We start from the raw sequence: 57,671 nt of genomic DNA on the forward strand, positions 1-57,671 counted from the left end.
ATGTTAATCGATTTTGTTTTGAATCAACGCATGGTTTCATCCACTGTATAGATGCGTTTAAAACGACACATTGCAATCATTTTGTCATCGATCCTTCATGCGACTTAAACACACTTAATTCACATTAAAAATATGAAAATTAATAAAATATGTGTATATGAAAATTGCAATTGTGGGTACAGGTTATGTCGGCTTGTCGAATGCCATGATTTTTGCACAACATCATGAAGTCATTGCTGTTGATGTGATTCCAAAAAAAATTAAACTGCTCAATCAAAAAATCTCTCCAATCCATGACCCTGAAATTTCTCATTTTTTACAAAATAAAAAATTAAATTTTAAAGCCACCTTACATCCTGACGAGGCGTATGCCTGCGCTGATTTTGTGATTATCGCAACGCCGACCGATTATGACTTAAGTACCAATTATTTTGATACAAGTAGCGTTGAACAAGTGATTCAGGCGGTATTACACATCAACCCCAATGCTGTCATGATTGTTAAATCAACTGTTCCTGTGGGCTTTACCGAAAAAGTTAAAGCAAAATATCAAACTGAAAATATTATTTTTTCTCCTGAGTTTTTACGTGAAGGCAAAGCCTTACATGACAATCTTTATCCTTCACGAATTATTATTGGAGAAAAGTCAGAAAGGGCCCAAGTCTTTGCCGATATGTTAATTCAAGGTGCGCTTAAAAAAGATAGCCCTGTTCTATTTACCGACGCCACAGAAGCGGAAGCGATTAAATTATTTGCCAATACCTATTTAGCCATGCGTGTTGCATATTTTAATGAGCTAGATACCTATGCCCAAATCTATCATCTCAATACCAAACAAATCATTGATGGTGTTTGTCTAGACCCCAGAATCGGTAAATTTTATAATAATCCCTCGTTTGGTTATGGGGGATATTGCCTCCCTAAAGATACTAAACAGTTACTTGCCAACTATGATCAGGTGCCAAGCAACCTGATTAAAGCCATTGTGGATGCTAACAGTACCCGCAAAGATTTTATTGCCGAATCCATTATTCAACAAAATCCTAAAATCGTCGGCATTTATCGTTTGGTCATGAAAAGTGGCTCAGATAATTTTCGTGCTTCGGCGATTCAAGGCGTCATGAAACGTATCAAAGCACGCGGCATAAAAGTGATTATTTATGAGCCGACATTGAGTCAAAAAAGATTTTTTAATTCAAAAGTGATTGAAGATTTAGAAAAATTCAAACAGCGTTCAGACTTAATCCTAAGCAATAGACAATCTGAGGAACTTTCAGATGTTTGGGATAAAGTGTATACCCGTGATATTTTTGGGATAGATGACTAAGCCCCAATAAAGTGCAAACCATAAAAAAGGACTGCAATGAGTCCTTTTTTATGTTGATTGACTTATTTTACATAAGTCAACCAATGTGCATATTTAGGGTCTTTGCCCTGAACAGCATCAAAGAATGCTTTTTGGATTTTTTCAGTAATCGGACCACGTGTACCTGAGCCGATTTCACGGTCATCATATTCACGGATTGGTGTCACTTCCGCAGCGGTACCTGTAAAGAATGCTTCATCTGCAATATAGAATTCATCACGCGTAATACGACGTTCAACCACGTCATAACCTAAATCTTTTGCAATGGTCATGACTGTTTGACGAGTAATCCCTTCTAATGCACCACCTGCTAAATCAGGTGTATGCAATACACCATCTTTGATCAAGAATACGTTCTCACCAGCGCCTTGACAGACGAAACCATTCGGATCAAGCAACATCGCTTCATCATAACCTGATTGAACTACTTCTTGATGTGCCAAAATTGATACGGTGTAGTTACCAGATGCTTTCGCTTTACACATCGTCACGTTTGGATGATGGTGTGTAAATGATGAAGTCTTCACACGAATACCACGTGCCATTGCTTCATCGCCAAGGTAAGCACCCCAGCTCCATGCAGCGACAGTTGCATGAATTGTATTATCAGTAGCAGCGATACCTAATTTTTCAGAACCAATAAAGATAATTGGACGTAAATAGCAAGATGCCAATTTATTGTCACGTACCACATCAATTTGAGCTTGCTCAAGCGTTGCTTGGTCAAATGGAACTTTCATTTGATAAATTTTTGCAGAGTTCAACAACCGTTTTGTATGTTCTTGAAGGCGGAAAATCGCGGTACCATTAGGCGTTTCATAAGCACGGACACCTTCAAAAACGCCCATACTATAATGTAATGTATGAGTTAAGACGTGGACTTTAGCCTCACGCCAATCAACCATTTGTCCATCTTGCCAAATAAAACCATCACGATCAGCCAAGTTCATGGCGCACACTCCAAATTTTTACACAATTATTCACTTTCCACAGCGAGGGTCGCTGTTGGATCAATTAATCTTTGCCACAACTTGCAAACGACCTCTCGGGTATCTTGCCAATCTTTAGCATTGACTTGCATGTTATGATTTGCAAGTGCTAGACGATGGCTTTCGGCGCGTTCACTGAGATAAGCTTGAATCAAGGCAACTGCATCATCACTGGATAAGCGATTTGTTTTTGCAGCATCCTCTAGGATTCGTACATTGTCGGAATAATGGGCGAGATCTTGATTCGTCCCACTCCAGGCTAACACCATATACTGTGCCATAAATTCAATGTCAACGATACCACCTGCATCTTGTTTTAAATGAAAAATGCCATCTTTTTTTTGCTCTTTTGATGAACCAAGATGATCTTTCATTTTCTGACGCATGTTTAATACTTCTAGGCGTACAGTTTCCTCTTCTCTCGGCAATGTGAGAATACGGCAACGTAATTCTTCAAATTTTGTTCTTAAAATTTGTTCACCCGCAATCGAACGTGCCCGTACAATCGCTTGATGTTCCCATAACCATGCATTTTTAAGCTGATATTGTTCAAAAGCTTTCAGGCTCGTGACCAACAAGCCTGCTTCTCCCGAAGGACGTAGACGAGTATCAATTTCATAGACTCGACCATCTAAGGTCTGTGTGGTCATGAGTGATAAGAACTTTTGTGCAACACGCATTGCAAACTCAAAACCACTAATCACTTTATGACCATCTGTATCTGCTTGTTCATCCATATAATGAATAAAAACCAAATCTAAGTCTGAACCATAACCTAACTCTATTCCACCGACCTTGCCATAACCAATGACCGCATACGCCATGTGATCCAATGAACAACGTTTTCCTTCAACATCAACAGGATAACCATGTCGTTTTACAACAGTTTGATAAGCGAGGTTGAGTGTTGCATTCACAGAAACCTCAGCAATATCTGTTAAGGCATCAGACACTTTCATTAACGGACTTTCAGCAAGTACATCACTAGCAGCAACAGTCAACACATTGGATTTTTTGAATAAACGCAAAACTCGCATTTGATCTTCAACTTGATCTATTTCAATGCGAAGTAATTGTTGTCGTAGCGAATCCTCTAAATCTTTGCGTTTTGGCAACTCAAAATCCATCGATAAAAATTCATCGAGTAATACTGGATAATGGGTCAACTCCTCACAAATCCACGGACTGACTGTGGCCATTTTTACCAGTCGCTGCAACGCACCTTTACTCTCTATCAGCATGACTAAGTACACTGTACGGCGCATGACAGATTCAACCAAAGGCATCAAACGCATCAACGCAATTTGTGGTTTATCTGACTGTAAAATGGCTTCAATCAAATGTGGCCAAAACTCTTTTAAACGCTGCACAGCTTTAGCAGGTAATTTTTTGATTGCATGTCCAAACCAAAACTCATGAATCAAATTCTTGGCATTGTCATCCAATATAGCGTCTAACTGCTGCTCTAATTGACTAAAACTTTCTGTTGGTGATTCTAGACCTTTTTCTTTGATCAAATGCTCAAACTGATAAATCACCTTACTGCGCTTTTGATTCAGGTATTCAGTAAAACTATCCCAATCATCAAATTCTAAAGTATCAATAATACGCTGACGTAACTCAGGCTCTGTTGGTAAAGACTGCGTTTGTTGATCATTCAAAGCCTGAATCGCATGTTCAACACGGCGTAAGAATAAATATGCATCTTCAAGATCCAAAACGGATTGCTGATCTAATAAACCCACTTCACCTAAGTGTTGTAGGCTAATTAAACATTGACGGTCTTGTAACTCTAATTTAGATCCACCATAAATAAGCTGGAATACTTGTACAATAAATTCAACTTCACGAATTCCGCCTGCACCTAACTTAATATCATCAGCAATATTGCGACGTGCTACTTCACGCTCAATCATGGCTTTCATTTCACGCATTGCTTCAAAAGCGGTGTAGTCCACATACTTACGGAATACAAAAGGTCTTGTCATATCTAAGAGTTCTGCACCCTCTTTTCCGCCAGAAACAATACGTGCCTTAATCCATGCGTAACGTTCCCATTCACGTCCATGCTGACTTAAATATTTTTCTAAAGCAGCATGACTAATCGCCAAAGCAGAGCCATCACCCCAAGGGCGTAAGCGCATATCAACACGGAATACAAAACCATCTGCTGTGATATGTTCAAGCAGATAAATGATTTTCTGTCCCCAATGGATGCAAAACTGTTGAACATCAATACATTTACGTCCATTGGTTTCACCCTGTTCATCAAAGGCGAAAATTAAGTCTATATCACTCGATAAATTCAGTTCTTGTGCGCCCAATTTCCCCATGGCAATCACAATTAAATCTTGCACTTTCCCATTATATCCAACAGGTTCACCATGCTTTGCAAGCAATGGAATACGTGCGAAATCTTTGGCAACGTTAATACTTGCATCGGCAAAATCAGAAAGTTCACGTGTGAGTGTAACCACATCAGTGAGTTGATTGGCATCTTGCCAAATCCAGCGAAACATCAGACGTGCACGTAAAATACGTAGCGTTTTCATCCAGCGTATTTCATCGTGAATATTGACAAGTTCGTGATGAATCAGCTGTTGTATTTGTTCTGTGCTGAGTGATTGCTGAAATTGATCGATTGCATAATCTTGTTCTAAAGCAACTTGATGTAAACCTAATACTTGTTCTGCATACTGACTGGCATGTAATGTTTTTTGCAATTGCTCAGCATTCATTGGGGAAAGCTCGTACGTCTATTTTCTCAGTTTATTTATAGCAGCTTGGCTTGGCTTTAGGGGAAGATTTTGTATTTTTCTTAAAACATTAAGATCATAAAATAAACAGTTATTTTTATCTTCAAAAATATAAGCAGCTTTTTTAATTTTAACTCAAGTTTGCACAACTTCATTTGAGGATAAAGTTAAATGAGGTTCTTTGGCTGTAGGCAACAATACTTTAAATATTGTCCCCTCACCTTTACTTGAGCTTACTGAAATTTCACCATGATTTAGATCAACAAAACGCTTACACAGCACTAAACCTAAGCCTGTACCTTTTTCACCCGTTGTACCTTTAAGACTCACTTTAATTTTTGGTTCAAATACTTGATCAATTTGAGATTGCGTCATCCCAAGCCCAGAGTCTTTGATCATAATTTCAATATTATTCCCCACACTCTTGGCGGTCACACTGACTTTCCCCGTACCATCTGTATGGGTAAATTTTAAAGCATTGGACACTAAATTTTGAATAATCGAAGTCACCATATTCATATCTGCAAAAACAGTTAAATCCGCAGGTACATCTTCAATCAGTTCAATGTTCTTTTTAACAGCTAAAGTATTTAAAACATCATAAACAATTCTGGAAGTTTGTTTTAACTTAAAATTAATCGGATGATATTCAAATCGTCCACCTTCAGCCATTGCCCAATTGAGTAAGTTTTCTAGCAAAGAATACGTAGATTGCAACGTTTCATATAAATAATTGGCAATATTTTGCGCATTCGCATCATCCAAAGTCTCTCGCTCATTGGCAAGAACGTCTGAAAAACCGATCAGCCCATGGAAAGGTGCACGTAAATCATGCGCGATAATTTGAAAAAACTTTGTTTTACTAAAATTTAAAGCTCGTTCTTGTTCGTACAACTCATAATAGTCTTCAGATTCAAAATTTCTTTGTAATGTTGTCGTCAAACCCGAAGTTAACTCTTTCAATAAGTCTATTTGTTTCGCTGTAAATTCTGATATTTGCTGATCAAAAAAATAGACATGAGCTATCGATTCCTGCGTTTCAAATCGCAAGTCATAACACAACAACCGACGATGTTCGAGGCCTAAATTGGATAAATGTGCTGATAATTTTTTATAATGTGGATGATGTTGAGTGATGGCTAAATCATTTTCAAAATAGGTCGCAAAGTTTTTCTTATTTTGTACGAATAGCGCTTTGAAATCAGATTCTTCAGATGCAATCCATTTATAAGGTTCATTATGAAAAGTAAAAATTGCATTTCCGACATTCAAAATTGCACGTGCAATTCGCATAAAGCGTGCAATTTTATTATCAGCAGTATAAACACCCAACAATAAAGACAACTTACAAGCACTGAGCTGTTCTGCTTGATGAGCTTCTAAAACCTGCAATCCCATATTCACCTCATCTTGCCTTTCAGTTAATGAAGTCGCTTTTCAAAAATAACCTTTAAATATAAAGTTGCGTATTTAACCCTTCTAAGATAAGGAAATTCAATATATTGACGAAACACTACGTTTACAAATGTTCACATAAAATAATATAACAGTTATATTTTTAAATAAAACCAAATCTATTTAAATTTCGATAAAAATCACTCTTTTTTGTATCAATTTAAATTACTGTGTGATCAGCCATGAACTTACAGAGCAAAAACACCAAGTTGGTATCACTATTATTGTTCAAAAATTGGAAGGCCCTATTTTAAATGCCTTACTTGATAAAACTCGCTGATTTAATCGCACTTTAAATCTATAATCTATATTTTTCTCGCTATGAGATATTTTAATTTTATCGAATAGCGATCCTAAAACTCACTTTTATTTTCTTTCAAATCATTTTTCAACACGATGAAACTGCTCTTTTAAATTTTAAATAAGTCATTTTGAACAGATCATCTTGAAATAAGTTATCTTCATAAAAGACCAATTCGCTTATCCACACGCAATTGAGACAAAACTCTAAATTGATTCAGCAAAAATAATGCGATAAATGTCAGTTTTCAATCATTTTCCAGACTAAAAACAGCCGAAGTATATCGCATCAATATTGTAGTATTTTTTTGCGAAATGTCGTTATCACGGAACTTACGTTGACTGAGAAGCAATGAAGGCAGATACTCTTAAGGTTTATTTTAGCAAATCGGTTCATAGGAGCTGAGTAAAATTCACTCCTAAAACTCAATTCAACGTAAGGGGCTATATATGGCTGGTGGAAAGTCAACAATCATTTACACACTGACTGACGAGGCGCCATTGTTGGCGACTTATTCGCTGCTGCCGATCATTGAGACTTTTACTAAGCCGGCAGGCGTCGAGATCGTCAAAAGTGACATCTCAGTGGCCGTACGTGTACTCGCAGAATTTTCAGATTACTTAACTGACGAGCAGAAAGTACCTAATAACCTTGCAGAATTAGGTCGTCTTACTCAAGATCCAGATACGAACATTATCAAATTGCCGAACATCAGTGCTTCAGTTGCACAGTTAACATCGTGCATCAAAGAGCTTCAATCGAAAGGTTTTGCAATTCCAGATTATCCAGAAAATCCGACGACTGATGAAGAGAAAGAAATCAAAGCTCGTTATGGCAAATGTCTAGGTTCAGCAGTAAATCCAGTATTACGTGAAGGTAACTCTGACCGTCGTGCACCTGCTGCAGTTAAAAATTATGCGAAAAAACACCCTCATTCGATGAGCGAATGGAAACAGTGGTCACAAACCCACGTTTCGCACATGGAAGAAGGTGATTTTTATCACGGCGAAAAGTCAATGACGCTTGACCGTGCACGCAATGTGAAAATGGAACTCATCACAAAAAGTGGTGAAAACATTGTATTAAAACCAAAAGTCGCATTGCTAGATGGCGAAGTCATCGACTCAATGTTCATGAGCAAAAAAGCACTTTGTGATTTCTATGAGAAAGAACTTGATGATTGCCGTGATGCAGGTATTTTGTTCTCGTTACATGTAAAAGCAACGATGATGAAGGTTTCACACCCGATCGTATTTGGTCATTGTGTTAAAATCTATTACAAAGATGCATTTGAGAAACACGGTAAGTTATTTGACGAATTAGGTATTAACGTCAATAACGGTATGGCAGGTTTATACGAGAAAATCGAAACGTTGCCAACATCACTACGTGAAGAAATTATTGAAGATTTACATGCTTGCCAAGAGCACCGCCCTGCACTTGCAATGGTTGACTCTGCAAAAGGCATCACCAACTTCCATTCACCAAATGACGTGATCGTTGATGCATCTATGCCTGCAATGATCCGTGGTGGCGGTAAAATGTGGGGTGCTGATGGTAAGCAGTATGATTGTAAAGCTGTTATGCCTGAATCAACTTTCGCACGTATCTACCAAGAAATGATCAATTTCTGTAAGTGGAATGGTAATTTTGATCCGAAAACCATGGGTACAGTACCAAACGTTGGTTTGATGGCTCAAAAAGCTGAAGAATACGGTTCACACGATAAGACTTTTGAAATTACTGAAGCTGGTATCGCAAATATTACCGATCTTGACACGGGTGAAGTGTTGATGTCGCAAAATGTTGAAGAAGGCGATATCTGGCGTATGTGCCAGGTGAAAGATGCCCCAATTCGTGACTGGGTAAAACTTGCAGTAACACGTGCTCGTAACTCAGGCATGCCAGCAATCTTCTGGTTAGACCCATACCGTCCGCATGAAAATGAATTAATCAAGAAAGTTGAAAAATACTTGAAAGAGCATGATACAACTGGTCTTGATATTCAAATCATGTCGCAAGTACGTGCAATGCGTTATACGCTTGAACGTGTAGCTCGCGGTCTAGACACAATTTCCGTGACTGGTAACATCTTACGTGACTACTTGACTGACTTATTCCCAATTATGGAACTCGGTACTTCTGCGAAAATGTTGTCTATCGTTCCGCTTATGGCGGGCGGTGGTATGTACGAAACAGGTGCAGGCGGTTCAGCACCTAAACACGTACAACAACTTGTTGAAGAAAACCACTTACGTTGGGACTCACTAGGTGAATTCCTTGCGCTAGCAGTTTCTCTTGAAGAGCTTGGTCTCAAAGAAAACAATGTGCGTGCGAAATTGTTGGCGACAACTCTGGACCAAGCAACTGGCAAACTTCTTGATAATGACAAGTCTCCTTCTCGTCGTACTGGCGAACTAGATAACCGTGGTAGTCATTTCTATCTTGCATTGTACTGGGCGGAAGCGCTTGCTGCACAAAATGAAGATGCTGAATTGAAAGCCAAGTTTGCTCCATTAGCGAAAGCATTGGCTGAGAATGAAGATAAGATCATTGCAGAGCTTGCAGCGGTACAAGGTACGCCTGCAGATATCGGCGGTTACTATGCAGTTGATACAGCGAAAGTTGATGCGGTCATGCGTCCAAGTGCAACGTTAAACGCAACGCTTGCAGCTGCTCAATAAGTTAAATACGACACTGATTGAATCAGTAATGTAAAAAGAAAGCCGATGCCAATGCATCGGCTTTTTTATTCTTAAATTATAAAATCACAACGATCTAGGCGTATTCTTATCTTCTGATTTTGTAGAAAGTCAAAAATAGATACCTAATAAAAATCTGACTTATGAATATTATTACAAACAACTTTGAAAATATTTGAGAAAATATGATGAATAATAATGAGATACGATAAATAAAAACTTTTAGTTTCAGTTCACAAGAAAACAGATTATTTATTTTTTAAGCAATAAAAAACCCCAAGACTGAATGTGCTTGGGGTTTTCTAAATATCTGGTCCCGAGGGTCGGACTCGAACCGACACGTCATCGCTGACAGTGGATTTTGAGTCCACCGCGTCTACCAATTTCACCACCTCGGGAGAGGTTGTGTGCGTATAATAACGCGTTTAACTTTCTTGTCAACGATAAGTTATTATATTTGATTAATTTTAAATCATATCGCGTTTTTTTGGATTATAAAGCATCAATTTCAGCCATTAATTTGAAAAAAGACTATACTAGCCAAAGTTTTTAAATTTTAAATGCCAAATACTCTCTCCATGATGCAACTCTCTGATTTTAATTTTGACCTCCCTGACGAACTCATTGCACGCTACCCGCTTGAAACACGTAGCGCATCTCGCCTATTACATCTCAATGCCGATGGTTCTTACCAAGATCATCACTTTACTGACATTCTAGATTTATTCGATGAAGGTGATTTAATCATCCTGAATGACACCAAAGTCATGAAAGCGCGACTGAAAGGTAAACGTGCTTCAGGTGGTGCAATTGAAGTTTTGGTTGAACGTATTTTCGATCAAACCATTGCTCATTGTCATATTAAAGCCAGTAACTCTCCTAAAGCAGGTGCAGAGCTTTTTATTGGCCCTGATGAAGTTAAAGTGACTGTAACAGGTCGTCATGAAAATTTATTTATTGTCGAGTTTTCACAACCGATTTTAAAAGTATTGGATTTATACGGTCAGTTACCTATTCCACCTTATTTTAATCGTGAAGCTGAAGATATTGATACACAGCGCTATCAAACTGTGTTTAATGATCCAGACAAATTAGCAAGTGTTGCAGCACCGACGGCAAGCTTACATTTTGATGAAACTTTATTAGAGAAATTAGAGCAAAAGAATATTCAAAAAGCTTTTGTTACTTTGCATGTTGGCGCAGGTACATTTTTACCTGTCCGTACTGACAATATTGAAAATCATATCATGCATAGTGAATGGTGTGATGTGCCTGAAGAAACAGTAAAACTTATTCAAGAAACCAAAGCACGTGGCAATAAAATCATTGCCGTCGGTACAACAGCAACCCGTGCTTTAGAAAGCGCAGCTCAAGCATGTGGTGGGAAAATTGGAGCGTGGACTGGAGATACTCAAATCTTTATTTATCCAGGTTATCAATTTTGTGTGGTCGATCGTTTGATTACTAACTTCCATTTACCAGAATCTACATTATTAATGTTAGTTTCAGCACTTTCGAGTCGTGATTATATTTTAAATGCTTATAATCACGCAGTAGAGAGTCAATACCGCTTCTTTAGTTATGGTGATGCCATGCTCATTGAGAAGGCCAATTAAAACTTATTAACCTTTAAATCAGGCGTTGTAGTTAGATATGACGCCTGTTCTACACGTTTAAAACCCTTCAAAATCTTAAATTATAGTCTTTCACGACAACTTCAAAATTAGATTCTTTTCCACTTAAAATTATTGCATAATCATTGGGCTAGAACGCATTAAAATAATTTAAATCCAATTTTATTTAATGTTCAAATATAACTTCATCTTTGATCATGATGATTAAAATCACCCGTCTTTAGATTCGTATATGCCAATAGAAACTGTTGAACGACTCCTTCACATTCGAACTAAAAGAAATCAGCAAGTGATGCGAAATATTGCTCGCCTCTGGGAAATCGGTCAGAAAGCACAGTCTGCACAAGATATCTTGGATGGTTTGCATCCGTGGGGAGAGGTTAAAGATCTGTATTTTCATAATATTATTCCGCGACTTTTATTTATTTGTGGAATATTAACCGCATTATTTGGAATGCTGATTCATCATTTTATTCCTTATCCTTTGAGTCTTCTAGCAGGAGCATTGTGCTGTTTTGTTGCTTATTTAATTTATGAAGAGTGTGATCCTATTGATGAGGTGATCTATTTTTTAGAACAACGCATCATGTTTTTACGCTACGGATTACACTTCAACAAAACTCCCAACTATATGCCATCAACAAGCAATAGTTTATTGGTGATCAGTCAACTCAAACAAATTTTCCCTCTATTTTCTCAAGGCAATGTATCTAATGAAATAGAACAATTTGCTTCTACAACATGGCTTGAAGGTGAACAAGAACATCAAGTTATGCTATTCCATTATCATTATGTTGATGAATTTTACCTGCCGAACACTCAAGGTGAAAAACAAAAAATTAGGGAAACACATAAAAATCAATGGGGTGCTTTTATCTTTCAAATGCCTCCACTTGGCTTTGCAGCCAGTAATAAACATGATGAATTCATTGCACCTTATACACAAAGGTGGAAAACCAGTGATATTTTGGTCAATCAAAATTTACACATTTTTGGTTTAGATCAGCATCAACTCGCCCGAACCATCAGTCCAAGTATTACGCTAAAACTCAGTGATTTTTTTCAACACTATTCAGGTGATATTGTTTATCATTTTGAGGAAAATATGTTGTGTTATATGGGGGATCAAAATCTCTTTCATCTTTCACGCAGAAAACAAGATTTAAATGATATTTCACTACTTCGGGGACATTTAAGAACATTAACCATGCCTGAGTATGAAAAATTTAAACGGTGCATGTTAAACTTAATTTCATAATTCATAAGGAATAATCAAAATGGGGCTTATTGTATTTATTGGGATTTTTATCATTCTGATTGTTTGGGGTGTTTTGATTCGAAATAATATCGTCCGTTATTTCAATGCAACCAAACGCGCTTGGGCCGAAGTAGCCAATTTCGAACGCCAAAAAGTCAAAACATTGGAAAGCTTAGAACAAACTTTGGCGCAATATACCCAATTTGAAAAATCTACATTAGAAAAAGTCACTGAACTACGTCAACAAATCTTGAATTTGAACCTGAATAATACCGATGTTTCTCAGCTTCAACACATTGAGAAGTTAAACAAAGACTTAATGAAAAGTTTAAATGTTGTGGTTGAGAATTATCCTGAACTTAAAGCAGATACTTTATATGCGAAAATGATGGATGATATTCAAGAACAGAATGAAAATGTGGGAGCTGCCATCACGATTTTTAACCGTAATGTGGAAGAGTTTAATAATACGATTGAGATTTTTCCAAACAACATGATCAATACCATCACATTGGCAAAAAAATCAATTCGCCCATTTTCGGATAATATCGCAACGCAAAATTTTGATTACAAACCAAATTTCTAAATGATCCGTCATTCGATAAAAATATTAAAAACATCTGCCTTATGTAGATGTAAATGACTCAACAAAATTCTTAGCGCAGATCAATAGATTCAATTTTGAAGTAAAACTGAATAAATGCCTAAGAATTTTGTTTTTTATTTAACAAAATTAATATAAAATGTGAATTGAATCACAAATAACACTTTGTTGCTTTTGATTGTATCTGATCATTTTCAATCTACAACCAAAAGAATGATAAAGAAAATATGTCATTTGAAATTCAAATTTTTGATTTTGGTAATAATTTTTAGATTCTGTATTGACGTAAATGCAATGTATAAATAGATGAAGAACATTCACCATTGTCAAAAAGAATGATAGGCAATACAGAAGTCATTAACGTATATACTTTTAAGGTGCTTCTCTTTCTGAATAGTTTGAATAAAAAATTAATGATCAATAATACATTGATTCATTTAGAAAAATGAAAATGTTTACCGCATATAGAGATGACGATGCACAACCCAGTAGAAAAACAGCAAGTACTGTTGAAGACATTGATTATCGATGTTTTTCAGGAATTCTATTATCGTTATAAAAAACAAGGGCTTTATGCTTTTGTCATTGAAATTGATGAAACATTTTCGCTCCAAAGTTTTTTAGTCTCTACAGAAACATCTATCTTTAGTGATACTGAAGATAAACATCAATATTTGCTTGAACAAGACAAATGGAATCTTGCTAAATGGAAATACCGAAATAAAATCAGTGAAGAAAATAAACTCACTTTAAATAAAAACAGTAATTTTTCGGAACAAGATTCAGTTATTTCACTGATATTTCTAGATATTTACCCACAACAAGATCATCAAGAAAAGTTGAATTTTTACTTAGAAATTTTCACTCAAGCTATTTCATATTTAACCAAAATTTATAGCTTAGATCGTTCTCGGATTATATTTTTAATCAGTGCAAAGAACCAACCAAACATCATCATGGAAACCGCCCAAGAGCTAAATCCACCCTCTTCATTATTATTTGAATGTATTGCAGACTCTAAAATTCAGTCTAATACAATCAATCAGCTTCCCATTAAACTCAATCAAGCGGATAAAGATGTACTGATTGATTTAGCTCAAATTGTGGAAATGGTTGAGCCTTTTGACTCATTATTTGTCGCTCACCAAGCTTATTTACTCACATTTGAACCTGAATTTAATGAAGCAAATCTTCATATTCAAAACTTAGTTCGTCATATTTCAACCATAGATAACCATGACTTTGCACTCAGTAAAGAAGACATCATTGAAAGAATTCATTATTTTTATAAAACTTAAAGTGATATGTCGATTTTTTGATAATTTTGACTATCTATAAAACAAATTCAACGTCCAATCCCTTAACCCCTATATGAGAAATAAGAGAGATGAGCCATTGCTCATTTTTCTTTTTAGATTGCAAAAATCATTAGCTGATAAAACGATTAAATATTTTAAATCATCTGTAAAAACTGAAATCTCCCCTTCGTCATCGTACTTTTAAAATTTAAACATAATCAAAAACAACATGACTGGTATTCGACCACAAAATCAGGGAAAATAGTCTCCTTTTGCAATTATCAATCAGCGGACTGTTTTTCCGCCAGATTTAGGTCATTTATGAAGTTTGAAAAATTAGGTCAGTCGGGGCGTGCCCGTCGTGGTCGTTTAACTTTAGAACATGGTGTGATTGAAACACCTGTTTTCATGCCTGTCGGTACTTACGGTACTGTAAAAGGTATGCTTCCTCGTGATATTGAAGATATCAAAGCACAAATTATTTTGGGAAATACTTTCCATCTTTATTTAAGACCCGGTTTAGACGTCATTCGTGAACATGGTGGCTTACATGAGTTCATGAAATGGGGTAAACCGATTTTAACTGACTCAGGCGGTTTCCAAGTCTTCAGTTTAGGCGCAATGCGTAAAATTAAAGAAGAAGGTGTAACCTTCCGCTCGCCGATTGATGGTTCAAAAGTCTTCCTATCACCTGAAATTTCAATGGATATTCAACATACTTTGAATTCAGATATCGTGATGATCTTTGATGAATGTACGCCTTATCCTGCAACTCACGAAGAAGCTCAAAAATCATTGCAGCTTTCATTGCGTTGGGCGAAACGATGCAAAACTCAGCATCACGATGTATTGAAAAATAGAAATGCCCTGTTTGGAATCATTCAAGGCGGTATGTATGAAGACCTGCGTGAAGAGTCTTTAAACGGCTTAAAAGAAATTGATTTTGATGGTTTTGCGATTGGTGGTTTATCGGTTGGTGAACCTAAAGAAGAAATGATCAAGGTTTTAGATTATCTTCCTGCCAAAATGCCTGAAGACAAGCCACGTTATTTAATGGGTGTCGGTAAACCTGAAGATATTGTTGAAGCGATTCGTCGTGGTGTCGACATGTTTGATTGTGTAATGCCTACTCGCAATGCACGAAATGGACATTACTTTGTAACTGACGGTTTAGTGCGTATTCGTAATAGTCAATATCGCCATGATCAGCGTCCATTAGACCCACATTGTGATTGTTATACTTGTACGAACTTTACCCGTGCTTATTTATTCCATTTAGAAAAATGTGGCGAAATGCTGGCTTCAATGTTAGGCACTATCCATAACTTACGTTATTACCAACGTTTTACTCAAGATATTCGTGATGCATTAGACAATGGAACTTTTGATGAATACGTTGCAGATTTCTATCAACGTCGTGGTTTAGAAGTTCCGCCTTGTCCTGAGAACTAATGCCCCAATATAAATCTGCATTGAAGATTAATTCAACAGTATTTGCGCTGAACTCCAAGACAAGGTAAATTGCTGAACAAGTCAATTTAAAAGTCATGAAAATGACAAAATTTTTTAACTTTAGGAAACTGAAATGAGCTTATTTATTTCTTCTGCTCACGCTGCAGCCGCTCCCGCTCAAGGGCCTGGTATGATGGCAAACTTATTGATGATTGCAGTATTTGTAGCAATTTTCTACTTCCTCATTTGGCGTCCTCAAGCAAAACGTGCAAAAGAACATCGTAATTTAATCGAAAGTTTAGGTGTTGGCAGTGAAGTTGTATTTGCAGGTGGCTTAATGGGTCGCATTTTGAAAATTGATGGTGACTTTGCAGTTGTTGAATTAAGCAAAGGAAATGAAGTAAAAGTTCAACGTGCAAGTGTCATTTCAGTATTACCTGAAGGCACATTAAATAACCTTTAATCATAAAACGGTCGTGCATGAGCACGACTTTTTCATTTTAAGAAGAAAGCGAATGCGTTACCCTGCATGGAAATATATATTGATTCTAGTTGTTCTAGTAATCAGTACATTATACGCACTGCCAAGTCTGTATCCTGATGAACCTGCTGTTCAAATTTCTGGCGCCAAGGCAGGTACCACCATTGATCAGACTGTGATACAGAAAGCAGAGCAAATATTAAAAAGCGAAAATATTAACAGCCATGATAATACTTTCACCAACAACGCTGCTCTTCTACGTTTAAGTACGTCTGATGCACAGTTGAAAGCCAAAGATGCGTTAAGCAAAGGCTTAGGTGAAAACTATACTGTTGCGTTAAACCTTGCACCAACCACACCTGAGTGGTTGCAAAAAATTGGTGCCAAGCCAATGAAGCTTGGTTTGGACTTGCGTGGTGGTGTTCATTTCCTACTTGAAGTAGATATGGATAAAGCCATTGCACAGCGTATGGAAACATCTGCAGCAGATTTACGTCGTGAATTCCGTGAAAATAAAGTCAAGTTCAATAGCTTAACTTTAAATAACAACACGATTACGATTCAGTTTGCGAACAATGATGACCGTGCAACTGTCATGGACTTTTTACGTCGTGAAGGGAATAAATACAACCAACAAGCTTTAGCAACAGACACAGGTTCTACGCTAAAACTGACGTATAACGATACAACCAAGCAAGAAATCCAATCTTATGCATTGAACCAAAACTTAACGACTTTACGTAATCGTATTAACGAACTTGGTGTCGCTGAAGCATTGGTACAAAGCCAAGGTAGCAACCGTATTGTGGTTGAACTTCCTGGTGTACAAGATACAGCTGAAGCAAAACGTGTCTTAGGTCGTACTGCGAACTTAGAATTCCGTTTAGTTTCTGATTTAAATGATCAATATATTGACCGTATGACAGGTAAATATAATGGTCAGCCATTACCGCCAGGTACTGAAGTTTTTGCTTATGAATCTTTAGACAGCGGTAAAGAACTTTTATTAAATCGTAATCGCATCTTAACAGGTGAACGTGTTCAAAATGCATCAAGTGGCTTTAGCCAAGATACTGGTGGTTCTGAGGTAAACATTACCCTAGATACAGCTGGTGGTAAGTTATTGTCTGATGCAACACGTAATGCTGTTGGTAAACGTATGGCAGTACTGTTTATTGAAAATAAACAGAAAATTACCTCTGTTGCAGACCCTGTAACAGGCGCAATGACTGAAGTACGAACACCTTATACAGAATCTGTGGTGATCAATGCTGCAACCATTCAAGCGGTATTGGGTTCTTCATTCCGTATTACGGGCTTAGACTCTCCACAAGAATCTGCCGAACTTGCATTAATGCTACGTGCGGGTGCACTGGCTGCGCCAATGTATTTTGTAGAAGAACGTGTGGTTGGACCAAGCCTTGGGCAAGAAAATATTGATAAAGGTGTAACGTCTACGATTGTAGGTTTTGCCCTTGTTGCTCTGTGGATGGTGGTTTTCTTCCGTCTATTTGGTTTAATTGCAGATTTTGCCTTGGTTGTAAACTTGGCAATGCTATTGACGATTATGTCGTGGATTGGCGCATCCCTCACCCTTCCGGGTATTGCCGGTATCGTCATCACCATTGGTATGGCCGTCGATGCCAACGTACTGATTTGTGAGCGAATACGAGAAGAAATGCGCTGGGGTGCCTCACCCAAACAAGCCATTATCGCAGGTTATGATCGAGCATATAACACCATTCTCGACTCAAACTTAACCACATTCTTGGTTGCGTTTATCTTGTTTGCTATTGGTACAGGTCCAATCAAAGGCTTTGCTGTTACATTGATGATTGGTATTGTTTGTTCGATGTTTACTTCTATTACAGTAACTCGTGCAATCATCCAGTTGATTTATGGCAAAAAGCGTAACTTGAATAAGTTGAGCATATAAGGAGATCTATGATGACTGATGTGACTCAACCGAAAAAGAAATACGGACGCCCAGATGATGAGCACGTAATTAATTTCATGAAGATTGCCAAACCAGCGGCAATCATCTCGATCATCCTGACCATTGCCAGTATTTTCTTTATTGTCACTAAAGGACTAAACCTTGGTTTAGACTTTACTGGTGGTGTTTCTGCGGAATTGAATTATCAATCTGCGGCAAAACCTGCTGAAGTCATTGCGACTTTAGACAAAGCGGGCTTTAAAGATGCTGTTGTACAAACTTTGGGAAGTAACAAAGATCTCATCGTGCGTATGCCTCCACAAGAGGTCAATGTTGAAGACTTGAGTAATGCTTTGACAAAAGCAGTTCAACTACCAAATAACCCTGCTGTCGTGCACAAAGTGGACTCAGTCGGTGGTCAAGTGGGTAACGAGCTGTATTTACGTTCTGCGGGTGCTGTGGCTTTAGCAATGCTTCTCATGCTGATCTATGTCACCATTCGTTTTGAATTTAAACTGGCAGTCGGTGCGGTACTTTCATTACTGCATGACGTGATCGTGACCATTGGTATCTTCGCAATGATGCAATGGCCATTCGACTTAACTGTTTTAGCAGCGGTCTTGGCATTAATCGGGTTCTCATTGAACGATAACATCGTTGTATCGGATCGTATTCGTGAGAACTTCCGTAAGATTCGTGGTGCTTCACCACTCGAAATCGTCAACATTGCTTTGACAGAAACCTTAAAACGTACCATTCACACTTCTATGACATTATTACTGGTTGTACTTGCAATGATGTTCTTGGGTGGTGATGGTCTACATTGGTTCTCTGTTGCAATGTTTATTGGTGTATTTGTCGGTACTTATTCTTCGATTTATATCGGGACTGCATTTGCATTATGGCGTGGTCTAAACCGCCAAGACTTTATTGTACAAGTTAAACCTGAATTTGAAGATGAAGAACATATTCCTCATTAATTTTCAGTTTTAGGCTAAAAATAGCTCATCTTCGGATGTAATGCTAGTTAAGTATTTTTAATCCTCCCCTTGCGGAGCATGCTCCTCACCTTTGAAAAAGGAGGGAGTATCTTGGATTCAATACCGCATTGAATTCACGAGTATTCCCCTCTTTTGTAAAGAGGGGTTAGGGGAGATTTATCAATCGGTAATAATAAAATTACGCTTAACTGATCGACATTACATCTTTAGATGGGCTTTTTTATGCTTTGAAAATTTTTAAACCTTATATCAATCAATGCTGAATAATTTGAATACTCGGAAATGCAAAACCTTTACACGACAATGCTGAACGCCAAGATACCGTTAACATCACATGACCTAAATTAAAATTTTGATAAGCAAAACTACCCAAGAGTGGATGCGTACATATCCCACCATCATTGATAGGATGTGCATTCGTATTCAATTCATTTAGACTTAAACGAATCCCTAAACCGGAAGCCTTTAAAACTGCTTCTTTGGTCGTCCAGACTTTAAACCAATAGGCCAAATCAAAATCTAAATCCTGCCAAGTTTGGAATTCTTCTGGGTGAAAAGCATGTTTGGCTAAAGCTTCAAAACGCACAACCCGATCTAAATCCTCAACATCGACACCGACATCCTGCACCCGCAAACTATTTGCAAGGGCATAATGTTTTTGACTATGCGAATGATTAAAAGCAACTTGAGAATGATCTATTAAATACGGTTTGCCATATTCAGTTTTGGCAATAGATTGATCGTTGATTTCAACTTGAAGTAAATCTGATAAAACTTGATTACGATATTGATAAATTTGGTTTTTCTTATATTGATTATAGCTAGGAAAATCTTTGAATTGATCTCGATCTAGTCCTAATAACTGAGCCAATGCAATCAAATGTATTTGAATTTCATTCTTTTTCATTGACCCAATTACCTTACATCTAAGCTGTAATTAGAACTTTACAATATCGCCTTTCAAAGCAACACCTGCAATTGCAGTTCCTTTTGCACAATCATAAGTTGTGGTGCTACGTGTTTCATTCGACTTATAGAAACTCACAATATTGGTCACAGCATTTGCACCACGCGATTTCGCTGTATTTTGGAATTGAATAAGTGCTGAACGCAAAACACGATCACAAGAAGATTCAGCAGATTTAGCAAAACCATTGGTTTTCTTATTGGTCACTAAGCCTTTTTCAATCACTTTACCGCCAGATTTCGTTCCTGCTAAATAAAACTTAACAGAACCATCTAAAAAGCCATCGGCAACAGCACGATTAACAGCTTCTTGAAAATTAAATTGGTGAATCGTATCTGCTGCATGTACAGAAGTCATAGCAGTTGTTGTTAAAGCTAAAGCAACCACGATCTTTTTAATAGATTGAATCATCATGTTATACCCTCTTTAGGAATCTAATTTTTTAAAAATAATCGAGGTATTAATTCCACCAAAGGCGAAATTATTACTCATCAAAATTTTGGCATTTATTTCTCGATTTTGTCCCACAATATAATCCAAATCACCACACAATGGGTCGATATTTTCTAAATTTAATGTAGGGACGAATTGCTTCCGATGCATCATTTCAATACTTAACCAAGCTTCTATTGCACCACATGCACCTAAAGTATGACCAAAATAACTTTTCAATGAACTAATCGGTTTGTAACCTAAAACTCGTGCGGTCGCTTGGGTTTCAGCAATATCACCTTGATCGGTCGATGTGCCATGCGCATTCACATAATCAATCTGATCTGCTGATATTTGTGCATCTTTCAACGCTAAAGCCATGCAACGCCCCATCATTTCTAAGTCTGGGCGAGTTACATGCTGTCCATCTGTATTGCTGCCATAACCGATGATTTCTGCATAAATCTTTGCACCACGGTTTTTAGCGTGTTCATATTCTTCTAAAATTAAACAACTCGCGCCCTCACCGACAACCAACCCATCACGGTCACGGTCAAAAGGACGAGGAGAGCGTTCTGGATGATCATTCATACCACTGGTTGCCAGTAATACATCAAATACTGCTGCACTTGCCGCACTCAGTTCTTCTGCACCACCTGCAAACATGACGGTCTGTTTACCATACTTAATCGCTTCATACGCCTGACCGATTGCCATTGACCCCGAAGTACATGCACTCGATGTGGGTAATGTCAGCCCTTTTAAGCCAAAATAAACCGTCATATTGACTGCACTGGTATGCGACATCATACGGATATAAGTCGTTGCATTGATTTTGCTCATGTTATTTTCCAATAACATTGAACCAAACTCAGCGACTGCGTTTACACTGCCTGCTGAAGAACCAAAGGCAACCCCAGTTTCTCCACTTTGTAGAATAGGATCATTTAATAAGTTGGCATCAATTAAGGCTTTTTCAGCACTGATCACAGACATCAAAGCAACACGCCCCATGCCTCGTGTAACTTTACGATTAAAATGCTTGGGGATTTCAAAGTGTTCAACAGCGCCCGCTATTTTACAGCGTAAATCGGCAAAAACTTCCCAATCTGGCATATAACGAATGCCATTCTTCGCTGCTGCAATTTGCTCAAAAATAGAGTCAGCTGTTTCACCTAATGAAGTGATTCCAGCCATCCCGGTTACAACGACACGCTTCATATCAATCCCCCATTCACCGAAATCACTTGGCGGGTGATATAACTTGCGTCATCGCTACATAAAAATTTAACCACTTTGGCGACTTCATCCACTTGCCCCATGCGTTGCATCGGGATCATTTTTAAAGCATGTTCCTGAACTTCATCACTGACCATTTCAGTTTCAATTAAACCCGGTGCAACACAGTTGACTGTAATTTTTCTTTTGGCTAATTCGAGTGCTAAGGCTTTGGTCGCACCAATCAATCCAGCTTTTGCAGCACTATAATTCACCTGTCCACGATTTCCCATCACACCAGATACAGATGACATCGTGACAATACGTCCACCTTGTTTTAGGCGAATCATTGGCATGACCAATGGTTTCAGTACATTATAAAAACCATCTAAAGACGTAGAAATAACTTCATCCCAATCATTGTCAGTTAAAGCGGGAAAGGCTGCATCATGCGTTAAGCCAGCATTTAATACCACAGCATAAAAAGCACCATGTTCTGCAATGTCTTGTTCTAATAACTGTCGTACTTGTTCTCGTTCTGTTACATCAAATAAAAGTGTATGACTCTTTCTACCCAAAGCTTGAATTTCGGCAACCACTTGTTCTGCTTCTACTTTTTTTGAACGTGCATGTACAGTGACATCGAAACCTGCTTCCGCCAATTGTAATGCAATCGCTTTCCCAATACCTCGGCTCGACCCTGTTACTAAAACTCTTCTTGTCACACTTTCATCCTAATCTTTAAAACCTGTCGTTATTCTTCAGGTTCATACACGCTCAACATTGCCGAGATTGTATGGTTTTGATAATAAATTTCACAGGCAAATTGTCCCAATCCTTCATGTAAATACTGTTTTTCTGCTCGGATTGTGACTGTTTCACCTATTTCAAAAAAAGGCACAGGTAAATGCAGTTTACGTGTTCCTAAAAGAAAACCAATTTTGGGTTGTTGTCCTAATTTTCCACCATGAGAACCTGCATACAAACTAACCGTCTGCGCCATCAATTCAATACTCGACCATGTCGGTAAACCGTGTTGTTCACAAAACATCAACTCTGGGCGAATGAATAATTCCGCTATAGCAAAGTTATCGCCTATTTCTACAACATGATCAATAAAAACCATCGGTTTTTCATGTGGAATGAAATCAATTGCATCTAAACGTTCAGACGAATTCATTTTAACTGTGTTCCAAAAATTAAACTGATATTACTGCCACCAAAAGCAAATGAGTTGGACATAACATATTGAATTGGTTGACCCAAACTCGAATGAATCACGTAACTCTGCCCTGCCAATTCATTGTCCAAAATACCTTGTTGATGCAGAGGCAACCAATCTTGATCTTTTAAGATTTGGTTACAAATCATCGCTTCAATCGCTCCTGCAGCACCCAAGCAATGTCCAGTTTTATGCTTTGTACTACTCAAAGGCACAGCATAATGTTGAAATACCTTTTGTACAGCTTTGATTTCCATTGCATCATTTTGTGGTGTCGCCGTACCATGCAAATTTAGATAGCCAATTTCAGATGCATGCAAATGTGCCATATCCAAAGCCGCTTGCATTGCTTTAGCTGCTCCCTCACCTTCAGGATGTGGTGCAGAAATATGCCATGCATCCATTGATTCTCCAGCCGACATTAACATGACAGGTGCAACTTCTTTGGACAATAAAAATAAAGCTGCGGCTTCACCAATATTAATTCCATCTCGCTCTTGCCCACATGGCTGACAAATACCATCAGATAAACTTTCTAAACTATTAAAACCATTGAGCGTCAATTGACATAAGGTATCTACACCACCGACCAACACAGCATCGGCAAGCCCTGCATTAATCAAACGTTGCCCTGCTGCAAATGCTTTGGCACTCGATGAGCATGCCGTAGAAATGGTATATGCCAAGCCGTCCCAGCCCAAATAAGTTTGCAAAGCTTTGGCTAAGCATCCCATTTCTTGTTTTTTTGTTTGATTTGAATCGTGTGATCACCTTGAAAATAACGTCTTAATTCAGGCTCATTATCTGCAATACCTGATGTTGATGTTCCCATCACAATCGCAAGACGTTTATTTTCAAACTGAGCAACATAACGCTGAATATCAGTTTCAATCTGCTGTAATGCTGTCAAAGCAAATCGTAAATTACGTGTTTCAAACGCTTTTAAATTTTCGGGAACCTGTTGAATCAACTCAGCAGAATAAGCCCCCACCCAAACACCTTTTTCAGCAATGAATGCATGACTCAAACTTAAAGTATTTTCAATACTGGTCAAAGCTTGTTTTAGTTGTGTCGTGGTCGAACCCAAAGCAGATAAGCCAACACTAAACTGAATACCAACAGCTGGATTATTTTGATCAATTAATTCAGGCATTTTGGCACCTACTCATTATTTTCCAAAGTATTTGGCACTTCGCTAAACACCATTTGATACGGCACTTGTACATTATCCAATTCAATATGATCTTGAGTATGTCGAATCGTGAGTACCTTGTTTTGGTGGATCAAAATATCCTCAATGTTCAGTGAATGATCTTGTTTTGAGCGATTCACCAGAACATTTTCAGGTGGATATGCAATAAAGTTTGGATAGGTTGCAAATAAAATATCACGAACTAAAAAATCAAAAGGCAAAAGTTTCATTTGTTCAATCCGTTGCTCAACCGTCACCTGTTTCCCATCAAAATGTAATTTAAAAAGCTGTTGCCCTGTCAGGCTTAATGCTAAAAAATCCAAGTTTTGGCCTTGTTGCTGTTGATATAACAAAAAGCTAAAACTATGTGCTTTCCACTGTACTTCAACCAAATCTTGCCTTTGATATTGCTGAGCAGTCCATTGTGAATTGACGAGACCTTGTGCTTTGGGCAACATTTGCTGACATGCTGTTAAAGGCAAGATCAGTAAGATTGCCAAAGTACAATGTTTCCATCTATGCAACATCATTCAATTCCCATTGGATTAATTTGTGATTGCTCCTCACGACAATATTCAGCTAAGGTGCTTAAACGTTGTTTGGGGTTTTTATGAATCGGGTTTTTATCATCCCATGCATAACCTGCCAATAACGATGCAATCATACGGCGGATTTTATCATTTTGATTTTTAGAAAAGACCACGTCTTGAAACTCGCCTTCATACCATGACTCAACGTATGCACGAAATACGTGAATCCCTTTTCTTAAAGGTTTCTCATATTCTTGCATCCAGTCAACCGCTTCACCTTTTAAAACACGTTCAAGCAAAGGCACGACTAAACTTGATGATTTCAAAGCAATCGTCACACCAGAAGAAAAGACTGGGTCTAAAAACTCACCCGCATTACCCAACAATGCATAATTACGATCAGCTAAATGTTTCACATTGGCTGAATATCCCACCAAAGTTCTTACAGCCGTATCAAACTTTTTATTGCGTAATACATGCGACAAAGCTGGATCATCTGCAAGAATACGTTCAAATGTAGCCTGTAAAGTTTCTGCGCTTGTATCGTCAAATTGATAATTTTCAAAGAAATCTTGTTCTGCAACAATCCCAAACGAAGAACGACCATCAGCAAACGGAATCAACCAATACCATGCACGTGGGTCTTTTTCATGTACAGTAATTAAAATTTTCTCACGATCAAAATCAGGGTCATCTAAAATTCCATCTTCAATATGCGTGAAAATAGCACGACGTACAGGAAAATTAGATGGACTTTCTAAATCCAAAAATTTAGGCAAGATTCGTCCAAAACCACTGGCATCGAGTAAAAATTTAGCTTGAATTTGATACTGCGTACCTTGTTCATCTTTAACTGTTAAAATCGGGTTTTGGCTAGCGACATCAACAGCGGTAACTTCATGCCCGAAACGAATTTCAGCACCATATCGCTCAGCTTGCTGTGCTAAAAGCTGGTCAAAATTGGCACGGCGTACTTGCCATGTGGTGCCCGGCCCTTCACTGAATTTTTCAGTAAAATCATAAAAACTACGTTGTTGACCTTTTAAAAAGGTCGCACCGTTTTTAAATTGAAAAGCATATTCATCGACATGGTTTTGAATGGTATCTAACAGGCCTGCTTCTTCTAAAAAGACCATCGACTGAGGAAGTAAAGACTCACCAATCGAGAAGCGCGGAAAATATTGTTTTTCAATAATCGTAACGGCATAGCCTTTTTGACACAATAATGCGGCTGCTGAGCTCCCAGATGGGCCTGCGCCAATAATTAATATATCTGTTTGTTGAATTGAACTCATTATTCTCTCTTTGTTTTCAGCTATCTTGCTGATTTTGTAAAATAACACGGTGCTGATCGTCTGCTTTGGTAAAAATTGTGGCATATACAAACGAAAAAATTACGCCCAATAAAACAGTCAAACCAAAACAATGAATGGCATAAGTATGGCTAAACGACAACAATCCAAAGCCAAGTAAAGTCGACATCATACATAAAAATAAGGCCATACCGACTACATGTGGATGGTCATGTCCATGTCGATAAAAAATCGCATAATCCACGCCAATCCCAATAATTAAAAAAGTCCCCATAATGCTGAACAGGTTAATCTCAACACCTAGCCATGCTTGCACCGCAAAGGTACTGAGTAAAGCCAAACTGACAGGTGAAATTAACGCAATGATTGAACCAATTCCATAAATAATACCTAGGCCAATCACGAGAGCGATTAAGGCATACAGCAATAAATACTGTGCCTGAATACGATGCTCTTGAAATAACGTCGATAGACTGCTTACGGGTTGTAATAGTTTAATCTGTGCAGTTTCAAGTTGCTGCATATTTTGAGAATGCGCAATTCCTTGAACCAAAACCAAACGTTCATTTTGACTGGGTTGTAAAAATGCCAAAGGATGATCTTGAAATGCATTTATTGTCAATACAGGCTGATTTTCCAATTGTTTTTGCCACTCGATAACATCCGCTACATTTAACTGCATGGCTTCAGCATACGTTTTCAAAGCACTTGCAGGAATGTGTTGTAACAATTGAATATTAGCCTGCTGCATCGCCACAGATGGTACAGATTGACCAATCGCTTGAAAACCTTGCAACTGCTCTTGTTGTTTAAGCTGGCTTAATTTAGTCAATAAAGCTTGTTCTTGTTGCTCAAGCTGTGTTGTATTTTCCGCACGAATAACAAAATAATCACTGCTTTGTTGCTGACCAAAACGCTCACGTACATAACGATCTTCTTGTTTAAGCTTTTGATCCATACTCTGTAAATTACGAATATCATCATTAGCGGTTAAGAAAGATATACTGGTGATCGATCCAAGAATGATTACAACAATCACAACATTACGTAAAATAGGACGCTGTAAAAAATAATCTCGAGTTTGTCCAATAAACCCGAGTGTATTTATTGCAGGCTGTGCATTTAGTGCTTTCAAACGAGGTAACAGCAAAATACTGGTGACCCATGCAGCACTGAGTCCAACGATTGAAAATACAGCAATCTGACGAAAACCGGGAAAAGGCGTAAAGGTCAGGAAGACATAAGCAACCAAAGTGGTCATCAAGCCCATAAAGAGGCTAGGCAAAACGGGTTTTAAAATCGTAAAGCCATTTGTATTACGATGTTGTGATTGCAATGCCATAAAATAAAAAGAAAAATCGACACATACACCGACTAAGCTTGCGCCAAACACCAAAGTCATGAGGTGAATTTCACCAAAAACCCAATGTGTTAGTGCAAACGCAACCAAAATTCCACTACTCACTGCAATAAACTCAGTGAGCATTGGACGTAATGATCTAAAACCAAACCAGACCAGTAATAAAACACCTAAGCTTGAACCCAAGCCGATGGTTGAAATTTCTTTTTCAGCAGACTGCGTGCCAAAACTTGAAAAGAGCAGCGTTCCAGTCCAATGCGTTTTAACATTCAGCTTATTTAATTCAGCATCAACCTGTTGCATCCAAGCAGATGTCTTTTCTTGATAATCAATATTATATGGGCTTTGGGTTAACTCTAAACTAAAGAAACGAGAATTGCCGTGCTCATCATGGATGGTGGCAAAACCCTGTTCCATATCAATCGTTTGATCTGTTTTTTGATTTGACAACCCCATCGCAAAACGAGGAAAAAGCAACAGCGGATCCTTCTTTAGCAGGTCTGCGCTAATCGGCATACCAGGGCTCATAATCTGTAAAAGCGCTTGCTCAGTCAAAGCCGTATAGTCTTGTTTTTTTAACAGCTCAATATCTTCCGCACTGAGTAAACCTGCATGATATTGATATAAAGTTTGTGCAAATTTTTCAGTATCCAATTGTGGCTTTAACGGTTGCCATAATTGTGAACTCTCTACTTGTTGCTTCAGAATATCTGTGGCTTGTTGCAAGGCTTGATCATTCGATGCATCAATCACCAAAAAGACTTTATTATTCAGTTGTTGGTTCACATATTCTTGCGTCTTTTCTAATTGCACATCCTGATGTTCTTTGGGCAATAATGCAAAGATATTGGTTTGAATGTGAATGTCATGCTTAAACCATGAATACGCCAAACTCAATGCGACACACAGTAAAGTCGCGACCCAAAGCGCTGTAAGTTTATTGGGCCAATTTGAAAAGTGCATCTTCTGAAGCCGTAAGTTGAGCAGGTTGAGGGTTATGCTGACTAAATTGAATGACAGTCGAATTATTGGCTTTTTCAGTAATCACAATACGGTCTACATAACGTTGCCCTTGCGCCTCAACACGATCAAATAATTTTTTAAATAAGCTACTTTTCGGTGTCAAAGTCACATCCCACTGCGTCGGAGAATAATGTGCAGACACAATATTAAAATTCTTTGCCAAAGCCGTTTCATTGCCCGACATCAACTGTAAAAACATGGTTGCCACTGAACCATAAGGTGATTTATCAATTTCAATTTGGCTATAGGTACGTTGAGTTTTTTGAACCAGCTTTTTAGGTGTTACGATTAAACTGGCTTGTACAGGTTTTTGAATTTGCCACAACACACCATATTGTTTAGAAAATAATACTGTTCCATTGGAAACAAAGGTTTTATTTAAAGCAGCTAATTTTTTTTGCTGTTGAAAATTGGCACGAACAGTTGGCGTGGTTGATAACTGTTTAAAAATCTGCCCCACTTGCGCATTTTGCACCTGCGCAGCATTTGCAAATGTTGCACAGAACAACATACTCAAAATAAGGCCCATGAACATCCACAAAGACTTCATCGCTTTCGAAAATACAAACGACTTTAAAACCAATGTCATATGAATAGGCTGCGTTTGTTGAAACATTGAAGTTGAATTTTGCTTCATGATCATTTCCTTTTAAGATTTAAACTCAGTCGCTGAAAACATTGACCAAGCATTTAAGCGATCAAATAAAACCTGTGGTGATTGGAAACACATTTCACGTGATTCAATATGCACTGCAACTTGCGATGTAAACCCTTTGGTTAAACGTTTTCCAGTATTCGCATCAAAAATTTGATACTCAATTTTCAAACGATTTTCCCATTCTTTTAAAATGGCACGTACACGAATTTTTTGCTGAAATTCAATACCTTGTACATAACGCACATAGCTCTCAATCACAGGCCATGCATAACCAGAATCTTTCATCTGTACATAGTTATAGTCAAATTCGTCTAATAATTTACACCGTGCGATTTCAAAGTATTTGATGTAATGACCATGCCAAACAATATTCATGGTATCTACATCATGAAATGGAATTTCAATAATGACATCAACATGCATAACTTAGCTCCATTTCAAATTAGTGCCATTTCAAACTTTGATCAGTTGAATTCAACAATTCAAGCTGTTCAAAACGATCAACCAAACGTTGTAAATCATGTTGCAAAGCACGATCTTCTTCTACAAAAGTGAAGCTTTCAAGCACCCAATGTTGGAACTGCGTTAACACCTCTCCCAATTGTTCACTCAATCCTCTCAGTTGAATGGCTTGCACTGCCGCACAGCTTAAAGCGGCCATGACTTGCTCAGTTAATAGGATCACTCGACTGGCATCTCGTGCAGCAATCGTACCCATACTCACTTTATCTTGGTTATGACATTCTGTAGAACGAGAGAATATAGACGCAGCCAAAGTCTGCTTTAAAGCCTCTGCTGTCCATGCAGACACGCCGATTTGAACTGCTTTAAAACCGTGATTTAACGGTAAACGTTCAAGACTCGAACCTGTCAAATTGCGAGGTAAACCATGATTCATTTTATGGTCTACCAATTGTGCCAATTGACGATCCATTAAATCAGCAATATTGGCTATCATGATTTTTAAACTGTCCATGGCTTGAGCGATATGCCCGCCATAGAAATGACCACCATGTAAAACACGTAAATTCACAGGGTCAATCAATGGATTGTCATTACTTGAATTCAATTCATTTTCAATAAATTGACGTAACCACGTTTTGGAATCCTCAAAAACACCAATCACATGCGGTGCGCAACGTAATGAATAACGGTCTTGCAAACGTGGGCTTTGATGTTCAGTTTGAACTTCACTATTCAACCAGTTACGAAGCTGAGCAGCAATATTTTGCTGACCTTGATGTGGTTTTTGTGCAAATAAAACCTCATCAAAATGACTAGGATTACCTTCCAAAGCCAAAACATTCATTGTAGTAACTAAGGTACTGAGTAGTGAAATTTGTTCAGCTTTTTTATAATTTAAACATGCAATTGCAGTCATCACAGCTGTACCATTCATCAGTGCTAAACCTTCTTTAGGTCGTAGCACTAAAGCATCGAATTGATATTCAGCATAAACTTGCGCAATTGGTACGATTTTATTTTGTGTTTTTTGATAAACATCACGCTCACCGACCAATGCACCTGCAATATAAGACAATGGCGTTAAATCACCACTTGCTCCGACAGAACCTTCTGATGGAATTACAGGGATAATATTTTCATTGAGCATCCATACTAAACGCTCGAGCAATGCCAAAGATACACCTGAATAGCCACGTGCCAATGAACACAATCGTGTCACTACAACTGCACGTGCTGTGATCAAATCAAGATTTTGCCCTAATCCACAACCATGAAAACGAGATAAATGTAGTGGTAATTCATGGACTTGGTGCGGAGGAATTTCCACTAAACATGAGTCGCCATATCCAGTAGTCACACCATAAATAACGCCTTCTTCTTCTAACAACTGGTCTAGAAAATCAGCGCCACGCTGAATCAAGTTTTGCCATTGTTGTGAAGTTGGTAATGCCACCAAACATTGACCCTGAGCAACTGCAATCACCTGTTCTATTGTTAAAGCTTGTTCGCCAACAACTAAAACTTTCATATCTTTATTTTTCAACTACTTATTCCAAAAATTATAAAAATTAAACCATTGATAGGGAGCACGTATGCAATGCTGTTCTAGCACTTCCACATATTTTCGAGTGAAGTTTTGCATTGCAAGCAAACGGTTGGCACGTGGTAATTCAATCTTTTCTTCAAGCAAATGAATATGCACATCAAACTGCTGTTTTTGTCGATAGCAAAACACAGCCAATATCGGCACTTTCAACAAACTTGCTAAAATCCAAGCACCTTGAGGCCAATCAGCATCCTCACCTAAAAAGCTCACACGTTGTACACGTTGCGACTGTACAGGAACACGATCTGCAGCCAAAATAACCCATTCACCTTGTTCAAGTTTCTCTTGCAAAAGCACAGCAGTTTCAATACCCAGTTCATCTACAGAAATCAGATGTACATCCGCATTACTGTTAATTTTTTTCAAAAAATCATTAAATTTAGTTGCATGCTTTTGATAAACCAACACATTAATTTTTTGTGAATTTTCCGATTTAATCGCACGTAATAATTCAATATTTCCAAAGTGCGATACAAGAATAATGGCACCTTTTTGATAATGCGCTTGAAAATGTTCATGGCCATGCAAATTCAGCTTTTGCTCTGGAATATTACCTAACCAGCCTTCAATTTTATCTAAAATACACTCACCAAACTGCATGAAATGTGTATAGCTATTTGCAAGTGTAGGCACTTGTGAAAAAGGTGACTGCTTTCCTGCAAAACGATGCAATTGATTTAAATATTGTAATGATGCTTGTTTTGCAATATTTGAAAATAACCAATACCACATGATCACAAAATACAAAACGATACGACATAATACTCGTCCGCCTAAGCGGTAAAACCATAGCATCAACATCAAAGGGAGCATGCCCCCCTTCTCTTTTAAATGATTCCACTGTGGTGATTGCGATTCAGTCATCAACTGAACCTTTATATTTATTTCTGAGTAATCTTGGTAAACGCAACAACATTCCAGCAAAAAGTCGTGAATGCGCTTTGCTCATGCCTAAATTGTCACGCCATGCATGAAAGTGTGAAATGCCTTGCTCAGGATAAATGACTTTGGTCGGAACATTTACAAAAGAAACGTTGTCCCATTTTAAACGTACTAAGATTTCACTATCAAAGCCCATACGCAATTGAAATTTAGCCGTTTGAATAATGGGCAATGTTTCAGTTAATGGATAAACCCGAAAACCACACATACTGTCTTTAATGTCAAAAGATAGACTGTTAATCCACACCCAAATATGCGTGGCATAACGTCCATACAAACGACCTTTTGGAACCGTTTCATCAAAAACGGGCTGACCAATAATCATCGCGTGCGGATGTTGTTTTGAAATATCGATGAATTTTGCAATATCATTCCAATCATGCTGTCCATCTGAATCAATCTGTAAAGCATGACTTAAACCAAGCTCAACAGCTTTATTCAATCCCGTAATAACAGCCTGACCTTTACCTTGATTCTGCGCATGTTCAACGAGAATGACCTGTTCAAACTGAGTAGCAATATGACGTAGCAAATGCGTGCATTCTGCATCACTGCCATCATTAACTAAAATAATCGGCAATTCAAATTGCATTAAATGTTCAATGAGTGCCTGAATATAATGTGGATGATTATAAACTGGAACAATAAATCCGTAATTAGACATGCGTCGCTCCAGTCTCAACCTGATGCTCTAAATGATCTTGCTGATTTAATTCGAACAGTAAGCGCCCTGAAGCCAACTTCAATTCACCTGAACTCATTTCAAAATAAACCTTATGCAACTTCCTCTGTAAAGTCAGTTGGACTTCTGAATATGGCTTAATTAAATCTTGAAATTTCAATTGCTCATAACCATTACACCAAGCTAAATCGCCCCAAACCTGTTTAGCGAAGTGTTGGATAAATCCAATTTGCCCCACTCCTGGATAGATTGGAAAATTGGGGAAATGCCCTTTAAAACATTCCAATTCAGGTGGGAAAGCCAATTGATAAACGGTCTGATCTGCCGAATTTTGTTGTGCTAAAACAACAGGTAATAGTAAAGGCTTAAACAAAGCTTGCATGGCTTGTTTATTCAATTTTGATTGTGCATTTCTAGGCAATTGCGGTAAAAAACGCCACTGTCGTGGAATGGCGATACTTTCTAATTTATCTTTTAATTGGTTTTTTAAAAGTGTCACAAAACTTGCTTTCGTACCTTGCATGAGTGCTGATTGTGCCTCTGCGTTCAATACAGCTACGCAGGTTAAAATCTGTCGATGTTCATGCTCAACCAATAATACATGACAGTCTATAACTTCATTTAAACTCAAAATCTTATGTTCGATCGCATCTAAACTCAGACGCTTTTCTTCTAGTTTTACAATTCGATCTAAGCGTCCTAAAAGTTTAAAGGTACTTTTTGAATTTGAGGCTTCAACCAGTTGTACACGGTCACCTGTTAAAATCCAATCATCACTAAATGCGTGATTGGTTTTAACTGCTAATTCTTCATTTTCAGTGGCTTGAATATCAACATTGGCAAATGGTAACCATAAGGCATCATCTTGATCGCGATGTGCGATACCGCCAGTTTCAGAACTGCCCAACACTTCGATGATCGGACGATTCAACCATGGTCGTACACCCGCCTCTAATTTTCCACCCGAAGAATAGACATATTGGCAATTTTCCAAAATCACATCACTGGTCCAACGCTTAAGTAAAGCAGGACTAGAAATCACATAATTGGCAAGTTGAAATCGTGCAAGTTTACGTTGTGCTGCGACAATATTCTCAGGAAAAGCCAATTGCGGATTATAAAAACTACACCCGCTGGCAAGCGGTAAAAGTAATTTAAATAACAGACCGTAAATATGCTGATGACTCACCGTCGCAATCGCAATCATAGACTCAGCTAAATCAAAACTTTGATTTAAACCTTGTACTTCATTGAGTAATTGACGCAATGTACGTGGAATTTTTTTAGGCTGCCCTGTTGAACCTGAGGTATAAAAATAAACTTGTGCCTGAGTTAAAAAACGCTCATCTAAATTTAAAGTGGAAAGCTCAAAGGTTGCTGGACTGTCTTGCGTGATGACTTGCTGACGTGAAAGGAAGTAAATCCCTTGTTCAGCCAATTCTGACTCAAGATCTTTCACTCGATTTGGTGCAATCAACACTTGTTTTCTTGCCAATAACGTAGCAAAAAACAGCACTAAAAATTCATAGCTGTCATTTTCCCAAAGCGCATATTGCTCTGCATCTAATTTCTGAATCAGTGATGCTTGCGCACAGACATCTTGCCAAAAATCAATAAAACGAATTTGACTCAGATCATCTTGAATGCACAAAATATGTTGTGCAAAAATATGCATTTGAAAATGACACGCTATCATTCTTTTAAATCACTCTTTCTTGAATCAGTCTGATCTGAGGCAATATTCAGATTTAGACGCTGTTGGCGTTTACGTAAAATAAATTCGCCTAATAATAAAATTCCCATCAATACATAGGAAATAAAACCATTATAAATCACCCAAACTTTCATCGGTGCAAACAACACGCTCCACAATGCAATTAAGGCATTGATCACGAAAAAAATACACCAAACTACAGTGACTTTTCGTGTCCAAATTACACCAGATTCAGGTAAATTGGGTTCAGCAAGACGTGCAAAACGCTCAATCATCGAAGGCGGTTTAATCAAGGTCGATGCGAAAATCATCCCTGCGCCAACACTCATCAACACAGGATACATTTTCAACCAAGCATGATCTTTCAAGAGTAAACTCAAGCCACCACACAGGATTGCAAACCAAGTCAGGGGCATCATGAGCTGATTACCTTGGCTAAATAAACGCACAATACCTAATGCGATGAGTATCACACTGACCCACAGAAAATGACCGTGCGATAAACTCCAACCCACTAAAAAGGGATAGATAACCATAAGTATGATTATTATCCCTTTAAATATGTGTTTCATTCAGCAAACATATTATGAATAACGGTCACAACATCTTGTACAGTGCGCACGTTTTTAAAATCTTCAGGTTGTACTTGTTTACCTGTCAATTCTTTAATTTTTACAACCAAATCAATTGCATCAATACTATCTACATCTAGATCCGAATATAGATTTGAATCAAGCTGAATCTCTTCAGGCTCAATTTCAAATAACTCTTCCATCCACTCACGTAGTTTTTCTAGAATCTGTTCTTGCGTTAACATCTTAACCTCTTATGCTTTTTGTTGCGCTTCAACCAAAGCAACTAAACTTTGAATCGATTTAAAATGCTGCTTGGTATCAGCAGACTCAGCATTTAAATGAATGTTATAACGTTTTTTCAACGCCAAACCTAACTCTAATGCATCAATTGAATCCAAACCTAAGCCATCCCCAAATAGAGGGGCTTCAGTGTCGATATCATCTATGCTGATGTCCTCGAGGGCAAGTACATCAATGATCATTTGTTTTAATTCATCAGCAAGATTGCTCATTGTTTGATAACTCTTGATTAAAAAATTGTTGAAGTTTTTGATTTAATTGACGAACTTGTTTTGGAGAAATCTGAGCATCCTCTAGCACTTCATCAATATGAATCGCATCCAATACCTTAATTTGGATATGAAAGGGTTCAGATGGAACGTGATACCACTTTTCATTTTTAGTTAATGTCGATGGTGTGCATCGAATTAAAACTGGACGAATGGGAACTTGAGCACGTAATGCAATATTGGCTGCACCACGTTGAAATTCATTTAAAAACTTGCCCTTTTCAGTTCGTGTACCTTCAGGAAAAATCAATAAAGATGCCGCTTGATCTTCTTGCAAACGCGCAACGCAATCGTGAATAAATTGTTCTGAACCAGCATTGAGAATATAACCCGCAGAACGTACAGGCCCTTTGGTAAATGGATTTGACCACAGCGCTTCTTTGACCACACAGTTGGCTTTTTCCATCAGACCAATCAACACCACCACATCAATTAAAGTAGGATGATTGGCAATAACCAACTCTTGACGGCTTTGTTTTAATTTTTCTAAGCCTTCAATTTCATAGGTCATAATCCCGAGCTTGACCATCATTTCCGTAAAGCCTTTAAAGCTATAACGAATGACTTGCTGAGCTCGCTGTTGTCTACATTTTGGCTCTTGGCTCGATAAATTCACCAATGGCGCAATAACACCACCAATCGCCACACCACCTAAACCAAAACTTGCAAAACTAAAGCCTGTTGCACCAACACGCCATGCATAATTGACTTTATTGCGTAGTTTTTTCATCATTAACATTTTGACCATGCACCATAACTTTGTGGCAAAGTTTGTGTCCAAAATTCATTAAAATGCATAGCATCTAAATACTTAGGTTCCACTTGCTTTAACTTATTTTCATCTAACGCTATATTTGGCATCTCTAAACCAATCAAAGCTGCCATCGAAAAACCCTGAAAAATTTGATGTTCTTCATACACTTCTGGCAATGCTTCATCATAATAAACCACCATTGCTCGACCTTGCGGATGCATTGTTTTTAAATATGCATACGCCTCAATCATGGCTTCAGTCCAATCCGCACACAAACTGGTACTCGGTGTTGCATCTTTACATAAGATTGAATATAAGCCTGCAACAGCATTATGGACAGAAGTTGAAAATTGCGTAGGCGATGGTGTCAAATCGTGTAATACATCTTCTAAAATTTTATAGGTTTTATGCTCATCACCATATTGTGATGCCCAAACAATATAATCAACTTTTTGTTGAGCCAAGCATTCGATTGCACTATTCAAGGCCAATTTAGCAATTGTAGACAAACGTCTGCGTTGCATTGCAGGGATATGCTCAAGCGCAGGATAAACCTCTCCCACACAACTGAATTTAAGCTGCGTAACATTTAATTGAATCATGCGAATTCATATACCCTGTACAACTATTATATTATATTTTTTTTGCAACATTGAAATTGCCTGAAAATTATAACATTGACCATAAAAAGTGCATAGACAATCATCTTGCTTCAATTTTAAGTCACAAAATTGATCAAAACAAAAAACCCAAAGACGTCTTTGGGTTTCGATTGAACAGAAAATGAAGCTTAACTTCTGTATTTCTTTTCAGCCTTTTTAAATTTCTGAACATAACGACGTTTACGCGCTGCTACACGCTCATCTACTTGAGATTTACGACCTTCAAATGGGTTTTCAGACGTTTTAAAATCAACTCGAACAGGTGTTCCTTCAAGATTATAGACTTTACGGAATACATTTTCTAAATAACGACGATAATCCGCAGGCGTCTTATCAACTTTATTACCATGAATAACAATCGTAGGTGGATTTTGTCCGCCCATATGTGCATAGCGCATTTTAATACGCTTACCACTGATCATTGGTGGTTGATGCGCTTCAGTAGCGTCATTCAAAATCTGGGTTAATTTTGCAGGTGAAACTTTTAAATGCGATGAATCATAAGCACGATGGATCGTTGGATAAAGCTCACCTACACCTGTACCATGCAATGCTGAAATTAAATGCACTTTTGCCCAAGGAATAAAGTCAAAACGACGATCCACATCCAATTTACATTGCTTGCGATCATACTCAGTCATGTTATCCCATTTATTAATGGCGATTACCATGGCACGACCTGCTTCAAGCGCATAACCAATTAAATGTAAATCTTGTTCTACTACACCTTCACGAGCATCCAAAACAACCACAATCACATGGGCATCTTTAATGGCTTGTAGCGTTTTGACGATTGAGAATTTCTCAATCATTTCATCTACCTTACCTTTACGACGCACACCAGCAGTATCAATTAAGGTGTAATGACGACCATCACGTTCATAAGGAATATAAATAGAGTCACGTGTTGTACCCGGTTGGTCAAATGCCACCACACGTTCTTCACCCAATAAACGGTTAACCAAGGTCGATTTACCCACATTTGGACGACCAATAATCGCTAAACGTAAGCCTGTTGCTTTATCGTGATCTTCTGGGTTTTCATCTTCAGGAATGTCTGTTAGAACTTCCTCAAGCATTTGCTGTACACCACGGCCATGGCTGGCAGCCACTTGTAATGGCTCACCCATACCAAGTTTATAGAACTCAACCAATGCAGCTTCAGCGTGAACACCATCGACCTTGTTCGCAACAAGGTAAATTTTCTTACCTAAAGTACGTAACTCACGTGCAATCTGTTCGTCAGAAGCCAATAAGCCAGCACGTGCATCAACGACGAAAATAATAATATCCGCTTCATTAATCGCAGTTTTTGACTGTTCTGCCATATAAGAATCAATACCACCTTCACTTTCGCCGATACCCCCAGTATCAACAACAATGAAAGATTTATTTTCATATACCGCATCACCGTATTTACGATCACGGGTCAAACCCGCGAAATCAGCAACAAGTGCATCACGACTCTTAGTAATCTGGTTAAATAACGTTGATTTACCAACGTTCGGACGCCCAATCAGCGCAATTACGGGTTTCATAAATTAACCTTAATTCAAGATCAGCCAGTTGGACTGGTCTGAACATCAGATAAATAGGAGGAAATAGGGTCAAAGCCCTTGTCTTTCGACAATTCAAATAAAAACACGGGGTATTGAATATTCAATCACCCCGAGTTTAAAAAAATAGATTAGGACTAGTTTAACACAAGACTCAATAAATTTGACGATCAGTCTATCGATTCTGCCAAATGCTTAAATCGCCTTTGCGAGTCGCAACATAAAGCTGATTATCAATGATTCTTAAAGTACGTACTTCACCGCTGGTTTTAGAACGCCCTAAGATTTTGCCTGTGTTTGGATCAATCAGGTGTAAGTAACCATCCAAGTCACCCACCACTAAGTTTTGACCTAGCACTACAGCATTACTGAGATTACGATTTGATAGCTGTTCATTCTTCCAAATCTGCTCACCGGTAATTAGATCATGAGCAATGAGCTGACCATCAGTTTGCGACACAAATACTTTGCCATCAAAAACTTCTGGACGATTAATACTGCTTGAATTTTCACTCCACAAAACACGTTGAGAAGCTAAATCAAGTACAGTCACTTGACCTTGGAAGCTTGTTGTCACGACATATTGTCCAGAAACAACAGGTTCACTATCAACATCAATTAAGCGTTGAATATCTGAACGACCTTCAGTCACTGCAACACGACGTTGTAAACGAGGTACACCCGCTACACTGTCAATTGCATAAAGATATCCTGTAGATGTTGTCACAAGAATTGTACGTGGGTCTAAACTTACAGGTGAAGCTTGTCCACGTAAGCTGAATGAAGCATTCGGTAACTTGTAAGTCCAAGCTTGTTGTCCAGTTTCTTCATCCAAAGCATACACAGTAGCGTCATTGGTTACCACAATCACACGACCAGACTGAATCAAAGCAGAGCTAATCAACGCACCAGACAACTGAGCTGTCCATTTCTTCGCGCCAGTTGCTTGATCTAAAGCATAGATTTTGCCTTTTGGACTACCAACAATAACCAAGCCATCAGCCGCTTCAATACCTGAGCTTAGACCAGCTTTCGTTACTTTCGTTTCCCATAAGCGTTGTTTACCTTTATAGGCTGCAACTTCACCTTTCGGATCTAAAGCAAAAACAACACCATTTTCTGTATCTAAACGTAGACGCAATGGATCTTCTTCACTAGTTGAAGAAACATCTTTTGAAAATACCTGTACTAAACTCGTAGCATGAGCAACTTTAGGTAATGGATTCGGTTTAATTTTTACTTCTTTAACTTTGTTACTTGAACAGCCCACTAAAGCTGTAGATAAGATTGCTAAAGCAAAAGGTATTTTAAATTTTCTATCCATTAAGACTCATCCACTTGCGTTTTCAAAATTGGGCTTTCAAGTTCAGGATCATCTACTAATACGCCAACACTTTCGAGTTTAATTTGTAAAATTTGACGTTCCTGTTTACGCTCAACCACCGCATTCCATGCAGCTTGATACGACTTTTTAGCATTATCGATATCATTTTTGGCAACGTAAATGTCACCTTTTAACTCTTCAGCACTTGCTTTAAAAGCTGGCTCATCCACAACTGACAAGGTTTTCAAGGCTTCATCAAATTTCTTTTGCGCCAATTGCGTATCTGCAAGTTTAAGCTTTACAACTTGTAACAGACCAGCATCTTTGAGTTTAGAATTTTCAACTTTTTTCAGTTCACGTTCGGCTGTTGCATAGTCATTTTTATCAAATGCTAATTTTGCCATTACAATCTGTGCTTGGATTGCTTGAACAGAATCAGGATTATCTTTGACAATTTTATCTGCCGATGTAACCAAAGCAGCTGAAGCTTTTGGGTCGCTTCCAACTGCTTTTGCATCATCCATTAATTGCTGCACTTTCGCTGTTTCATTTTGATTTTCAGCCAAAGTTTTCTTCTGCCAATATTCCCATCCGAAAAAGGCAATCAATGCAATGAGGACGCCTGTCACCATAGCTGAGCCATATTTCTTAAAAAATGACTTTAAACTATCTAGTTGTTCTTCATCACTTATTGCGCTCATTTAACTCCCCTTTTCCTTATGATTATTGGCTTATTTCGAAGAAAATTTTTCTGTGAAGAATGGTACGATTTCAGCTACCGCTACTTCATATTGTTCAGCAGTTGCAAGCTCTTTTACAAGAACTTGTTGAGACTCAGCTTCACGCTCACCAAAGATCAATGCATAAATAGCACCTGATTGGTCTGCTTTTTTCATCTGACTCTTCATTGAACCTTGCGAACCCGTTTTCAAACGAATTGAACTATTTACGGCTTCAAGTTGATCACGAACTTGCTCAGCCAGTACCAATGCCTTACCTTGAGTCGCAGGATCTGAAACCAAGAATAACTCACATTCACGCACAGGTGTATTGTCTTCAACTTGTTCAAGCAGAAGCAATAAACGCTCCATTCCCATACCAAAACCAACAGCTGGAACAGATTGATCAGCTTTACCTTTCAGTTGCCCAACTAAACCATCATAACGACCACCTCCACATACAGTTCCTTGAGAACCTAAATGTGTAGTCGTCCATTCAAAAACAGTTTTATTGTAGTAATCTAAACCACGAACTAATTTTGGATTAATAATAAAAGCAACACCAGCATCCGTTAAGTATTGTTTTAACTGATTAAAATGCGCAAGACTTTCTTCACCTAAAAAATCATGCAATTTTGGTGCATTTTCAAGAATTTGCTGAGTTCGGGCATCTTTAGAATCTAAAATACGCAAAGGATTGGTCGTTAAACGGCGCTGTGAATCTTCATCCAATTCATCTTTTTGCGCAGTTAAAAATTCAACCAAAGCTGCACGATATTCTGCACGTTCATCTGACTCACCTAAAGTATTCAGTTCAAGTTGAACTTTGTCTGAAATACCCATGCGTTTCCATAAACGTGCTGTTAACAAAATAATTTCAGCTTCGATATCTGGTGTTGCTACGCCAAAAGTCTCAATACCAAACTGATAAAATTGACGGTAACGACCTTTTTGCGGTTTTTCATAACGGAACATCGGCCCCATATACCATACACGCGGAGTTGCACCACGAAGTAAGTTATGTTCCAACATTGCACGTACACAACCAGCCGTGCCTTCTGGACGCAAAGTTAGAGATTCAGGCGGATTACCTTTATCAAAAAAGGTATACATTTCCTTTTCAACGATATCCGTTGCATCACCAATGGCGCGTTTAAATAAATGGGTTTGCTCAACAATCGGAAGACGAATTTGTTGATAACCGTATGCATCCATTAATGATGCTAAATGTTGCTCAAGACGTCTCCACGCTGAAGTTTGCGTTGGAAGAACATCATTAAAACCTTTAATCGCGACAATTGAACTCATGACTTACTCAAAAACTTGTACGTATAATCTCTTTCGCTTTAGCTTCTTCAAGCTCTTGCACACGTTGACGAACCATCGTTTCGATTTCATCAACCAACTGATTCGTATCTATTAAATGGCTCTTTTCACCATTACGATACACGAGTGAGCGGGGACTTGCACCTACCACACCAATATCGGCTTCTTTGGCTTCACCCGGACCATTTACTTTACAACCAATGACAGATACATCCATTGGTGTACGAATATCTTCTAAACGCTCTTCCAAAGCTTGCATCACTTTAATCACGTTAAACTCTTGACGTGAACAACTTGGGCAAGCAATGAAATTAATCCCATTTGAACGAAGGCTTAATGATTTTAAAATATCAAAACCAATTTTAATTTCTTCTTCTGGTTCAGCTGCCAATGAAATACGCATGGTGTCACCAATGCCTTCCATTAACAAACCACCCAAAGCAATTGCAGATTTTACAGAACCAGTGCGGTAAACACCTGCTTCTGTTACACCCAAATGCAATGGATTATCAATCTGTTGTGATAATAAACGATAAGCATCCATCGTTAAAAACACATTGGATGCTTTAACTGACACTTTAAACTCATGGAAATCTAAACGATCCAAGATATCTATGTGGCGCATTGCAGATTCAAGCAATGCTTGACCTGTAGGCTCGCCATATTTCTTTTGAATATCTTTTTCCAAAGAACCTGCATTCACACCAATACGCATCGAAATATCATGATGACGAGCAGCGGCAACCACTTCACGGATCTTCGCTTCCGAACCAATATTCCCCGGATTAATCCGCAAACAATCTGCGCCCATATCTGCAACTTTCAAAGCGATTTTATAATCGAAATGAATATCTGCAACCAAAGGCACTGTGACACGTTTACGAATTTCACCAAAAGCTTCAGCCGCCTCCATCGAAGGCACTGAAACACGCATGATGTCTGCACCAACATCTGCACAACGTTGGATTTGAGCAACAGTTGCATCAACATCACACGTTTCAGTATTGGTCATACTTTGAATACTAATCGGGGCATCACCACCGACATACACAGAACCTACACGTATTTTACGTGTAGGACGGCGCTTGATTGGGTTCTCAATCATGATCTCTACTCTTTGCCCATTAACGTGACAAACGGAATTCGGCTTTTCCGTTCACTGTATATGGTGACAATGAAATCTGTTCATTATTAAGGCTTAATGACACAGCAGTTGCATCATCGAGTCGAATTTCAAATGGTGAAGTACCACTGATATTTAAAGTAGACGATTGACGCCCAGTTGCCAAAACTTTACCTGTACTATCAACAATATGCACAGATGTTGGATGGCTAAAATTCAATACCATTTGATCCCCCGAAGTTGAAGCTGAATTATTTAAATTCAAAACTTCTACATCAGATTCTTGTGGTTTAGCATCAGCATCTACGTTTTTGTTCGATGTCCACTTTTGAATACCCGCAATCAATGCCCAAATCACCGCAATAGCAATAAGCGCGATAAAAAAACGCTTTAACCATTTTTTATTGCGATCACGATTTGAGCCAGGGAGTTTACCCATGATCTTAATTGGAGAGTTATTCAAAGCATGATTCGGTAAAAGCCCCGTATCATTTTGATAAATTTCATCGAAGCGTTGAATGATTGCTGTTGCATCGACATTCAAATACTTTGCATAAGAACGATAATAACCCTTAATAAATGTTGCTTCAGGCAATGATTTATATTCATCATGCTCCAATGCTTGTAAAGTTTTTACAGGCATTTTCAACTCTGCTGCAACATCGTTAATGTCTAGGTTCTTAGATACTCGAACTTGGCGCAAGTACTCACCTGGACGTTGAACATTTCCTAAACCATTCGATGCTACGTTTGAACCTGTAGGTTGCTGTGAATTAGGATTTACTTCCATACGGCCTCAGTACTGTACTGTAATTGCAGATAACGTTGATATTCTTGACTTTCTGGGAATAAAGCACGGAGTTGGTTGACCAACACTTGCATTCCCATTTGGTCATTATTGGCACGTGCAATACGTAAACCAATCCAAAGTGCACGTGCACCTTGGTTATTCTGACCTACTAAACGAACATATTGCTCATAAAGTTGACTTGCTTGTGCATTTTTTTGCTGCAAATAAAAAAGCTCAGATAATTCCACCAAAGCAATAATGGAATCACGATTGACTTGCAAAGCTTGTTTAAATGCTTTTTCAGCATTTGCGACATCGCCAACTTTAAGATAAACACGCCCTAAATTTTCAAGTGCTTTATAACGTTGATCATAACCAAGCGTTGCACCTGCAATCTGGAGCTGTTCGATCGCATCATTATAGCGCTCAACAATAAATAAATATGTTCCATAATTATTACGAGCTTGTGCATTTTTTGAGTCACTGGAAATCGCGCGCTTAAAATAGCCGTCCGCTTTTTCCATGCTGATTTTACTGCCTTCTTGTTGTAATAAAACACCCATCATCATATTGGCAGTTGAATCTCGTGGTTCAGCCTCTAATGCTTGATCTAATGAGCGTTTTGCAGCATCCAAATCACCTGTACGAATATATTCAGCAGCAAGTTGAGTACGAACTTTAACTGCTTTTTCAGGATCTTTTTTAGTAATGGTATCGGAACTGGTCGACTGACAGCCCTGAAGCACCAATGCAGAGAAGCCTATTGCGAATACAGCAATTGCTTGTGAATACATCGATTTTCTCAAAGCCTGCCCCCCCGATATTCAATAAAGTAGAGTTATCCTACAAATCATTTAACCTTGTGAACGTATAATTTCAGTACGTTCAGCAACTTTCTTCTTCCACTGTTCTGCACGACGTGTTCGATCTGCCACTTGTCCGACCAACTGCCCACAAGCTGCATCAATATCATCACCACGTGTCTGACGAATCGTACACACAAATCCTGCATCAGACAAAGTTTTTTGGAAAGAAATAATACGATTTCGGCTTGAACGACCATACGGCGCATGTGGAAAAGGGTTAAACGGAATTAAATTAATTTTACTTGGTAAATTTTTCAATAACTTAATCATTTGTTGCGCATGTTCAGGTTGATCGTTCACACCTTCCAACATCACATACTCAATCGTGACATGTTTACGTGAACTTTCATTACCATCTTTGCCAATATAACGCTGACATGCGGCAATCAGTTGTTCTAATGGGTACTTCTTATTGATTGGAACCAATTCATTGCGTAATTCATCATTAGGCGCATGTAAAGAAATCGCGAGTGCAACATCAATATCTTTCGCCAATTGATCTATTTTCGGCACAACACCTGAGGTTGATAATGTTACACGGCGTTTAGACATACCATAAGCAAAATCATCCAACATGATATGCATTGAACTCAACACAGCATCATAGTTGAGTAAGGGTTCGCCCATTCCCATCATTACAACATTGGTCACTGAACGTTCACGCTCTGCAACAGCAACGTCTTCCATATAAGAATAGTTTGCAACCCATAACTGACCAATGATTTCATCAGGCGTCAAATCACGTTGGAAACCTTGTTTACCTGTCGAACAAAATGAACAATCTAGTGCGCAACCTACTTGTGAGGAAATACACAACGTTTTACGCAAACCTGTTTTATCTTCAGCTGGAATAAGTACAGTTTCAACGAGAGAACCGTCACCATCACCCACACGGAACACCCATTTACGTGTTCCATCTTTAGAATAATTGCGGTGAACCACTTCGGGCGCTTTAATTTCACAAATTCTTTCTAATTTTTCACGTAATTTCCCTGAAATATTGGTCATTTCAGCAAAATTTGTCACAAAAAATTGATGAATCCATTTCATCACCTGCCCAGCACGGAATTTTTTCTCGCCTAAATCTTCGAAAAATTTTTCCAATTGTGGACGTGACATGCCAAGTAAATTCACTTTCTCCACTTGCTCAAGCTGAACAAATTTAGATGATGCAGGCTGCTGTTCATCTTGATTTAATGATGAAGCGACAACTTCAGAATTCATGTGACTACTACCTAAAACATGTCATGGGATAAAACATATTGATCAATATCTGAACAATAAATACAACAAAAATAAAAAAACCAGACAAGCAGTATATCACCTATCTGGTTTCGGGTCTGTTACCAATTCATAAATCGGAGATTTAATGATTGAGTAAAAGAAACCCTAAATACGTCGAATTAACGAGTACGTGGGCAAACTTCAGTTTGAGCGAAGAAGTAGTTTACTTCACGATCAGCAGATGCAACTGAGTCAGAACCATGAGCAGCGTTTTCGTCGATGCTTACAGCGAAATCTGCACGGATTGTACCAGGAGCAGCTTCTTTAGGGTTTGTAGCACCTAAAATTTCACGGTGAGCAAGAACTGCGTTTTCACCTTCAAGAACAGACACAACAACTGGACCAGAAGTCATGAATGCAACTAAGTCACCAAAGAAACCACGTTCTTTATGTTCAGCATAGAAACCTTCAGCTTCTGCTTGAGAAAGGTGCTTCATTTTAGTCGCAACGATTTTAAGACCAGCTTTTTCGAAACGAGCGAAGATATCACCAATGTGGTTTTTAGCAACTGCATCTGGTTTTACGATAGATAAAGTACGTTCAATAGCCATGATCGGCTCCTTAAGTCAATTTGACACGAAATTTTTGGCGCATTATACCGAATAATCGACAGTTTGCTGCTTTTAATCTGTAAAAAAATGGTTTTTTCGATGTACAGTATTTTAATACTGCTTTTCAGCATTAATTTGCTTCATCAATCCAAGCCATTTGAATCGCTTCCAACAAACCTTCAGTCGATTTTGTCGGGTCATCGCTAAATTCAGGTAACGCACAAATCCATGCATGTAAATCGGTAAAACGCACCCATTGTGGATCTACATCTGGATGTGCTTCAGTTAACTCAATGGCGATATCAATGGTATCTGTCCAACGTAAACCCATTTAATTTTCCTTCGTTCAATAGTTCGTCTTAATATGACTACTGTAGCAAATCTCGCTTCTTTCAGAAACTCGACTCTTTCAAAATAAATCATTTCCTACATTATATGCATTGCATATATACGTTGCTAAGCAGTCTTTTACATTTAAAATCAAACAAAATACGTGGGTAACACTGAATAGACATTGAGAAAAATTATTCAAAGTTAAAAGCTTGATGATCAAAATCATCAGATCCCTTAAAGATGAAATAACAGGCAATCACAAAATAAATCATCATAAAATCACACCGAGCAAAGATGCACTTAAAATGATTACACTTGCGACACTTGCGCCGATCAATGCGCCAACAATCACGTCACTAGGATAATGCAAACCAAGGACCATGCGTGACAGTGCGACCAAAACAGTAAATGGCAGCATGATAAAAAGTAACGAAGGTTGAATATAACCAAAGACAATCGTTGCCATCACCGCATGCAAAGTATGTCCAGATGGAAAACTAAAATGATCTAGCGGACGTTCACCCATGACAATCACTTGGTGTACTTGATACGGTCTCGGTCTGACTGTTTTATGTTTTAAAAATTTATAGATCGCTGTTCCTAAAGAACCAGCCACAACCACATAAACCAGTTGTATTACATAAGCCAAACCCATTTGTAGCAAAATTAAAGCCAACATGGTGTACCAAAACCCACCATCACCTAAACGACTTACGACTTTAAAGAACATCGCAATACTTTGAGTCTGCGATAAATTATTGAGATATAAGCAACCTTTTAGGTCAAGATCGAGCATTTTTATTTTGGTATTTTTAAAATTCATTGTCACTCTCCTCTTTTGATTAGAGATTAACTAAGTAAGCAGCATAGCGTCCTGCGTTACTTGATAAAGTGCTTGTTCAAACTGCTGTACAGGATGTTGCCATCCCGCATGTTGCACATCTTGCATTGCCATATTCCCCATCTGTTTTAGGGTTGAATTATCTGGCAAATCAAAGATGTGTTGAATCAGTTGATGCTTTTGTCCAATGGGGCTTAACCAACCTGTTTTACAATGTTTAACGTGTAGTTGAGCACATGCATAATCATAGGCAATGATCGGCAAACCACTTGCCATCGCTTCAAGTACCACATTACCAAAGGTTTCCACTTGGCTTGCAAAAACGAAGACATTGGCACTAGCATACGCTTCAGCAAGTTGAATGCCACTCAGACTTCCCATGAAAATAACCTGATCCGCACCTTGCATTTTTTCTAAGCGTGTACGATCTGGCCCATCACCAACCAATACCAGTTTGGTTTTCTTTTGATGATGCTTTTTTAATGCGACATAGGCATCGATAAGTACATTAATTTCTTTTTCAGAAGATAGTCTGCCGACATACAACAGTACTGTCGTATCATCATCAACACCCCATTGCTGTCTGAGTTTTTCTGAATATCGCTGTGCGGAAAATCGTTCGGTATCTATGCCACGACCAACCACAACCAATGGACAATTCACGCCAAATTCACGAAGTGCTATTTCAGTATCGCGACTGGGTACACAAGTCAGTTGTGTCGCATTATGAAACCATCTTAAATAACTCTGAATCGGTCGAACTAAGAATGCTAAATCAAAAAAACGACTAAATTCTTGAAATTGTGAATGGAAGCCACTCGATACAGGAATCTGCCTAGATTTGGCAGCATGTAAAGCGGTAAAACCCAGCGGCCCTTCTGTCACGATATGCACCACATCGGGAGCAAAAGAAGAAATTGCTTGAGATACTTTTAAATATTGAGGCCAACCAAATTTCATATCTGGATATTTGGGAATAGATTGTCCATTCACCAAGCACTCTCGATTTGGTGAAAAATCATGGCATTTCTGTTTCTGTGCAGGACGAATTAATAAGATTTTATGTCCTTGATTTTGCAATCCTTTACACAGTTGCAAGAGCGATAATGCGACACCATTAATTTCAGGTGGCCATGTTTCTGTCACAATGGCGATTTTTAAACGTGGTTTGGTTAAATCACGAATCAAGTTTTCACTTTGCGTCGTGGTGTTTTGCTTTTTTTGTTTAAAATAGAATTTAAAGTGGTCGGGTACTTCTTGTTGTCTAAACTGCAAGGTTTCTGCGTACGTCTTGTTCATACGACCTAATCTCTTCATTTTTAAATAGATTAGGTGATGTTTCTTACATTTTAATGTTTTTTTCGTGACGTTTTTTTGACAGTCCGAATAAAATAAACCACATTAAATACAATAATGCCTTAATTTTCAAAAATTAAGGCATTATTTAAGTTTAAAAATCACGCTTACTTGCTCACTTTAAAACATTAAGTTCACAAAAATAACATCTCTATACTTTCCTGCTGGGACTCGAATAGAAGGTTGATCTTCCAATTGCACTGCAACTACATATTTATGTCCTTGATTAGATGCTTGCGCCGACAAAGGAACATTCCAAAGATTTGCATTTGCACCTGTAATACTCATCCGTGTCCGTAAACGATATTTACCATTACTGACAAAGCTATTACCATCACTACTGTTTAAATTCAGACTACTAAATCGAATCGAATAAGATTGATCGCAACGCACTGAAAAACTGGTTGCTGTTTGGCTTTTGTAGTAGCTTCCCAAACGCATATTGGTTTCGCTCATTTCCCCCATGCTACACTGGTGTGCATAACCTGATGTTGCAATAGAGACCATCATTAGCGTCAATAAAAATATTTTCATTTTCATCTCCATGCTTACTCAAAAGCGATTATTAACAAATCAATCATTCACAAATCAGCTCAATCACTTTGGATGCCATTTCATCCAAACGATCTTGAGGAATATCGAGTTGTGCATTGCAGGTACGTTCGCCAGAGGTTTTTACAAATAAGCGGTATTTGCTTGGTTTTAAACCATATAAATACACCTTGCCATCTGCATCGACTGGAGAGAATTCTTGTCGATTGTCATCAATATAGACTTCTGAAGCTCTTGATAATGTTTTGTGATCAGGGGTCAGTAATTTCACAACCATGAGTTTGGTTTTGTAAATCGGGAAATTCACCACATAACCACGCTGATTTAACGCAACAAGTTTTTTATCCGCAAATTCAATTTTATCTTCTATCGGTAATTGATCTTGGTCAAAAGAAAGGTCATAGGCAATATAAGGCACGATATTATGAACAAATAAGGAGCCATCTTTGCGAGTTCTACCAATCGGTGATAATGAACGGAATACATCGACATCGGCATAATCGCCAACTTTGACTAAAGCGAAGGCATTATCCACATATTTGGTCATTGCAGTGTGACCACCAAGCAATGTTAATGCACCTCGATAAGTGACTTGGGTATCATGGAAATTATCTGCACTACGATCATAACTAACACCTAAATCCCCATAAGTAGATTTAAACATCGCATAACCGTTATACGAAACATCCCCATCTCTTTGATTCACACCTAATGAATAATCAATACCATTTTGAACTGGGGAGTTTCTTACCCAACGCAATCGGCTTTCATTATCCGTAGAGTGATCCACATATACACTTCGGTTATTATCAAAATAATAGCTAAAGGAAAAAAACGCGCCCTCATTTCCATCATTTTGAAACTCTTTAAAATAACTGGCTGAAAAAGATATTTTCTTACCCACCATTCGAGTGAAGCCGAGGTTTAATATTTTGGTATCTGGAATGTTAAACTGTGGGTTTTCATGGTAACGTCTTTCGACATAATTGACGTTGACGTTGTTCAAATACGGCACATTATAAAAACTGAGATAAGCTAAATTATCAAATTTAGTGGTTTCAATAAAATCGTTATAACCCAATGACTTGTACTCTGGATTTGAATATTTACTACTCACACCCATAGAAAGATTACCCACATTTCGTGTCAGTGAAGCACCAATCGAATAACCCTCATCCAATGATGTTCGACTACCACTAACACTCAAATCTAATAAAGCAAAGCGACTAATCCCTTGTGTCCAAAGTAACCCAAAATTCTGTAAATCTTTGCTATAAGATGCATTAAAACCTAAAGTCGTTTGCTCACTGAGCCCTCGTCTAAAATATGCACTTGAAAAAAATTCTCGATAGTCATCATCCGCATATTCATAGTTATAACGAATTTTCCCTAATGAAAAACTATACTCATTTAAATCAGGTTTTAATAAACGACTATTGATATACACTGGGAATTTTTGAACCGTTCGATTTCCCAACACATCTTCTACAACAATCTGTGCCTCACCTGCTTGTTGAATATTGGCACCTGACTGTAATGCATAATGTCCAGGAGTAACATTTTGTTGATAAATATTGACCCCATTAATATAGAGATCGACCGTTGAAGGTAATAAAGCACTTCCTTTTAGTGTCGGCATATTCCAATAAATAAAATCAGGATGCTCAGTAAAATTAGTACCGTATGTCACCCCACCAAAACGAAAAGAATTCATTAATGGATTCAAAACACTGGTGGTATCCCCCACTGTTAAACGGGTATAGCGCTCTGGAAAATCAATATCAATTACGGTATTCAAACGCACAACTTTTTGATCAACGGCCGAATCGCGATAGATCATGGCATTCTTAAACAACCAATAATCTTTAAAAACACCTAATTCAGCCAAAGTACTAAAATTATGCTGATCATTGTCTTGACCATAGAACAAATCATAATTTAGAAAAGCGCCGAAATGTGCAGGAGTAGGAATGGAGCGATCTTGTGCAAAATCACTCCCTACAAAATAATCAGCGGGGAGGTCAATTTTGATTGATTGCAATGCCAAATCAACTTCAGCATTCACCTTTCCATCCGTCACTAAACAATATTGCGCTTGTGTCGGATTTCTTTGGAGTTTAGTCACCAAAATTTGTAGCTTCTCTAAAACCGCGCATTCCACATATTTCGATTGATTTTCTTCGAGTAATAACGTTTCCGCATTTCGATCAATCCCATTTAACCAAATATTACTGATCGAGATATTTTGAGGCACATCTGTGTTTGCCTGCGTTGCCATTCCACACAACACACATTGGATAAAAAGCAGAGTTCGTGCATACATAGCATCCCCCTACAACTTCATTTCTAAAGGTTTTTCATCTTTATCTGTGTCAATTTTTAGAGTGTATTGCGTTGAATTACTTAACTTCACATTACCAAAATTAAAAGTATATTGCTGTCCATGAAGCAAATATTTCATTTCATTACTGATAGCAACTTCCTTTTGATTTGCATCAATAATCCTAATTTTGAAAATCTGTAGATGAGAGCTTGAATCATTTTTAACATTCATCACCAAGTTATCTTGGTTATATGCGGTTTTGATATCCAGTTTGTCTTTATCTTGATTTCCCAAGAATAAAGGTACTGAAATATTAAACAAAAAACTCACCGAAGTTTCTTTGGCGACAGCAGGTACTTCACTAAAAATAATACGCCAAGTTTTCTCTTGCGGGCCTACGATTGCAGCTAAGGGTTGAGTAAAACCAACACGCACAATCTGCTTACTCTCTGGCTGAATAACAAAGTTTTTTGGGTTGATTAAAATCGTTGGATCTGGCTCAAACACATCTTCACTTTTGTCATTCTGTGTCCATTTTACTGCAGACATTTCAAATATTTTTGCTTCTTTAAGACCGCTGGATTCCAGTGTGATTGTCGCACTGCGCTGTCTGGTCTTTTCTGAGATATAGAGTTGGATCGGACTAATTTTTAAACCCGCATAGATATTTGGGCTTAACAAGACTGTTCCAAGCACTAGCACATTGAATAATTTATTCATAACCTAACCCCTAATTTTTTTTATTTTTCAAATGAGTAGACTCCACCGTAAAGATAGAGTCTACTTTTCACATAGATTTACTTATGCAACACGAGTTAGAAATAGACTTTGATATTGTATTGGTCTGTATACACACCCGCTGGTTTGCTGATTCCAACAGCAGCACTAGTTACATTCACGTTATAAGTATTCCAACCGCCTAGTGCCACAGCGATATTAGTTTGAGCAGTACCTAAAGGAATATTTGTTGCACTGCCTGCTAATTTTGTGGTTACGTTAATTGGAATTTCATTTGTACCCATTTTCACTTTTGAACCATTGGTTGTAGTCACCAATAAGTTATAAGGAGCATTGGCACCGACTTTGAACTGTCCGTTACCGGAACCGCCATCTGTTAGTGTAATTTTGTTTGTTAAGACATCCAAGTCACAATGTTTTTGGACTGTTAATTCAATTGGAATACTTCCTGTACAAAGTTCACCACAACCTGCAGGTGGACGAACTCCGCGATCTGCACTACCAGCGTCATCTTCTGCGTAGATTGCAGTTGAAGCAGCACCCAACACCAATGTAGCAAGCAAAGATTTTGTAAACACGTTCATAATGTTATCCCCAACTTGTTGAATTAATCCTTTCCGATTAAAGGATGATTAATTTATAAAACGAAGAGACAACAATGAGAATCACTAAAAATAAGTAGATTAAAATTTAATTAAAATATTTTTTTAAATCAAAAATTACACAAAATTTAAATTTATTAAAAATTAAATAATATCAATTAATTAAAATAAATATTTTAACATCTGTATTAAAAAAATAAATAAATAAATTATTTTTAATAATAAATTTCAAACTACTTAAAATTAAGTATTGTTTATTATTTTAAATAATAGTCTACAAAGTTAAAATAATAAATTATCAAAATATTAATAAAAAAATGATTAAAAAATTAAAATAACGTAAAATAAGTCACAATTTTAGATCCTTCATTTATACCTCGCTTTTTTCAACATTTACTTCTTATCAAAAAACAAAAATTCTCAAAACTCAAAAATAGTCATGATTGACTCATGGCAAAATTTAAAAACAATGCTTCTAACAAATAACCACTTCCAAAACAGATTATCGGAATCTAGTTAAAGCATGATTCAATTTACAATATAATCAAAATATTCCAACTTTAGTTGGATTTATAACAACCCCGCTAAATCAACAATAACTGGAATCTTAGTATTTTATTTTCATATTAATAACGTGAGTAAAGGAACATGATTATGGTTCAACGAACACGGAAATTTAAATTATTATTCATACAACTTATCACTTTTATTTTATTTGGTTTTAGTTCTTTTTCCTTCGCAGGGACGTATGCTCAAACCAAATACCCTATCGTATTACTACATGGCTTTTTAGGATCAGAACATCTACTCGGTTCAGATTATTTTTATGGTATTCCCGATGCACTTCGTCATGAAGGCGCTATTGTTTACGCACCTACCCGTTCAGCAGTCAACTCTACCGAAGTCCGTGGAGAACAGACTATTGCATATCTTGAAAATTTACGTCAGCAATACGGTTATACCAAATTCAATTTGATTGGCCATAGCCACGGCGGTATCGATGCACGTTATGTCATGGCAAAACATCCTGACTGGGTTGCCTCTGTCACTACAATAGGTGCGCCGAATGATGGTTCTTTCCCTTCGGATTACGCCTTAGCGAATCCTTGGACAAATATCCTTGATTGGATGTATGAATTGGTTGGCGGAGTAAGCAATGCCTTAGATGGACATCATTTACCGCAAGATAAACAAGCTTATCTCAATTCAACCAGTACGGTAGGTATCCGAGCATTTAATCAAATTTATCCTAAAGGTGTAGTGAGTAACTGTGGATCACAGACAAGCCCGTATAACGATGGTCATTATCTTTATTCTATGGGAGGAACAGCTGTGCTGACCAATGGTTTCGATGTCACAGATGCTTGGATGTTCGCTCAATCCTTACTCTCAACCCAACCCAATGATGGCTGGATCAATCGCTGCTCCAACCATTTTGGCTTTGTGCTTCAAGACAATATCCCATGGAATCATTTGGATGAAGTCAATCAAACCAATGGCTTAGTGGGTCTTTCCGCACCAAATCCTATCATCGTATATAAAGCTCATGCCAATCGACTGAAAGGTGCAGGTTTATAAGCGCATTATTCTTATTGTTAAAACACGCTAAAAGAAAAGGGAATCCCCTTTTCTTTTACATAATCATTCAATTTTTTTATTCAAAATATCATTACAACAACATGAAAGATATCACATGAAAAATGCATATTTAATTACTGGTTTTATCCTTATCGTAAGCATATTACTGTGCATATTATTGTATAGCTATTTGACCCATTCAGCACCGAAAAACCAAAATCATTCAGACACGAGCACGTCAAAAAAAATAGCAATAGATCCTCTTAGCGCTCCGACGGCAACCTCAATCACTAAACAACAACCTTCCCCCGCTCCTCAAACGACCACTGATTTTTCTGCCTTTCTTCCACAAGCACAAGTAGCTCTTGAACAAAATCCCTTATTGAATGGCACCGAAATATTAGCGAATTGGCATTTTACGAATGATAAAAAAATCATTATCGACACCAATATTAAAGATAGTTTTGATTATTTACTTGTTGTTTATCCACAGGTTGGGCAAACCGGTGTTATGGCTCTCGCACAACATATTCTTCAAGAAAAACAAAGTGGTCTCAACATTGAATCACACACAAAACAAATCAATGAAGCCTCTATTTTAGATGCTCTAACACGTTATATTCATTATCAAGCACAAGCTGAACAGCTTTCAAAACAAATAAATCTGGAAAATATGCAAGATTCGGAACGCTTAAAATTGGTTAAAAAAATCCGCATACAATATCTAGGGCAAGATTTAACACATGCTTTTTATGAACAATAATAAATTCATGGCGAACATAGCAACAAGATTGAGGCAACCTATTTCAGGACTAAATACTTACTCCCAAAAATAAACTCAAAAATACTTAAAATTAAGTATTGTTCATTATTTTAAGCCATGATTCTCATCTTAGATTCTCAGATGAAGTGCAACAAAGCTGAATTTAGAAATTAAATTCAGCTTGGCTTATCAATATTATTCGTCATTTACTATACGATTCAACAATCCATTTTTCACTTGATAAATCTGTCCATTTCCAAAATCAATTTGTTGTTTTTCACCCTGTAATTTTGGAAAACCGACAATTTTTTCTAGTTGCGTAGAACGTTGAAATTGTTGTGTTTTTGGATTATACATCCAATAAATATAACGTTTTTCATCCACTTTCCGACCTTGCGCCACATCAGATAAAATTACATCATAATAGCCATCAAAGTTTATATCCATATAACCAATGCTATTCGGAAAGGCATCAAATCCAGTTAAGCGTTGCACAACCATATTATTATTTTTATTCAATACATCTACACGCTTTAAAGTTTTTCCATACGGGCTATTCGGATCATTCTGTCCATAAAACTTGAAAGTAAATACAGGTTTATTACTTACTTTAAAAGCAGGTTCAAACAGTATTGATTGACCAACAGTCTTTGATTTTTTTAACAACGATGCATTAAACAAACCTGTATTTGCATTTAACATCCCTGTCAGCTGATCGTTGCTATTTTTGCCATCAGCATTCGTATTCATTGATTTTAAATCTAACCGATCACCTTTTTGCGTACCTTTAAAATCAGTCGTTGTATTATTCATCAAATCGGTCAATGTCGCATGTGGATTGGCGATACCTGCATACAAACTCATAAAGTATCGACCTTCACTTGATTTAAGCATTCGTTGCATAGATACACGTACGCCATTAAACGGCTTGAATTCCGTATTGATCGCTGTTGGTGTTGTTTCTGCAAAACTGGAGCATGAAATTGATAATACAGTCATTGCGATGAAGAATTGAGTTTTCATGGTTGAATACGACATTCAAATGATCAAGAATGCGTAATTTATCACAAAAAAGCCCACTCAAAAGAGTGGGCTTTTACAAGAAAACTAAAAATTAGTTTTTCTCTTTATCAACGATTTTATTTGCTTGAATCCAAGGTATAAAAAATGGAAAGCACTGCTTTCCATTTTTTGCAAGGCACGTAACCTTAGTTCTTTTCTTTATCTACAATCTTGTTTGCTTGAATCCAAGGCATCATTGCACGTAACTTGTTACCTGTTACTTCGATACCATGAGCAGCGTTTTGACGGCGACGAGCAGTCATAGACGGGTAGTTCAACGCACCTTCTTGGATGAACATTTTCGCATATTCACCAGATTGGATCCGTTTAAGTGCATTACGCATCGCTTCACGAGATTGTTCGTTAATCACTTCTGTACCCGTTACATATTCGCCATATTCAGCGTTGTTAGATACTGAATAGTTCATGTCTGCGATACCGCCTTCGAACATCAAGTCCACGATCAATTTAAGTTCGTGTAGACATTCAAAGTAAGCCATTTCAGGCGCATAACCAGCTTCAACTAAAGTTTCGAAGCCCATTTTCACTAATTCTACTGCACCACCACAAAGAACAGCTTGCTCACCGAATAAGTCAGTTTCAGTTTCTTCACGGAAAGAAGTTTCGATGATACCTGTACGACCACCACCTACGCCAGAAGCATAAGAAAGTGCTACATTACGTGCATTACCAGAAGCATCTTGATGAATAGCGATAAGATCTGGAACACCAGAACCACGTTGGTATTCAGAACGTACTGTATGACCAGGTGCTTTAGGCGCAACCATGATTACGTCTAAGTCAGCGCGTGGCACAACTTGGTTATAAAGAATAGAGAAACCATGAGCAAATGCTAAAGTTGCACCT

General features: G+C 37.8%; 52 protein-coding genes, 1 tRNA gene and 1 pseudogene (1 of these 54 only partly in view). 12 read left to right on the plus strand and 42 right to left on the minus strand.

The window, feature by feature from the left end; all coding sequences use genetic code 11:
- The first annotated feature begins 157 nt into the window (after window positions 1–157).
- The gene (locus GGG_RS0104605; protein WP_010112654.1) at window positions 158–1,327 is read left to right on the plus strand and encodes a nucleotide sugar dehydrogenase; all 1,170 of its coding nucleotides are present in this window, start codon (window positions 158–160) and stop codon (window positions 1,325–1,327) included.
- A gap of 62 nt (window positions 1,328–1,389) precedes the next feature.
- Here GGG_RS0104605 and GGG_RS0104610 read toward each other — a convergent pair whose 3' ends face one another.
- From GGG_RS0104610 to GGG_RS0104620, 3 genes are all read right to left on the minus strand, one after another.
- The gene (locus tag GGG_RS0104610; protein WP_010112655.1) at window positions 1,390–2,316 is read right to left on the minus strand and encodes a branched-chain amino acid transaminase; all 927 of its coding nucleotides are present in this window, start codon (window positions 2,314–2,316) and stop codon (window positions 1,390–1,392) included.
- A 26-nt stretch (window positions 2,317–2,342) separates the two neighbouring features.
- A complete protein-coding gene (glnE, locus tag GGG_RS0104615; protein WP_010112657.1) occupies window positions 2,343–5,093 on the minus strand; it encodes a bifunctional [glutamate--ammonia ligase]-adenylyl-L-tyrosine phosphorylase/[glutamate--ammonia-ligase] adenylyltransferase in 2,751 nt (916 codons plus the stop codon).
- Between the two features lie 153 nt (window positions 5,094–5,246).
- Window positions 5,247–6,509, minus strand: a complete 1,263-nt coding sequence (locus tag GGG_RS0104620; protein ID WP_010112658.1) for a sensor histidine kinase KdpD — start codon at window positions 6,507–6,509, stop codon at window positions 5,247–5,249.
- A gap of 807 nt (window positions 6,510–7,316) precedes the next feature.
- Here GGG_RS0104620 and GGG_RS0104630 point away from each other — a divergent pair.
- Entirely contained in the window at window positions 7,317–9,551 is a 2,235-nt protein-coding gene (locus tag GGG_RS0104630) for an NADP-dependent isocitrate dehydrogenase (protein ID WP_010112659.1), read from the plus strand.
- Window positions 9,552–9,880: 329 nt separating this feature from the next.
- Here GGG_RS0104630 and GGG_RS0104635 read toward each other — a convergent pair.
- Window positions 9,881–9,967: transfer RNA gene (locus GGG_RS0104635), tRNA-Leu, on the minus strand.
- Between the two features lie 183 nt (window positions 9,968–10,150).
- Between GGG_RS0104635 and queA the strand changes: the two genes are divergently transcribed.
- The 8 genes from queA to secF all read left to right on the plus strand — a co-directional run bounded on the left by queA (window position 10,151) and on the right by secF (window position 19,212).
- Window positions 10,151–11,185, plus strand: coding sequence for a tRNA preQ1(34) S-adenosylmethionine ribosyltransferase-isomerase QueA (gene queA, locus GGG_RS0104640; RefSeq protein WP_010112660.1), 1,035 nt, complete (start codon window positions 10,151–10,153; stop codon window positions 11,183–11,185).
- A gap of 250 nt (window positions 11,186–11,435) precedes the next feature.
- On the plus strand, window positions 11,436–12,461 hold the full coding sequence (locus GGG_RS0104645; RefSeq protein WP_010112662.1) for a hypothetical protein: 1,026 nt from the start codon (window positions 11,436–11,438) through the stop codon (window positions 12,459–12,461).
- A gap of 19 nt (window positions 12,462–12,480) precedes the next feature.
- Window positions 12,481–13,047, plus strand: a complete 567-nt coding sequence (locus tag GGG_RS0104650; protein ID WP_010112663.1) for a LemA family protein — start codon at window positions 12,481–12,483, stop codon at window positions 13,045–13,047.
- 494 nt (window positions 13,048–13,541) lie between these two features.
- Window positions 13,542–14,363: a DUF4303 domain-containing protein gene (locus tag GGG_RS0104655; RefSeq protein ID WP_010112665.1), complete on the plus strand. Its 822-nt coding sequence runs from the start codon at window positions 13,542–13,544 to the stop codon at window positions 14,361–14,363.
- Between the two features lie 321 nt (window positions 14,364–14,684).
- A complete protein-coding gene (tgt, locus tag GGG_RS0104660; RefSeq protein ID WP_010112666.1) occupies window positions 14,685–15,815 on the plus strand; it encodes a tRNA guanosine(34) transglycosylase Tgt in 1,131 nt (376 codons plus the stop codon).
- 133 nt (window positions 15,816–15,948) lie between these two features.
- Window positions 15,949–16,278: a preprotein translocase subunit YajC gene (gene yajC, locus GGG_RS0104665; protein ID WP_010112667.1), complete on the plus strand. Its 330-nt coding sequence runs from the start codon at window positions 15,949–15,951 to the stop codon at window positions 16,276–16,278.
- Between the two features lie 52 nt (window positions 16,279–16,330).
- Entirely contained in the window at window positions 16,331–18,232 is a 1,902-nt protein-coding gene (secD, locus tag GGG_RS0104670; protein WP_010112668.1) for a protein translocase subunit SecD, read from the plus strand.
- Window positions 18,233–18,240: 8 nt separating this feature from the next.
- Window positions 18,241–19,212, plus strand: a complete 972-nt coding sequence (gene secF / locus GGG_RS0104675) for a protein translocase subunit SecF (protein ID WP_138920258.1) — start codon at window positions 18,241–18,243, stop codon at window positions 19,210–19,212.
- Between the two features lie 274 nt (window positions 19,213–19,486).
- On the opposite strand, the gene GGG_RS0104680 is transcribed toward secF, so the two are convergent.
- The 36 genes and pseudogenes from GGG_RS0104680 to GGG_RS0104860 all read right to left on the minus strand — a co-directional run bounded on the left by GGG_RS0104680 (window position 19,487) and on the right by GGG_RS0104860 (window position 53,383).
- Window positions 19,487–20,140, minus strand: coding sequence for a 4'-phosphopantetheinyl transferase superfamily protein (locus tag GGG_RS0104680; RefSeq protein ID WP_010112671.1), 654 nt, complete (start codon window positions 20,138–20,140; stop codon window positions 19,487–19,489).
- A gap of 30 nt (window positions 20,141–20,170) precedes the next feature.
- Window positions 20,171–20,557: an excinuclease gene (locus GGG_RS0104685; protein ID WP_138920259.1), complete on the minus strand. Its 387-nt coding sequence runs from the start codon at window positions 20,555–20,557 to the stop codon at window positions 20,171–20,173.
- Between the two features lie 69 nt (window positions 20,558–20,626).
- The gene (locus tag GGG_RS0104690; protein WP_010112673.1) at window positions 20,627–21,853 is read right to left on the minus strand and encodes a beta-ketoacyl-ACP synthase; all 1,227 of its coding nucleotides are present in this window, start codon (window positions 21,851–21,853) and stop codon (window positions 20,627–20,629) included.
- Window positions 21,850–22,575 (minus strand): 3-ketoacyl-ACP reductase FabG2, encoded by a 726-nt coding sequence (locus tag GGG_RS0104695; protein WP_010112674.1) that lies wholly within the window; start codon window positions 22,573–22,575, stop codon window positions 21,850–21,852. Before GGG_RS0104695 ends, GGG_RS0104690 begins: the two co-directional genes overlap by 4 nt.
- A gap of 29 nt (window positions 22,576–22,604) precedes the next feature.
- Window positions 22,605–23,030, minus strand: coding sequence for a 3-hydroxylacyl-ACP dehydratase (locus GGG_RS0104700; RefSeq protein ID WP_010112675.1), 426 nt, complete (start codon window positions 23,028–23,030; stop codon window positions 22,605–22,607).
- A pseudogene (locus GGG_RS19480) lies at window positions 23,027–24,225 on the minus strand (beta-ketoacyl-[acyl-carrier-protein] synthase family protein). Before GGG_RS19480 ends, GGG_RS0104700 begins: the two are co-directional and overlap by 4 nt.
- 8 nt (window positions 24,226–24,233) lie before the next feature.
- Entirely contained in the window at window positions 24,234–24,794 is a 561-nt protein-coding gene (locus GGG_RS0104710; protein WP_029574450.1) for a DUF3261 domain-containing protein, read from the minus strand.
- Entirely contained in the window at window positions 24,791–26,089 is a 1,299-nt protein-coding gene (locus tag GGG_RS0104715; protein ID WP_010112678.1) for an NAD(P)/FAD-dependent oxidoreductase, read from the minus strand. The genes GGG_RS0104710 and GGG_RS0104715 overlap by 4 nt, the downstream gene beginning before the upstream one ends.
- Window positions 26,090–26,105: 16 nt before the next feature.
- Window positions 26,106–28,430, minus strand: a complete 2,325-nt coding sequence (locus GGG_RS0104720) for an MMPL family transporter (RefSeq protein ID WP_010112679.1) — start codon at window positions 28,428–28,430, stop codon at window positions 26,106–26,108.
- Window positions 28,405–29,001, minus strand: a complete 597-nt coding sequence (locus GGG_RS0104725) for an outer membrane lipoprotein carrier protein LolA (RefSeq protein WP_227500482.1) — start codon at window positions 28,999–29,001, stop codon at window positions 28,405–28,407. The genes GGG_RS0104720 and GGG_RS0104725 overlap by 26 nt, the downstream gene beginning before the upstream one ends.
- Before the next feature lie 138 nt (window positions 29,002–29,139).
- Window positions 29,140–29,571, minus strand: a complete 432-nt coding sequence (locus tag GGG_RS0104730; protein WP_010112681.1) for a thioesterase family protein — start codon at window positions 29,569–29,571, stop codon at window positions 29,140–29,142.
- A gap of 19 nt (window positions 29,572–29,590) precedes the next feature.
- Window positions 29,591–31,141: a histidine ammonia-lyase gene (hutH, locus tag GGG_RS0104735; RefSeq protein WP_029574452.1), complete on the minus strand. Its 1,551-nt coding sequence runs from the start codon at window positions 31,139–31,141 to the stop codon at window positions 29,591–29,593.
- Between the two features lie 15 nt (window positions 31,142–31,156).
- Entirely contained in the window at window positions 31,157–32,083 is a 927-nt protein-coding gene (locus tag GGG_RS0104740; protein WP_010112684.1) for an acyltransferase, read from the minus strand.
- Window positions 32,076–32,825 carry a glycosyltransferase family 2 protein gene (locus GGG_RS0104745; protein WP_010112687.1) on the minus strand — a complete coding sequence of 250 codons (750 nt, stop codon included), beginning with the start codon at window positions 32,823–32,825 and terminating at the stop codon, window positions 32,076–32,078. Before GGG_RS0104745 ends, GGG_RS0104740 begins: the two co-directional genes overlap by 8 nt.
- A complete protein-coding gene (locus tag GGG_RS0104750; protein WP_029574453.1) occupies window positions 32,818–34,536 on the minus strand; it encodes an AMP-binding protein in 1,719 nt (572 codons plus the stop codon). Before GGG_RS0104750 ends, GGG_RS0104745 begins: the two co-directional genes overlap by 8 nt.
- Window positions 34,536–35,129, minus strand: coding sequence for a septation protein IspZ (locus tag GGG_RS19485; protein ID WP_050809025.1), 594 nt, complete (start codon window positions 35,127–35,129; stop codon window positions 34,536–34,538). The genes GGG_RS0104750 and GGG_RS19485 overlap by 1 nt, the downstream gene beginning before the upstream one ends.
- Entirely contained in the window at window positions 35,126–35,374 is a 249-nt protein-coding gene (locus GGG_RS0104760) for an acyl carrier protein (protein ID WP_010112693.1), read from the minus strand. Before GGG_RS0104760 ends, GGG_RS19485 begins: the two co-directional genes overlap by 4 nt.
- A gap of 9 nt (window positions 35,375–35,383) precedes the next feature.
- Window positions 35,384–35,644 carry a phosphopantetheine-binding protein gene (locus GGG_RS0104765; RefSeq protein ID WP_010112696.1) on the minus strand — a complete coding sequence of 87 codons (261 nt, stop codon included), beginning with the start codon at window positions 35,642–35,644 and terminating at the stop codon, window positions 35,384–35,386.
- Window positions 35,628–36,440, minus strand: a complete 813-nt coding sequence (locus GGG_RS0104770; RefSeq protein ID WP_029574454.1) for a 1-acyl-sn-glycerol-3-phosphate acyltransferase — start codon at window positions 36,438–36,440, stop codon at window positions 35,628–35,630. The genes GGG_RS0104765 and GGG_RS0104770 overlap by 17 nt, the downstream gene beginning before the upstream one ends.
- On the minus strand, window positions 36,434–37,057 hold the full coding sequence (locus tag GGG_RS0104775; protein ID WP_010112700.1) for a beta-ketoacyl synthase chain length factor: 624 nt from the start codon (window positions 37,055–37,057) through the stop codon (window positions 36,434–36,436). The genes GGG_RS0104770 and GGG_RS0104775 overlap by 7 nt, the downstream gene beginning before the upstream one ends.
- Before the next feature lie 188 nt (window positions 37,058–37,245).
- Window positions 37,246–38,655, minus strand: coding sequence for a ribosome biogenesis GTPase Der (gene der, locus GGG_RS0104780; RefSeq protein ID WP_010112703.1), 1,410 nt, complete (start codon window positions 38,653–38,655; stop codon window positions 37,246–37,248).
- Between the two features lie 193 nt (window positions 38,656–38,848).
- Window positions 38,849–39,997, minus strand: coding sequence for an outer membrane protein assembly factor BamB (bamB, locus tag GGG_RS0104785; protein ID WP_010112704.1), 1,149 nt, complete (start codon window positions 39,995–39,997; stop codon window positions 38,849–38,851).
- Entirely contained in the window at window positions 39,997–40,698 is a 702-nt protein-coding gene (locus tag GGG_RS0104790; RefSeq protein ID WP_010112706.1) for a tetratricopeptide repeat protein, read from the minus strand. The genes bamB and GGG_RS0104790 overlap by 1 nt, the downstream gene beginning before the upstream one ends.
- Before the next feature lie 30 nt (window positions 40,699–40,728).
- Entirely contained in the window at window positions 40,729–42,024 is a 1,296-nt protein-coding gene (hisS, locus tag GGG_RS0104795; protein WP_010112708.1) for a histidine--tRNA ligase, read from the minus strand.
- 7 nt (window positions 42,025–42,031) lie between these two features.
- On the minus strand, window positions 42,032–43,147 hold the full coding sequence (ispG, locus tag GGG_RS0104800; RefSeq protein WP_010112711.1) for a flavodoxin-dependent (E)-4-hydroxy-3-methylbut-2-enyl-diphosphate synthase: 1,116 nt from the start codon (window positions 43,145–43,147) through the stop codon (window positions 42,032–42,034).
- 19 nt (window positions 43,148–43,166) lie between these two features.
- A complete protein-coding gene (locus GGG_RS0104805) occupies window positions 43,167–43,955 on the minus strand; it encodes a helix-turn-helix domain-containing protein (RefSeq protein WP_010112713.1) in 789 nt (262 codons plus the stop codon).
- Window positions 43,946–44,749: a type IV pilus biogenesis/stability protein PilW gene (gene pilW, locus GGG_RS0104810; RefSeq protein ID WP_010112715.1), complete on the minus strand. Its 804-nt coding sequence runs from the start codon at window positions 44,747–44,749 to the stop codon at window positions 43,946–43,948. The genes GGG_RS0104805 and pilW overlap by 10 nt, the downstream gene beginning before the upstream one ends.
- Before the next feature lie 60 nt (window positions 44,750–44,809).
- Window positions 44,810–46,045: a 23S rRNA (adenine(2503)-C(2))-methyltransferase RlmN gene (gene rlmN, locus GGG_RS0104815; RefSeq protein ID WP_010112717.1), complete on the minus strand. Its 1,236-nt coding sequence runs from the start codon at window positions 46,043–46,045 to the stop codon at window positions 44,810–44,812.
- 179 nt (window positions 46,046–46,224) lie between these two features.
- Complete coding sequence (gene ndk / locus GGG_RS0104820; RefSeq protein WP_010112718.1) at window positions 46,225–46,656, minus strand: nucleoside-diphosphate kinase; 432 nt, start codon at window positions 46,654–46,656, stop codon at window positions 46,225–46,227.
- Window positions 46,657–46,786: 130 nt separating this feature from the next.
- Window positions 46,787–46,987, minus strand: a complete 201-nt coding sequence (gene iscX / locus GGG_RS0104825; RefSeq protein ID WP_010112719.1) for a Fe-S cluster assembly protein IscX — start codon at window positions 46,985–46,987, stop codon at window positions 46,787–46,789.
- A gap of 273 nt (window positions 46,988–47,260) precedes the next feature.
- Complete coding sequence (locus tag GGG_RS0104835) at window positions 47,261–47,812, minus strand: phosphatase PAP2 family protein (RefSeq protein WP_010112720.1); 552 nt, start codon at window positions 47,810–47,812, stop codon at window positions 47,261–47,263.
- 30 nt (window positions 47,813–47,842) lie between these two features.
- Window positions 47,843–49,129, minus strand: coding sequence for a glycosyltransferase family 1 protein (locus GGG_RS0104840; RefSeq protein WP_010112721.1), 1,287 nt, complete (start codon window positions 49,127–49,129; stop codon window positions 47,843–47,845).
- A 177-nt stretch (window positions 49,130–49,306) separates the two neighbouring features.
- Complete coding sequence (locus GGG_RS0104845; protein ID WP_010112723.1) at window positions 49,307–49,720, minus strand: hypothetical protein; 414 nt, start codon at window positions 49,718–49,720, stop codon at window positions 49,307–49,309.
- Window positions 49,721–49,763: 43 nt separating this feature from the next.
- Window positions 49,764–52,061, minus strand: a complete 2,298-nt coding sequence (locus GGG_RS0104850; RefSeq protein WP_010112724.1) for a fimbria/pilus outer membrane usher protein — start codon at window positions 52,059–52,061, stop codon at window positions 49,764–49,766.
- A 9-nt stretch (window positions 52,062–52,070) separates the two neighbouring features.
- Window positions 52,071–52,781 carry a molecular chaperone gene (locus tag GGG_RS0104855; protein ID WP_010112725.1) on the minus strand — a complete coding sequence of 237 codons (711 nt, stop codon included), beginning with the start codon at window positions 52,779–52,781 and terminating at the stop codon, window positions 52,071–52,073.
- 95 nt (window positions 52,782–52,876) lie between these two features.
- Window positions 52,877–53,383 (minus strand): hypothetical protein, encoded by a 507-nt coding sequence (locus GGG_RS0104860; RefSeq protein WP_010112726.1) that lies wholly within the window; start codon window positions 53,381–53,383, stop codon window positions 52,877–52,879.
- Between the two features lie 672 nt (window positions 53,384–54,055).
- On the opposite strand from GGG_RS0104860, the gene GGG_RS0104865 reads away from it, so the two are divergent.
- Window positions 54,056–54,979 (plus strand): triacylglycerol lipase, encoded by a 924-nt coding sequence (locus GGG_RS0104865; protein ID WP_010112728.1) that lies wholly within the window; start codon window positions 54,056–54,058, stop codon window positions 54,977–54,979.
- 115 nt (window positions 54,980–55,094) lie between these two features.
- Complete coding sequence (locus GGG_RS0104870) at window positions 55,095–55,742, plus strand: hypothetical protein (protein ID WP_010112729.1); 648 nt, start codon at window positions 55,095–55,097, stop codon at window positions 55,740–55,742.
- Between the two features lie 195 nt (window positions 55,743–55,937).
- Here GGG_RS0104870 and GGG_RS0104875 read toward each other — a convergent pair whose 3' ends face one another.
- Both GGG_RS0104875 and ilvC read right to left on the minus strand, forming a co-directional pair.
- A complete protein-coding gene (locus tag GGG_RS0104875) occupies window positions 55,938–56,765 on the minus strand; it encodes a hypothetical protein (RefSeq protein WP_010112730.1) in 828 nt (275 codons plus the stop codon).
- Between the two features lie 185 nt (window positions 56,766–56,950).
- Window positions 56,951–57,671, minus strand: partial view of a ketol-acid reductoisomerase gene (gene ilvC, locus GGG_RS0104880; protein ID WP_010112731.1) — the 3' portion only. 296 nt of this gene lie beyond the right edge of the window; 721 of the gene's 1,017 nt are visible here — the last part of the coding sequence; its start codon lies off the right edge, out of view; the stop codon is at window positions 56,951–56,953.

Source organism: Acinetobacter sp. P8-3-8 (assembly GCF_000214135.1).
Taxonomy (GTDB): Bacteria; Pseudomonadota; Gammaproteobacteria; order Pseudomonadales; family Moraxellaceae; genus Acinetobacter.

Excerpts from the sequence above, each read along its gene's own strand:
- GGG_RS0104605 (WP_010112654.1), top strand. The coding sequence starts at position 158 with ATGAAAATTGCAATTGTGGGTACAGGTTATGTCGGCTTGTCGAATGCC.
- GGG_RS0104610 (WP_010112655.1), bottom strand. The coding sequence starts at position 2,316 with ATGAACTTGGCTGATCGTGATGGTTTTATTTGGCAAGATGGACAAATG.
- glnE (WP_010112657.1), bottom strand. The coding sequence starts at position 5,093 with ATGAATGCTGAGCAATTGCAAAAAACATTACATGCCAGTCAGTATGCA.
- GGG_RS0104620 (WP_010112658.1), bottom strand. The coding sequence starts at position 6,509 with ATGGGATTGCAGGTTTTAGAAGCTCATCAAGCAGAACAGCTCAGTGCT.
- GGG_RS0104630 (WP_010112659.1), top strand. The coding sequence starts at position 7,317 with ATGGCTGGTGGAAAGTCAACAATCATTTACACACTGACTGACGAGGCG.
- queA (WP_010112660.1), top strand. The coding sequence starts at position 10,151 with ATGCAACTCTCTGATTTTAATTTTGACCTCCCTGACGAACTCATTGCA.
- GGG_RS0104645 (WP_010112662.1), top strand. The coding sequence starts at position 11,436 with ATGCCAATAGAAACTGTTGAACGACTCCTTCACATTCGAACTAAAAGA.
- GGG_RS0104650 (WP_010112663.1), top strand. The coding sequence starts at position 12,481 with ATGGGGCTTATTGTATTTATTGGGATTTTTATCATTCTGATTGTTTGG.
- GGG_RS0104655 (WP_010112665.1), top strand. The coding sequence starts at position 13,542 with ATGCACAACCCAGTAGAAAAACAGCAAGTACTGTTGAAGACATTGATT.
- tgt (WP_010112666.1), top strand. The coding sequence starts at position 14,685 with ATGAAGTTTGAAAAATTAGGTCAGTCGGGGCGTGCCCGTCGTGGTCGT.
- yajC (WP_010112667.1), top strand. The coding sequence starts at position 15,949 with ATGAGCTTATTTATTTCTTCTGCTCACGCTGCAGCCGCTCCCGCTCAA.
- secD (WP_010112668.1), top strand. The coding sequence starts at position 16,331 with ATGCGTTACCCTGCATGGAAATATATATTGATTCTAGTTGTTCTAGTA.
- secF (WP_138920258.1), top strand. The coding sequence starts at position 18,241 with ATGATGACTGATGTGACTCAACCGAAAAAGAAATACGGACGCCCAGAT.
- GGG_RS0104680 (WP_010112671.1), bottom strand. The coding sequence starts at position 20,140 with ATGAAAAAGAATGAAATTCAAATACATTTGATTGCATTGGCTCAGTTA.
- GGG_RS0104685 (WP_138920259.1), bottom strand. The coding sequence starts at position 20,557 with ATGACTTCTGTACATGCAGCAGATACGATTCACCAATTTAATTTTCAA.
- GGG_RS0104690 (WP_010112673.1), bottom strand. The coding sequence starts at position 21,853 with ATGAAGCGTGTCGTTGTAACCGGGATGGCTGGAATCACTTCATTAGGT.
- GGG_RS0104700 (WP_010112675.1), bottom strand. The coding sequence starts at position 23,030 with ATGAATTCGTCTGAACGTTTAGATGCAATTGATTTCATTCCACATGAA.
- GGG_RS0104710 (WP_029574450.1), bottom strand. The coding sequence starts at position 24,794 with ATGATGTTGCATAGATGGAAACATTGTACTTTGGCAATCTTACTGATC.
- GGG_RS0104715 (WP_010112678.1), bottom strand. The coding sequence starts at position 26,089 with ATGAGTTCAATTCAACAAACAGATATATTAATTATTGGCGCAGGCCCA.
- GGG_RS0104720 (WP_010112679.1), bottom strand. The coding sequence starts at position 28,430 with ATGCACTTTTCAAATTGGCCCAATAAACTTACAGCGCTTTGGGTCGCG.
- GGG_RS0104725 (WP_227500482.1), bottom strand. The coding sequence starts at position 29,001 with ATGTTGTTCTGTGCAACATTTGCAAATGCTGCGCAGGTGCAAAATGCG.
- GGG_RS0104730 (WP_010112681.1), bottom strand. The coding sequence starts at position 29,571 with ATGCATGTTGATGTCATTATTGAAATTCCATTTCATGATGTAGATACC.
- hutH (WP_029574452.1), bottom strand. The coding sequence starts at position 31,141 with ATGAAAGTTTTAGTTGTTGGCGAACAAGCTTTAACAATAGAACAGGTG.
- GGG_RS0104740 (WP_010112684.1), bottom strand. The coding sequence starts at position 32,083 with ATGACTGAATCGCAATCACCACAGTGGAATCATTTAAAAGAGAAGGGG.
- GGG_RS0104745 (WP_010112687.1), bottom strand. The coding sequence starts at position 32,825 with ATGTCTAATTACGGATTTATTGTTCCAGTTTATAATCATCCACATTAT.
- GGG_RS19485 (WP_050809025.1), bottom strand. The coding sequence starts at position 35,129 with ATGAAACACATATTTAAAGGGATAATAATCATACTTATGGTTATCTAT.
- GGG_RS0104760 (WP_010112693.1), bottom strand. The coding sequence starts at position 35,374 with ATGTTAACGCAAGAACAGATTCTAGAAAAACTACGTGAGTGGATGGAA.
- GGG_RS0104765 (WP_010112696.1), bottom strand. The coding sequence starts at position 35,644 with ATGAGCAATCTTGCTGATGAATTAAAACAAATGATCATTGATGTACTT.
- GGG_RS0104770 (WP_029574454.1), bottom strand. The coding sequence starts at position 36,440 with ATGTTAATGATGAAAAAACTACGCAATAAAGTCAATTATGCATGGCGT.
- GGG_RS0104775 (WP_010112700.1), bottom strand. The coding sequence starts at position 37,057 with ATGATTCAATTAAATGTTACGCAGCTTAAATTCAGTTGTGTGGGAGAG.
- der (WP_010112703.1), bottom strand. The coding sequence starts at position 38,655 with ATGAAACCCGTAATTGCGCTGATTGGGCGTCCGAACGTTGGTAAATCA.
- bamB (WP_010112704.1), bottom strand. The coding sequence starts at position 39,997 with ATGGATAGAAAATTTAAAATACCTTTTGCTTTAGCAATCTTATCTACA.
- GGG_RS0104790 (WP_010112706.1), bottom strand. The coding sequence starts at position 40,698 with ATGAGCGCAATAAGTGATGAAGAACAACTAGATAGTTTAAAGTCATTT.
- hisS (WP_010112708.1), bottom strand. The coding sequence starts at position 42,024 with ATGAGTTCAATTGTCGCGATTAAAGGTTTTAATGATGTTCTTCCAACG.
- ispG (WP_010112711.1), bottom strand. The coding sequence starts at position 43,147 with ATGATTGAGAACCCAATCAAGCGCCGTCCTACACGTAAAATACGTGTA.
- GGG_RS0104805 (WP_010112713.1), bottom strand. The coding sequence starts at position 43,955 with ATGGAAGTAAATCCTAATTCACAGCAACCTACAGGTTCAAACGTAGCA.
- pilW (WP_010112715.1), bottom strand. The coding sequence starts at position 44,749 with ATGTATTCACAAGCAATTGCTGTATTCGCAATAGGCTTCTCTGCATTG.
- rlmN (WP_010112717.1), bottom strand. The coding sequence starts at position 46,045 with ATGAATTCTGAAGTTGTCGCTTCATCATTAAATCAAGATGAACAGCAG.
- ndk (WP_010112718.1), bottom strand. The coding sequence starts at position 46,656 with ATGGCTATTGAACGTACTTTATCTATCGTAAAACCAGATGCAGTTGCT.
- iscX (WP_010112719.1), bottom strand. The coding sequence starts at position 46,987 with ATGGGTTTACGTTGGACAGATACCATTGATATCGCCATTGAGTTAACT.
- GGG_RS0104835 (WP_010112720.1), bottom strand. The coding sequence starts at position 47,812 with ATGAATTTTAAAAATACCAAAATAAAAATGCTCGATCTTGACCTAAAA.
- GGG_RS0104840 (WP_010112721.1), bottom strand. The coding sequence starts at position 49,129 with ATGAACAAGACGTACGCAGAAACCTTGCAGTTTAGACAACAAGAAGTA.
- GGG_RS0104845 (WP_010112723.1), bottom strand. The coding sequence starts at position 49,720 with ATGAAAATATTTTTATTGACGCTAATGATGGTCTCTATTGCAACATCA.
- GGG_RS0104850 (WP_010112724.1), bottom strand. The coding sequence starts at position 52,061 with ATGTATGCACGAACTCTGCTTTTTATCCAATGTGTGTTGTGTGGAATG.
- GGG_RS0104855 (WP_010112725.1), bottom strand. The coding sequence starts at position 52,781 with ATGAATAAATTATTCAATGTGCTAGTGCTTGGAACAGTCTTGTTAAGC.
- GGG_RS0104860 (WP_010112726.1), bottom strand. The coding sequence starts at position 53,383 with ATGAACGTGTTTACAAAATCTTTGCTTGCTACATTGGTGTTGGGTGCT.
- GGG_RS0104865 (WP_010112728.1), top strand. The coding sequence starts at position 54,056 with ATGGTTCAACGAACACGGAAATTTAAATTATTATTCATACAACTTATC.
- GGG_RS0104870 (WP_010112729.1), top strand. The coding sequence starts at position 55,095 with ATGAAAAATGCATATTTAATTACTGGTTTTATCCTTATCGTAAGCATA.
- GGG_RS0104875 (WP_010112730.1), bottom strand. The coding sequence starts at position 56,765 with ATGAAAACTCAATTCTTCATCGCAATGACTGTATTATCAATTTCATGC.